Source organism: Bradyrhizobium sp. SZCCHNS2022, from assembly GCF_032377575.1.
Lineage (GTDB): Bacteria > Pseudomonadota > Alphaproteobacteria > Rhizobiales > Xanthobacteraceae > Bradyrhizobium > Bradyrhizobium aeschynomenes.
The window spans coordinates 854,696-911,668 of the sequence record NZ_JAUHHZ010000001.1; the positions used below are offsets into that span (position 1 = coordinate 854,696).

Sequence of the window (56,973 nt, forward strand, 5' to 3'; positions counted from 1 at the left end):
CTGCGCTGCCGGAAGCGCGATCATCGTCAACGCGGTGTTCCTGCAATCGGGGCCGCACCCGGCGCCGATGTTCGGTTCCATCGTCACCATTCCGCCGGTGCTAGCCAGTTCCAATCCGCTGCCGCGGCCACGGCCACTGGACGCCGGCATTTCTCCGTTCGATCCGAAAGTGATCGAGACCCGGCCGCCGGAGACGCGCGCCACCGAGCCGCGGGTGACCGAGCCGCGTGCGGCCGATGCGCGTCCGGATCAGAAATATGCCGACCCGCTGGCTGATCTCGTCAGGTCCGTCAGCGGCGGCCAGAGCAACACGCCGCGTCCGCAGCCGACGCAGCAGGGCGGCAATGCGCGCCGTGTCGCCGCGGTTCAGCGTGCGCTGACCGAATATGGCTACGGTCAATTGAAGCCGACGGGAATGATCGGCTCCGACACCCAGACCGCGATCCAGAAGTTCGAGCGCGAGCGCAAGCTGCCGGTGACGGGGCAGGTGTCGGATCGGCTGGTCCGCGAGCTTGCAATTGTCATCGGTCACCCGATCGAATAGAGCAGGCCGTCGGCTGCCCTTGCAGCGCGCTTTCATCTGGCCTGAGCATCATGCGACTGAAGACGAGCATCTGGGTCAGCGCCTACCTGCGCCGCTGCCAGTCGGCCGGCGTGTTCGGCGCGATCAGCCACCGCGGTGCGGAGGAGGCCGGCGCGGTCTTCATCAAGGTCGCGCTGATGGATCGCACGGCCCAGCTCTACGTCCCGGCGCCGCAAGCCGTCTACGACGACAGCCGGCCATTCGAACGTCTCTTCGTTTCCGCCTGGCCGCAGCCGATCGCTGAATTCGAGGTCGACGAGCGTCTCCGCAAGGAGCTGCGCTTCGACCCCGATGCCTGGATCGTCGAGACCGAGGACAAGCAGGGCCGCCACTTCCTCGATCTCGCGCGCGAGCAGCCTTGAGGCGTCACCGCTTGAAGCCGTCGGTCCCGGTGCGCACGATCGGCTTCGACGAGCCCGTCGTGCCGACCCGCGCGGTGCTGCCCCGGACGTGCTGGCGTTCGTCGTCGTACAGCGCGGTGCGATGCTTCGCCCGGATCGCCGCCATGGCCGAGCCGCGCCAAGCCGCCAGCATGATCAGTGCCGCGCGCTCGCTGAGGCGCTCGTAGAAGCGGGACAGCCGAAACACCGTGTGGACCGACTGGCCCATCTCCGGCTTGAGGAACAGCAGCACGCGCTCGAACACCGGCGCCGGCATGCCCAGCGCCTTGGCGGCGCAGGCGAGCAGCTCGCCGCTCTCGTCGTTCATGACATCCTGGGTGATGCGCGCGGGCAGGATCAGGCTTTCGCCGATCTCGATGGTGAAGGTCTCGGCGTCGGCGTTGAAGGCGGCCATCTCCAGCGCCTCGATGGCCTGCGCCGCGCGATGCTGCGGCGTCGGCGCGGCAGGCTTGAGCGGCGCCGTCGCCAGATTCTCCAGGATCGCGATGCGCTCCTTCGCACCGGCGCGCAGGAACATCTCAGCGAGCTCGGCCGCATCCTTCGGCTGCATCGCCAGTCCTGCGGCGGCCGAAGCGTCCCGCGCTGGCGCCTTGGCTGATGGCGGGCGGAGCGCAGGCGGAATGAGGCCTGCGAGCGGCGGCATCGGCGCATCCTGCGCCGGCCGCAGCCCGAGCTTGTCCAGGATCTCGATCGGCGTGCCCGGATAGATGGCGAGGCGTGCGCGCACGGCGGCACGCGTCGTGTCGTCGACGTCATCGACCAGTCGAGAAACCAGCTCGACGAACTGCCGCTCCTCGTCCGCAGAATGTGTGCTCGCTTGAACGTAGAGATCGGTCAGGACGCGCAGCAGGGTCGGCCTGATGTCGACGCCCTCGCGGCGCGAGAGCGTCAGCAGCCCGTCGAAGCCGGGGAACAGCGATGATCTTGTCATGTCGGGTACGCAACTTCGGCAATCGTTGCGCCGATTAGAGACCAACTGTTTTAATGGGCCGTTAAGGAAAACAATCGGTGAAGATCGGCCGAATTTTCCCGGTGAGACAAAGGCGCAACGCCGGCTTGCCATTTCCCGCGCGAATGCACGTCATCCGTGTTCCGGTGCGGCGCATTAATATCCTCTTAACCACGTCCTGATCTTAATCGATCCGTTCGATGATCTCGCCTTGGCCTCGTCACGCCGCCGGCCTGATCCTCGCCGCGTTGGATGCCGCTTCGTCTGTCGTTGCGATGGGCATCCGTGATCGTCAGTTTTGCGTGCTCTCTTGCCTGCGAAGTTCGGGCGATGGGGAGTTTGAGGGGGTAAGAACTTCGGGCACGAAAGAGAGTAGACATGGCGACCATCATTGAATTCCCGGCGGATGTTGCGCGTCGCGCGCGGCCTGCCGCGACCGGCGCGCCGCAGGAGGGCATGGGAACGATCCTGATTCTTCCCGTCGTTCGGATCGAGCGCGAGAGCACGACCGACGATCGCGGCCCCCGCGAGGGCGCAGCTCCAAGCCGCCGCCGCCGTCGCCGCTGACATTCAGGGGAATGGGAATGCCGGCCATGATGCTTCCGGTCCGGCGTGCCGCGCCGATCTTGACATTGTTGATCGCAGGCGGGCTGCTCGGCGCCTGCAGCGGCGGGGATTTCGGCCGCACGCGCGCCGACATGCGCAACGACGACATGCACAAATGGATCGGGGCGGAGGCCACGGCCAGCGTCGGCGTCAGGCCATCGCAGTTCCAGCTGACCGACAATGAGCGCCAGCTGCGCGACCTCGCTTATCCGCTGATCGAGCCGCCGCATTCGCGCCCCGCCTGGAAGGCGGTGTTCGGCGACTATCAGCCGTCACCGTCGCCGTGGCGCCAGAAGGTGGCGTTCGACCGCACCGCCTATGGTCGCGCCCTGATCGACGAGCCGCATCGCTCGCATGCCTCGCGCTATGCGCAGCTGATCGACGACGTGCGTGACGACATCACGCGCTTCGAGCCGTTCTTCGCCTCCGCGATCCGCGTCATCGATCTCGACCGCAAGCGCGACGCCAGCATGAAATACATGACGGAGCTCTCGCCCCGCGAGAAGGCCGACGCGGTCGCGCGCATGCAGGAGAATTCGCTGATCGTGCAATGGGTGCAGATCAGCCTGGAGCAGCGCGTCTCGTCCTATCGCTGGGCGCTGGAGCGCCTAGTGCTGCAGGCGCCCGACGGGATGGCCGCCGAGGCCGATCGCCTGATCACCGAGCTGGCCTCGCAGACCGCCAATCCGCCGGTGGCTGCGCGGCCCTTGATCGAGCGGCCGCTGACGACGCGGGGCTAGCCCGGCGCGACCTTGCGACGCCGGCCCGGCTTGGCCGGTGCTCGTTTCGGCGGTCTTGTCGCCCCGCGTGGCCTCTGCAGCGCCGACGCTCTCAGCGTCGCGATCAGCGTCCTCAGCGCCTCGGTCGGCGCGCGTGAGGCCGGGTAAGCCAGTCCGACCTGACGTTTCAACGTCATCTCGATCTCGCGGACGGCAACGTCGCGTCTGTCCTGGACCACGCCTTCGGGAACGATCGCCACGCCGACGCCGGCGGCAACCAGCGCCAGGGCCCAATCTTCCGTCTCGGCGATGGCGGCGATCTCGCGCGGCTTGCTGCTGCGGCCGGCCAGCACGCCGTGCTCGCAATGACAGCGGTCGATCATCGCGACGTCGGCGAGATCGGCCGCGCGCAGGCGCGGCTTCAAGGTGAGCGGATGTGCGAGGGGCAGGGCCGCGACGTAGCGCTCGCTCCACAGCGACAGGAAATGCTCGGCGTCGCCGGCAAGGCTTCTCGCGACGATGCGCGCGTCGGCCCGTTCGGTCGGACCGACGATGTGCAGCCTGAGATCCTCGCGCGCCGTGAGTGGCTTGAGCAGCGCCGTCACACGGCGGCCGTCAAGGGTGCGCATCAGGCCGAGCTTGAGCACCTGCCTGGGTGCGCCATGCCGGAACAGGTTGCGGGCCGCGTCGGCCTCGTCGACGATCCGGCGCGCGATCGGCTGCAGACGTTCGGCTGCTTCCAGCGGCACGACGCCCTTGCGGTGACGCAGGAACAGCTCGGCGCCGAGCTCGGTCTCGAGATTGGCGATCGCCAGCGAGATCGACGGCTGCGAGACGTAGCACCGCGCCGCGGCCCGGGTCAGGCTGCGTTCCTCGAACACGGCGGAGAAGTAGCGAAGCTCGCGGATATCCATAGGCACAGCCTATCCCAGGTATCACAGAACAATATTTTACTTATCGCAAGCCCGCACGCAAGCATGCGCAGGATGTTGCAGCTGAAGCCTGGGAGGAGATCGATGCGCGTCCACCACATCAACACCGGCACGATGTGTCCGCGAGGAGGCCGGCTGGTCAGCGGCAGCGGCGGCCTGTTTGCACGCGCCCGGCTGGTCTGCCATTGCCTGCTGATCGAGGACGAAGACGGGCTGGTGCTGGTCGATACCGGCATCGGCAGCGCCGACATCGCCGATCCCGCAAGATTGGGTCCGCGCTGGGTGAGGCAGGCCGCGCCGCAACTCGATCTGGCTGAAACGGCGCTGCAGCAGGTGAGGGCGCTGGGGTTCTCGCCCGACGATGTGAGGCACATCCTGCTGACCCACCTCGACCGTGATCACGCCGGCGGCATCGGCGACTTCCCGAAGGCCAAGGTGCACGTTCATCGTGCGGAGCACGCGATGGCCGTCGACGGGGCTCCGCCACCGCCGCGCGGCCGCTACGTGACGGGTCAATGGCGACATCGCCCCGACTGGCAGATCTACGACGATGATGGCGAGGACTGGTTCGGCTTCCGTGGCGTTCGCGCGGCCGTCGAGCACAGCGGCGATATCCTGGTCATTCCGCTGCCCGGCCACACGCCCGGACATTGCGGCATTGCCGTGCGTCGGGGCGACACGTGGCTGCTGCACGCGGGCGACGCTTATTTCTTCCACGGCCAGCTCGACGCGCGGCCGCGCATGCCGCTGCTGCTCGGCCTGTTTCAGCGCAAGGGTGACCTGGATCGTGCGACGCGCATGGCCAACCAGGCGCGGCTGCGGCGCCTCAAATGCGATCATGGCGACCAGGTCACGATCGTGAACAGCCACGATCCCGTCGACTACGAGAAGTGCCGCTGCGGTCTGCGGCCCGCCTCTCTCAATCCGGCCGAACGACGTTGAACGCCTCCTCGAGCAGATGCGGCGTGTGCTTGCCGGTCGCATCGCGACAAGCGCGCTCGAAATAGTCAGCCAGGGCCGGGCGGAAGCGCGGATGCGCGGCCTTCTCGATGATGATGCGGGCGCGCTGCTTCGGCGACAGGCCGCGCAAATCGGCGAGGCCGCGTTCGGTCACCAGGATCTGAACGTCGTGCTCGGTGTGGTCGACATGCGTCACCATCGGCACGATGCTGGAGATCGTGCCGTTCTTGGCCGTCGATGGCGTCATGAAGATCGACAGATAGGCGTTGCGGGCGAAGTCGCCGGAGCCGCCGATGCCGTTCATGATGCTGCTGCCGCGGACATGGGTCGAATTGACGTTGCCATAGATGTCGGCCTCGATCAGGCCGTTCATCGCGATGACGCCGAGCCTTCGGATCACCTCGGGATGGTTGGAGATCTCCTGCGGCCTGAGCACGATGCGGTCGCGCAGGAACTCGATCTCGCGGTTGAACTCGAGCGCAGCCTCCGAACTCAGCGAGAGTGCGGTGGCGGAAGCGAGATCCATCCGCCCCGACCGGATGAGATTGAGCATGCCGTCCTGCAGGACCTCGGTGTAGGCGGTCAGATGCGGGAAGGGACCTTCGTCGAGCCCGGCCATGACGGCATTGGCGACATTGCCGACGCCGGACTGAAGCGGCAGCAGATTGCGCGGCAGGCGGCCCTGCTTCACCTCGTGCGCGAAGAACTCCAGGATGTGACCGGCGATCGCGCGTGAGACATCGTCCGGCGGTGCGAAGGTCGTGTTGCGATCCGGCGCATGGGTCTCGACGATGGCGATGACCTTGTCGGGATTGCAGCGATAGGTGGTCTCGCCGATGCGGTCGCCGGCCGCGACGATCGGGATCGGCGTGCGATGCGGCGGCAGCCGCGTGCCGTAATAGACATCGTGCATGCCGAGCAGCGCCGGGTTCATCCACGAATTGACCTCGATGATGACGCGGTCGGCCTGGTCGAGCCAGGTCTTGTTGTTGCCGATCGAGGTCGAGGGGATCAGCCGCCCATCGGGCAGGATGCCGGCGCATTCGATGACGGCGACGTCGAGATGACCAAGGAAGCCGAACCACACGAATTGCGCGACATGGCTGAGATGCAGGTCGATGTACTCGATGCTGCCGGCATTGATGCGCTGGCGCGTCGTCGGATCGGACTGATAGGGCAGGCGCAGATCGATGCCATTGGCCTTGGCGAGCGCACCGTCGAGCTCGGGCGCCGTCGATGCGCCGGTCCACACGCCGATGCGGAACGGCTCGCCGCGCGCATGCGCGGCTTCGATGCGGCGCGCCAGCGCCATCGGCACCGCCTTGGGATAGCCCGAGCCGGTGAAGCCGCTCATGCCGACGTGGCTGCCGGGCTCGACCAGCGCGGCGGCATCATCCGCCGACATGATCTTGGCGCGCAGCGCCTGCGACATCACCTGTGATGAGCTCATTCCGCCAACTCCATGCGCGGACCGTTTCGACCCGCCAAAGCCCGCGCTGTTTAAGATGGGCTTTGCCGGGGCGGTTTGACACGGGTCAATCGGCGCACCCTGCGCATCACAGGCCTGCAAGACGGGCGCGTCGCAGCTCCCGCACCGTCGCCGCACGGGAGCGCTCCGTCAGCATGTTGGCCTTGCTGTAGCGCAGATCGCCGGTGACCTCGTCGCCGACCCAATCGGGAAGCGTCACGCTCGTCGTCTCGGACGGCACCTCAATCTCCGCGATGACGACGCCTTCGAGTGCGCCGTGGTAGACGTCGACCTCCCAGATGCCGCTGTCTCCCGGCACGTAGTGACGCGTCTTCTCGAGGATGCGCCCCTCGCAATGCGCGAAGATGGCCTCCGCATGATCGGCAGGAATCTCGTATTCGAACTCGTCCCGCGTCAGGCCGCGACGGGCGCTCTTCACGCAAAGCGTCGTGCGGTTGCCGTAGCAGCGAACGCGAACCTTGAGTCCGTCCTGACGTGCGACGAGGCCGTCGCGCAGCAGTTCGGAGTGCGTCGTCTGATCCCGCCAGGCATCGGTCCTGACGAGAAACTTCCGTTCGATTTCGAGGGGCATGACCTGATGTTAGCGAAGCTCCGACGTCCTGTTACGTCATAGCAGCGGCGCGAGACGACTACTATGCCACGAAGGATGAAGAGAGCATTGTCGAATTCATCCAAGCGCTTCGTAGCGCCCTACCGCTTGCCCCGCGGCTTCTCCGACTTTGCCGGCGTCTCGGCCTGCAAGCCGCAACTGGCTGCCGCAAGGGTGGCCTGCGCCTGCGGCATGAGGCCCGGCTCGGCGGCCAGCGCCTTCAGGACGATCAAGCCGGTCGTCGTCGGCGAATCGATGATGAGCCGGTCGGCAGCCGTGACCTCTTCGTCCTCGGGCAGATCCTCGTGCTGGGTTTCGGTCATCAGGTCGAGCTCGATGACGCGCTTGCCCGCGGAGCGATCATTGATGGCGTAATAGGCGATCTCGTTGCGCGTGTAGAACGACACCGACGTATAGGCCTGGCTGACGGGGACCGTGAGCTTGAGCGGGCCCTCGGACAGATCGTAGCGGCAGATCGCCATCGCGAAGGCCGGGTCCATGAACGGCATCGGCGAGTTGCCGGGGTCGGCGAGCGGCAGCGGCGTGACCGCATTGAGCTTGGTCATCGGCGTCAGCCGCGAATAGGCGTCCTGCGTCGAGATCCGCGGCAGCGCCAGCACGCTGACGAGGTGGACCACGCCGCCGAGCAGCACGCCGACGACCACGGTGAACAACAGCCGGATCATGATGGACAGCCCACGGTCGAGATCGAGGGCATCGGTGCATCACGCTGGGTGCGGGTCGCGACGCCCACCGGCGTGTCGTAGAGCCGGAGCATCAGCGCATAGCGCTCGATGCCGCCGGTCGGCAGCCAGTTGCCGGCACGCGAGCGCGCGGCCACGCGAATTTCGAACGAGCCGTCGGCGCCGCGCACCAGCTCCTGGCTGGTGAAGCCGTAGCGCTGTAGCGAGTTGGCGACGAGATGGCCCTTGCGGTCGTACAGCGTGAGCGTCCAGAACCGGGCCGGCGGCGTGACGCCGCTGACGAGAATGTCGCAGCGGCCGTCGAGCGGCTTCTTCTTGTCGTCCGTGGTGGCGGTGAAGGCGACGCCGTCGCCGGTGCCGATCGGCAGCTCGCCATTGCGGGTGATGGTGGCGCGCGCGTAGGGGTCGACGTCGGCCGTGCCGGTCTTCGGCCGCGCGGTCCAGGCGCCGATCGTGAGCGTGCCGAATTCGGTGCCGCGCGTCGTGGTCATCCAGGTCGCGCCGATGCCGACGCCGGTGGCGATCAGGAGCGTGACCAAGGTGATGAAGAGCAGCCGCACGGGAAATCGCTGTCGTCAGTTCTTGCGCAGGGCAGGGGCGGCCACGCCATCGGCCGTCGCCGAGGCGTAGTTCTCGGGGAAAGCCAGCGCGCTGGACGACACCGGCTTGCCCGGCTTGCGTGGGTCGGCGGGCGCGGCCTTCTCCGCGACGCGCGCGGCGTCGTCGAGCATCTTTTCGACCTGGACCAGGACCTCGGCGCCACGGCGGGTCAGGATCGGCGGCGGTCCCGGCTTGATCTCGAGCGTCTTCGGCTGGCCGGCCTGCGCCATGGCCGCATTCGCCGCCTGCGGCAGCTTCTCGCCCATGCCGACGCCGGGCAGCTCCTTGACTTCGACGCCCTGATGCGCGGCGAGCATGATGTCGTGCCAAGTCTGTGCAGGCAGCGAGCCGCCGGTCATGCGGTTGGTCGGCGAATAGTCGTCATTGCCGTACCACACCGCACAGGTGAAGTTACCCGTGTAGCCGACGAACCAGGCGTCGCGATAGGCATTGGTGGTGCCGGTCTTGCCGGCGGTCGGAATGCCGTCGAGCGCGGCACGCCGCGCGGTACCCTCGCTGACGACGTGGCTCATCATGCCCGCCATATCGGCGGCGACGGACGCGGGAATGGCCTGCTTCGGCTTCGGCCCGTCGCGGTCCCAGCGCCAGACCAGATCCCCGGCGCCGGTGCGGACTTCCAGCACGGAGTGCGGCGTCACCGCCTTGCCCTTGTTGGGGAAGGTCGCATAGGCGACGGCGTGCTCCAGCACCGTCACTTCGTCCGAGCCGATCGGCATCGAAGGAGTGTCGGGCAGCGGTGCCTTGAGGCCGAAACGGCGGGCGACTTCGACGATCTTGGCGCGGCCGGCCTTCGGGCCGTCCTTGCCGCCGAGCGCGATCGACAGCTTCACCGGAACGACGTTGATCGAGCGCGTGATCGCCTGGGTCAGCGTCACCGAGCCGGAATAGGAATGGCCATAATTCTGAGGGCACCAATTGCCGATGCAGACCGGGCCGTCGACCACGATCGAGGTCGGCTTGTAGCCGTTCAGCAAGGCGGTGGTGTAGACGTAGGGCTTGAACGACGAGCCGGGTTGCCGATAGGCGTCGGTCGCCCGGTTGAACTGGCTGGCGCCGTAATCGCGGCCGCCGACCATCGCGCGGATGCCGCCGTCGAGATCGGAGACCACGGTCGCAGCCTGGGTCGCGTGATAGTCGCGGCCGAACTGGCGCAGCTGATTTTCGATCGCCTCGTCCGCGGCGTGCTGCACGTTCATGTCGATCGAGGTCCGCACCACGAACACGCGCTCGGTGTAGGACTTCGGGAACGTGTCGACCAGCTTGCGCATCTCGTCGAAGGCATAGTCGAGGAAGTAGTTGGGCGAGCTCTCGTCGCGGCGGTCGACGGCGAAGGCCGGGTTGCGGCGGGCGCCGAACACTTGACCCTCGGTCATGAAGCCGGCGTCGACCAGGTTGTCGAGCACGACGTTGGCGCGGGCGCGGGCGGCGGGCAGGTTGATGTGCGGGGCGAACTTGGTCGGGGCCTTGAACAGGCCGGCCAGCATCGCCGCCTCCGACAGGTTGATGTCGCGCACCGACTTGTTGAAGTAGAAATGCGCCGCGCCGTCGACGCCGAAGGTGCCGCCGCCCATATAGGCGCGGTCGAGATAGAGCTTGAGGATCTCGTTCTTGGTTAGCCGGGTTTCGAGCCAGATCGCCAGGAACGCCTCGTTGACCTTGCGTTCGATGGTGCGCTCGTTCGAAAGGAACAGGTTCTTGGCGAGCTGCTGGCTGATCGAGGAGCCGCCCTGGCGGACGCCGCCAGCCTGGGCGTTGGTGACAAGGGCGCGCGCGGTGCCGGCGATGTCGATGCCGAAATGGTCGTAGAAGCGGCGGTCCTCGGTGGCGAGCGTCGCCTTGATCAGGTTGTCCGGAAAGTCTTCCAGCGGGATCGAGTCGTTGTGCTTGATGCCGCGGCTGCCGATCGGGTTGCCGTAGCGGTCGAGGAAGGTGACGGCGAGGTCGGACTTCTTCAGCCAGTCCTCGTCGGCAGTCTCCCGGAATGCGGGGATCGCGAGCGCCAGCATCAGCACCAGACCGCCAAGGCCAATCGTGGCCGCCTCCGACAACGGCTCGACGAACACCCAGCGCTTCCAGCCGCCGACATAGAAGCGGTCCATGAAGGCCGAATAGCGCTCGTAGAGTTCGCGGGTGCCACGCAGCGAGGAGAACAGCGCCGAATCGAAACGGGCGTCGAGATCCAGGCGGAAATTGTTGATCCGCTTCTTCCAATCGTCTGGAATGATCTGCCGCACGGGAACCCTGGTCGTTTCGAAAGCGTGTCAGCGGGCTTCGAAAGCACTCAGCACGCGGGCTGGGCCATCGAAGGGTCTTGCGCGATTGTTGCGGCAAACCCAAGGCACCGCAAAGTTGGCACTGCTGAGTTTCGGGCATCTCGACCGGAGATGCCTGCACCCAAGCCGCGTTGCCGGCGCCGCAGTGACTCACTCACCTATCTAGCCGAGCGGGGGGCACAAACCAATGGTTCCGCTCACAATTTGATGCACAAAGCTAACGTGGCGCTGCCGCCGACGCGAGGCCCTTGCGCCGCTCGGGGCCGGGCACCTAGATGGCAGCCACGCCGCCCCCCGATGGGATTCGAACCATGACAGCACCGCTCAAACGTCCCTCGGGCCAGGAGGGATTGTTCTGGAAAACCAAGACCTTGGAGGAGATGTCGGAGGCGGAATGGGAGAGCCTGTGCGACGGCTGCGGACGCTGCTGCCTGGAGAAGCTCGAGGACGAGGATACCGGCGACATCTACTTCACCCACATTTCCTGCAAGCTTCTGGATGCCGGCCTATGTGCCTGCAAGGACTATCCGAACCGCTCCGCCCAAGTCTCGGATTGCGTGCGCCTGACGCCTGAGAACGTGCGCACCCTGACCTGGCTGCCGCCGAGCTGCGGCTACCGCCTGGTGGCCGAAGGACGCGATCTCTATTGGTGGCATCCGCTGATTTCGGGCGATCCTCAGACGGTGCATGAAGCCGGCGTCTCGGTGCGCGGCCGGGTCGAGGGCACCGAGGACGACGTTCCGGACGATCAGCTCGAGGACCACATCGTGCAATGGCCGGTGCTGCTGCCGAGGCGGGCCAAGCTCAAGCGCCGGCCGAAATAGACGCTGTCGGCGTCGATCACTTCGCGCTCGCAGCAATTCAATTCGGCGCGACGGGTCTGGCGCTGTCGGGATGCACCCATGCGCCGGACCCGCTGCCACAAGGGAAAATTATGCCTTAAGTAGTTCGCTACTCAGCGAATCCGCGCGGCATGCGTCGCGCCCGGCACAGCAATATTCCCATGAACAAGTTTGATCGGCAGAGCCATTACCCTGCCGTGTCCCAATCCTTGCCTGAAGAGATTGCCGCCGAGCTGCCGGCGATCCCGCCGCAGGTGCAGGCGATCGAGGATGCGCCTGCGATGGCGCCACCGGTGCCGCTGACCCCGGCCGAGGTGCGCACCATCCTGATGAGCCTGCTGCTGACGATGTTCCTGGCCGCGCTCGACCAGACCATCGTCGCGACGGCGCTGCCGACCATCGGCCGCGAGTTTCAGGACGTCACCAATCTCTCCTGGGTCATTACCGCCTACCTCCTCGCTTCCACCGCGGTGGCGCCGGTATTCGGCACGCTGTGCGACATCTATGGCCGGCGTTCGATGATCATTGCGGCGCTCAGCCTGTTCGTGGCCGGCTCCGTGCTGTGCGCGCTCGCCCCGAGCATGCCGGTGCTGATCCTCGCTCGCGGCCTGCAGGGGCTCGGCGGCGGCGGCATCATGCCGGTCGTGCAAACCGTGATCTCCGACGTGGTCAGCCCGCGCGAGCGCGGCCAATATCAGGCCTATTTCAGCGGCGTCTGGCTGCTGGCCGGCCTGCTCGGGCCCGTGATCGGCGGCTTCTTCGCCGATCATCTGCACTGGTCGATGATCTTCTGGATCAACGTTCCGCTGGCGGTCGCGGCGCTGGCGCTGCTGCTGCCCAAGATGGGCCGGCTGCCGGTCTTTCACCGGCTGCGCAAGGTCGACTGGGCCGGCGGCCTCCTGCTGATGGCCTCGGCCGTCGTGTTCATGCTGGTGCTGACCTGGGGCGGCCACAAGCTGGCCTGGCTGTCGCCGACCATCCTGGCGATGATCGGCAGCGCCGTGGCGCTCGGGCTCGCCTTCGTCTGGCACGCCAGGCGGGCGGACGAGCCGTTCCTGCCGCTGGCGCTGATCGGCGGCACGGTCGTGCCCTACGGCATGCTCGCCGGCGGCTGCGCGCTCGGCGCCATGATCGGCCTGACGGTCCATTTGCCGCTCTATTACGAGGTGGTCTATCACCTGACGCCGAGCCAGGCCGGGCTCGGCCTCATTCCGCTGGCGGCGATCTCGACCTTTGGCGCCGCGCTTGCCGGCCGGACGATGGCCCGGGTCAAGCACTACAAGCGTGTCGCCATCGCCGGGACCATCATCGGCACCATCGCCTCGGTCGCGATGACCGTGACGACGCCGTCGCTATGGGGGCTGCTGCTGTTGCTCTGCGTGTTCGGCATCGGCCTCGGAACGGCGTTCCCGATCTCGGTGGTGTCGCTGCAGAACGCCGTGGATCGCGCCCAGATCGGCACCATCACCGGGGCCATGAACTTCTTCCGCTCGATGATGTCATCTTTCGCCGTTGCGGCCTTCAGCGCCATCCTGCTGATGGCGCTGGGGACGGACGTCTCGCTCGTCGAAGGCGCTCATGGCGCGGTCAGCGGCATCGCCGAAGCGGACATGATCCATGCCTTCCGCTACGTCTATGGCGCGGCCACCGTGATGCTGGCCGTTGCCGCGGTCAGCATGATCCTGATGGAGGAGCGTCCGCTCGCGGGGCCGTCGCGCGACAAGACGATCGAGCTGGCCGAATAGGGCTCCGCAGGCATCCGTCTAGGTTCTGTACTCATAAATGGATTCCGTTAGCTGACGGACGGTGATTCACTCCCCTTAGGTGATTTGGGGGGGTGAAATGGCGCGGTTTGACCTGAGCGATCGAGAATGGGCTTTGATCAAGCCCTTGCTGCCGAATAAGCCGCGCGGTGTCGGTCGGGTCGACGACCGGCGGGTTCTCAACGGCATCTTCTATGTGCTGCGGACAGGCTCGCCCTGGCGAGATCTTCCGGAACGCTATGGCCCTTACACGACGGTCTATAACCGCTTTAACCGCTGGGCCAAGGCAGGCGTTTGGGTCCAGATCTTCGAGGTGTTGGCAGCTCGCTCGCCGCAGTCGATGGCGCTGATCGACAGTTCTATCGTCCGCGCCCATCAGCACGCCGCTGGGGGTAAAAAGGGGGCGAGGATCACGCCATTGGCCGTTCTCGTGGAGGACTGAGCACCAAGATCAATGCGGTCGTCGACGAGAACGGACTGCCGGTCCGGCTGATGCTAACCCCGGGGCAGGCCCACGATCTGCGTGCTGCGCCATTTCTGCTCCAAGGGCTCAAATGCCGTGATGTTGTGGCCGACCGTGGTTACGACGCCGATGCCCTCCTGCACATGATCAGAGCCCACGGAGCTAGGGCTCATATTCCCTCCACCAGCCAGCGAGTGGTCCAACGCTCCGTCAGCCGCCGCATCTATCGCAAGCGAAATCTGGTTGAGCGCTTCTTCTGCAAGCTCAAGCATTTCAGGCGCATCGCGACCCGTTTCGACAAGCTCGCTCGCAACTTTCTCGCGGCAGTCGCACTCGGCTCAACCCGCCTCTGGGCCAGGGCTTATGAGTCCACGCCCTAGTCTCGCGGCTGCACCACCTCGACATTGTCTTGGCCATGCGAGCCGTCGTCGAGCGATGACTTGACGAGTCCGGCCTCGACGCGGCGGGCGAACTCGGTGCTGCCGCCGCTCGCCAGCTCCTTCGCCTGCGAGACCCATTGCTCGCGCTCGATCCGGCCGGCGAACGCCAGATAGGAGCCGACCCATTTGGCGTGATCGGCGCTCCACGCTGCGATCTGCGCGAAGTGCCAGATGCCGAGGCCATGCAGCCGCGCCTCGTTCTGCTTGCCGATGCCCTTGATCAGCTTGAGATCGTCGGCTTGCCCGCCGCGCGGGGACGCCAGGCCGAGCGGCCGGCTGCCGGCGTGGGCCTCCTCGTTCTCGACCGACGGCATCAGCGTGGGCAGCTGCGCCATGAGATCGTTCGCCTCATGCTCGGTCAGGGGCGCGTCGGCCCGCTCGTCGATCGTGAGCGCGCCCGACTTCACCGCGGTCGAATGCACGGTATCGACTCCGGCTGCGAGCAGCTTGGCCTGCGCGATCCAATGCTCGCGCTCGATGCGGCCGGGGAACGCCATGTGATGGCCGACCCAGCCGGCATGGGCCGGCGACCAATCCGCAATCTGGCTGAAATGATGTACGCCGATGTCGTTGAGGATGGCCTCGTTCTTCGGCCCGATGCCCTTGATCAGCTTGAGATCGTCAGCAGCGCCGTCGGGAGCGGGCAGGGCCGGCGGACGGCCATCCTCGGCAGCGGCCGATTCCGCAGGCTCCGCGACGACGGTGGCGACTTCCGCGGCCAGGCGATCAGCCTCGGCATTCGCCGCGGCTTCTGCGGCCAGACGTTCGGCTTCGGCCTTCGCGGTGGCCTCGGCCGCCAGGCGGGCGGCCTCCGCTTCTGCTGTCGCGACCGTTTCTGCGGCAAGCCGCTCGGCCTCGGCCTTCGCTGCGGCTTCGGCAGCGAGGCGATCGGCCTCGGCCTTCGCGGCAGCTTCCGCGGCCAGACGATCAGCCTCGGCCGTCGCTGCGGCTTCTGCGGCGAGGCGATCGGCCTCGGCCTTTGCGGCAGCTTCCGCGGCGAGGCGATCGGCCTCGGCCTTTGCGGCAGCTTCCGCAGCGAGGCGATCGGCCTCGGCCTTTGCGGCGGCTTCGGCAGCGAGGCGATCGGCCTCGGCCTTCGCGGCAGCTTCCGCGGCCAGGCGATCGGCCTCGGCCTTTGCGGCGGCTTCGGCAGCGAGGCGATCAGCCTCGATGCTGGCCGCGACTTGCGCAGCCGGCGATGGGCTGTCGGCCCAAGGTCTCGCCGCCGCGGTCGCGCCGGCGAAGGCGACGCTGTTTCCAGGGCCTCCCGGCGACATCGCGCTGGTGTCACCCAGCCCGGCATATTCCTTCAGCTGGCCGCCGGCCAGGCAGCCGAGCACATAGGCGCCGACCATCAGCAGCGCGACCTCGAGCCATAGTCCGGCGCGGCCGGGCAGCACGCTCAGCATCGCCATCAGCGCGCCGATCGCGAAGGCCAGCGTGGCCGGCAACAGCCAGCTCCGCAGCCAGTCGGGGCGCTTGGCATTCGACCAGGTGCTCCAGCCGACGACGCCGCCGATCACGAGCGCGAGGAGGATCCAGAACAGGAACGTCGTCAGGTCGTACATCATGATGTCAGCGCCTCACTTCACGACGAATTCGATGCGGCGGTTCTGCGCGCGGCCTTCAGGCGTGTCGTTGGTGACGACCGGCTTGGTCTGGCCGTAGCCTTCCGAGGTCATGCGCGAGGTGTCGATGCCGGCCTCGCTGATATAGCTGACCACCGCCGCCGCGCGCCGCTTCGAGAGGTCCATGTTGTCCTCTTCGCTGCCGACATTGTCGGTGTGGCCTTCGATCGCGATCTCCGCCTCCTTGCAGCGCTGCGCCACGTCGACGATGTGATCGAGCAGCGCCAGCGACTCGCGGCTGAGCTCGGCGCTCCCGGTGCTGAAGCGGATCCGGCCCTTGGCGAGCAGGCCTTCGAACGCCGGCTGGCATTCTGCGACGGGCAGAGGCGGGCTCTCGGGCTTGACCCCGATCTTGACCGCATCGAGCTTGAGATCGCCGGCCGCGTCGGCAAGCTCTTTGCGCACCTGCTCTGCGGACTTGTCGTAGATGGCGAGCGCGTCGATCGAGATGGTCGCGTCCTTCGCGGTCAGCGATCCCGACCACAGCCGCGCCAGCGCCGGAAACGTCGCCTTCAGCGACTTGACGAAATCGTTGGGCGCGCCGTCCGCGATCTTCAGCCCGTCCTCGACCGTCTCGGTGAAGAAGGCCGCATTGGCCGCGCCGACGAGATCGCGGCGCGCCGCGTCGTCGGGGACGTAGCCGCTCAGCCGGACGCGGCCGTCCTGCTTCTGCAGGGCGAATGCGTAGGGCGAGACCGGGCCGTCGCGCACGTCGACGGCCGCGAGCGCAAACGGCGCGGGCAGCGCGCCGGCCAGCGTCTCACGCACCGAGGCGCCGGTGACGTTGGCAAGCCCGACGCCGCTGATCGAGACCTTCGTGTCGTTGATCTCGGCGCGCCCCTTCGCAAGCCTGGCGAGCTGCTGCAGCAGACCCGCGCCCGCCTTCGCCACGTCGCCGTCGGGCGCCCCGCGTGCGATGCCGATCTCGCCCTTGATCGGCTTGCCGTCGAATTGTCCGCCCGCCGCGCCCAGGATCGCCTCGCGTGCGGCCGTGCTGGGCGCGAGACCCGAAAGGCTCAGGCCGGTGCCGTCGAACTCTGCCGACCAGCGATAGGGTTTGATCTCCGGCGGCAGGATGTCGGCTTTCGCCAAGGTCAGGCCCGCGGGCAGCTTGCCGACGGCCGCCATCGCCTCGTCATAGGCGGCGGAGGAGGGCGCCTCGCCCGCAATCGTGTAGGTCGCGTCGGAAATGATGACGCGACCGGTGGTCAGCCGAGCCAGCTCGGCCAGCGCGTAGGCGGTGTAGGCGTTGAAATCGCCCGCCGGCGCACCACGCGCGATCTGCATGTGATGCATCACCGGCGTGCCAGGCGACGCTTTGGCCGCGGCCGCTTCGAGCGCGCGCCGGATCTCGTCGGTCGGAACGACGCCGGACATCACGACCGATTTGCCGTCGCGCACCGCGCTCCAGATGAAGGGCTTCGCCTCCGGCGGAAGAATCGCCACCTTGTCGAGCACGGCGCCGCCGGGCAGCTGTCGCGTCGCGGCGATCGCCGCCTCATAGATGTCCGAAGATGCCGCGGCGCCCGCAATCGAGTAGGCCTTGTCCGCGAGCGAGAACGTGCCGCCATTGAGCTTGCCGGCCTGCGCCAGGCCATGCGCCGCGATGGTGGCGTAGTCGGTCGGAGCACCCAGCGCATAGCCGAGCCGGTCGACGACCTCGCCGGCCGACGCAGCCCGGGCCGCCTTGAGCAGTGCATCGCGCGCGGCCGGTGTCGGCACGCCGCCTTCGAGCACCAGCTGCGTCGCGTTTCGGGCAGCCCGGAATGCGTAGGGCTTCGGTGACGGCAGCTTGTCGTAGCTGCCGTCGACCAGCCGCACGCCGTCCACGGCTGCCGCCTCCTCCAGCCGGTCGGACTGGTCGGCCCCGAACTCCGGTCCTTCGATGCGAACATCGCGCCCGGCGACGGAGACCTTCAGCGCCGTGGCGGTATCGGGTGCGGCGGCCGCGACCGCAGCGCGCGCTCGCGGTGCAATATCCTCTTCGACACTCGTTGTCTTGAAGCCGATGGCGACGAGCCACAGCACGGCCACGGCGATCAGTCCCGTCCACCATTTCGATGGTTGATGCATGTGAGAGCCCCTGTTTCCCCACCTGCGCCCGGTTCACCCGGATCGATCAGTCACCGCGAACCGCAAGATCGAGCGTAACAGAATCACCTTTGGAGACCAGCCGTCTGCGCGTTGTGTCCTTGACTATGCACAAGCGGAGATGGCGCCATTTTCGGCAGCCGTGCTCCTCGGGTCGCCTTCCGGCAGATGGCCGATCCGTCGAGGGTGGGATCAAAGTGTGACCGTTCGACGACGGCGGACGCGACGTCACGTCGCCTTAGCGGGGGACGTCGGTCTCCTCACTCCTCGAGCGCCCGCTTCAGCCGGCGGATGATGACGCCGCGGGCGCGGTCGTCGGCCGCCTGCTCGATACGCGCGTGAATGTCGAGCAGCAGGCCCGACATGTCGTTGTGCCAGTCGAGCCGCGTCACGGCTTCCGGTGCGAGCCGGCGCCGGCGTGCCACGTCGAGCGGCGTCGGCACGGCCTGCGTGAGCTCATAGACGTCGTCGAGCAGGGGCGAGAACACCTTTGCAGCCGGCACGATGCGCTCGGCGACGCGCTCTGCCAGCGCTGCAATTGCGGCCTCCTCGCCATGCGACAGGAACAGCCCGCGGGCGATCGGACGGCGGGCCGCGATCCAGCGCGCGATCTCGGCGCCATCGGCATGGCCGGAATAGTCGTCGATCATGCGGATGCGCGCCGCGACCTTGATCTCCTCGCCCTGGATGCGCACCGCCTTGACGCCGTCCTGCAGGAAGCGCCCCAGCGTGCCGTTGGCCTGGTAGCCGACCAGCAGCACGGTGGCGCGGTTGTTCCACAGCCAGCGCTTGAGATGATGGCGGATGCGGCCGGCATCGCACATGCCGCTGGCCGCGATGATGATGTGAAAGCCGGTCAGCTTCGCGATCGCCTTGCTCTCGTCGACGGTCTCGGTGAAGCGCAGATGCGGCGACGATAACAGGCGGCCGACATCGCTGCCGCCATCGAGGCTCTCGGTATGCGCGCGAAACACCTCGGTGGCGTGGATGGCGAGCGGCGAGTCGAGGAACACCGGCGCGGCCGGAATCTCGCCCTTCTCCATCAGGCCGACGAGATCGACGATCAGCTCCTGCGTCCGCTCCACCGCAAAGGCCGGGATCAGCAGCGCGCCCTTGGCGGAAGCGGCGTCGCGCACCTCGCCGGCGAGACGGCTGCGGCGCAGCTCCGGCGTGGTCGGCTCGCGGATGCGGTCGCCATAGGTCGCCTCCGCGATCACGTAGTCGAAGCCTTCCGGCGCTTTCGGGTCCGGCTGCAGCAGCTTGGCATCGGGCCCGACATCCCCGGAGGCCAGGAGCCGCAGCGGGGTGCCATCGGCGCCTTGGCCGGCGAATTCGATCTCGATCGACGCCGAGCCCAGCAGATGCCCGGCATTCCAATAGCGGGCGCGAACGCCGGGGATGATGTCGGTCCAGGTCTCGTAGGGAACGGCTTGAAAATATTGCAGCGATGCGATCGCGTCGGCCTGGGTGTAGATCGGGCTGACCTCGTCGCGTCCGCGTGCGATGTTGCGGCGGTTCAGCGCCAGCACCTCCTGCTCTTGGATGTTGCCGGCATCGGGCAGCATCCATGAGCAGAGATCGATGGTCCCGCGCGTGGCAAAGATCTTGCCGTCGAAGCCCATGCGAACCAGCTTCGGCAGCAGGCCGCTATGGTCGATATGCGCATGCGTCAGCAGCACCGCGTCGATGTCTTCAGGGCGGAACGGGAAGTCACCATAGTTGAGCTCCTTCAGCGTCTTCTGGCCCTGGAACAGGCCGCAATCGATCAGGAACTGGCTCTTGCCGCTCCGCACCAGATAGCAGGACCCGGTGACGGTGTGCGCGGCACCGCAGAAGCGAACGGTCACACTCATGCGGCGGTCTCCCATGAACGATGCATCGATGTGCGGCAATGGCCGATCACGGAGGACCGTGTGCCACGCCGGCGAAGGAATAGCCGTGATTGGCGCCGGCTGCCGCCGCGGCCAGATCATGCTCCGACGGGTCGCAGGTGAACACGCGATAAAGTGGCTCACCCTGGTCGACGCGGTCGCCGATCTTCTTGAACAGCCTGATGCCGGAGCCCTTGTTGACGGGGGCGCCGGCGGTCCGCGCCAGCCTGTTCAGCCGCAGGCAATCGATCGCGGAGACGACGCCGTCGCGCTCCGCCCGGACGTCGAAAGCGAGATCGCCGAGTTCGCTGCGGCACTCCGACGGCCCCTGGGCATCGATGATCTTTTGCATCTGCTTCAGCGCCGCGCCGCTGTCGAGCAGCTCGCGCGCCCTGTTGTAGCCGGCGCCGCCGCGCAGCTTCGGGTCGTATTCGAGCAGATGCGCCGCAAGCCGCAGCGACTTCTCGCGCAGATCAGCCGGGGCTGACGGCTCGTTGCCCAGCACGGCCATGACGTCGCGCGCTTCCAGCACCGGACCGATGCCGTTGCCGATCGGCTGGCGGCCGTCGGTCGTGATCACCTCGACCTTGAGGCCGAAGCGGTCGCCGACGAACTCGAACAGCTTGCGCAGGCGCATCGCCTCCGCGCCGCTGGTGAGTTTGGCGGTCGGGCCGACAGGCAGGTCGAGCAGCAGATGCGTCGAGCCGGCGGCGAGCTTCTTCGAGATGATCGAGGCGACCATCTGCTCGCGGGTGTCGAGGCTGAGCGGACGCTCGACCGAGATCAGGATGTCGTCCGCCGGCGACAGATTGACGTGGCCGCCCCAGATCACGCAGCCATTGCAGGCGGCGACGATCGATTTCATCTCCTCGGCGCCGACATTCACCCGCGCCAGCACCTCCATCGTATCGGCGGTGCCGGCCGGCGAGGTGATCGCGCGGGAGGAGGTTTTCGGAATGGTCAGGCCGTGCGCGGCGACGATCGGCACCACCACCATCGAGGTGCGGTTGCCGGGAATGCCGCCGATGCAGTGCTTGTCGACCACGACCGGCTCGGGCCATTTCAACTGAGTGCCCGCATTGGCCATCGCGCGGGTCAGCGCCAGCAGCTCGCCCGAGGTCATGAAGCTCGCAGAGCCGATCAGGAAGGCCGCGATCTCCATGTCGGAATAGCGGTAATGGGCGAGATCGTCGATCACGGCCGCGATCGCCTGGTCGCTCAAGGTCTCGCCGCGGATCTTGGCGCGGACCGCTTCCAGGCTTTCGGGCGGGGTGGCCGGCGACACCGTCGCCAGCGTGCCGGGAGCTTCGGCGAAGCGGCGCATCGCCGGCTCCGACAGGCCGATCTCGTCGGGACCGACCAGCGCATCGTCGTCGGTGATCAGAAGGGTCGCCAGCAGCGTTCGCGAGTTGCAGCGCAGCTCGACCCGGCTGAAGCCGCGGAACACTTCGGGCCGCAACGCCTTGGAACGGCGCGAGATCACGACCACGTTCTCGCGGCCCGTATCGAGCGCAACGCTGCGGATCTTGAGCTGAGGGCGGGCAGAATCTGCAATGATCATGGTCGGCACGATAAAGCTTATGCCCGCCGTTGCCAGGATGGTTGACCCAGATCATGCCGCGCCATCTGCCGGACAAGCCGAATTTTTTCTGAATGTGTCAGGCGGAAATTCGGACGCGGCGCATCCGTCCTCGGGCCGCGGGCCCGGGGGGCAACGAACAACAAAGAGTAGGGGAATCATGGTGTTGCGGTCTGCTTTGATCACAACGGCTGAGCGCCGGGGAAGGCGCGCGTTCAGCTGCGCTGTCCGAATTCGAGCTCTGCGGCTCCCTGATCGGGTTAACCGATTGTTCAAGCCGATGGCCCAGGGTTTCCGTGGGGCGTCCGTCCCGGCCTTTGCGCGCGCCGTCCGGCGCGTCAGCTGATCGAGCCCGACCGGAGTGGTAGATGCGGCAGTTGATTGCGAGCTTCCTGAAGAATCAGGCTGGCGCGACCTCGATCGAATACGCCATCATTGCCGGTGGATTGAGCATCGTGATCCTTGCGGCCGTCAATGGTCTCGGCTCCGGCCTGAGCAGCAAGTTCAGCTCGATCAACAGCTCGATCAAGTAGCCGGCCGATCGGACCGGCCAGTCGATCGTCACCGATCGATCAAGTCACAGGCGTCGTGATGCTGCACGACGCCTGCTGCGGTCTGCTCCCGTTCCTCCGCCCCATTCCATTTTGCCGTATGCCACGTGTCGCCTGCCGCCACGAACGAAGCTTCCGGCGGGGGCATCGCCGGAAGCTCGTGGAGCCGTCGGAGGTTCAACGGATCGGCGTCACCAGTTGCGCTGGGCGCGCAGCAGCATGCTCACCGTGTCCTGGTCCTTGAGCTGGTAGATCGCGGCCGGCTTGGCCGTGCTGGCGACGGCCGGAGCGATCACCGCCCCCGAATATTTCTGGTCGAGATGGCTGTAGGTCACATCGGCCGAGAAGGTCAGGCCCTTGACCGGAGTCCAGCGGGTGATGACGCCGATCTGTCCGAGATTGAAGTCGGGATTGCAGGTCGAGCCTGCGGTCAGCATCGCGGTCGCGGCGATGCCGGCGCAGATGAGGCTCGATCCCGTCTGGCCATAGCGCACCTGGGCGTAGGCGCCGTACAACGCCGAATTCCAGCGCGGATCCCAATTGTGGGTGAAGGCGCCGCGCATGCCCCAGGTCTGCACGGTCGACAGGCCCGTGCCGGTGCCGAACACCGCGTCGCCGACGCCGGCGAAGCCGATGCTCTGATAGGCGCCGGCCACGTTGGTGCCGCCATACATCGAATAGGTCGTGTTGGCGAGGCTCTGGAAGTTGTAGCGGCTCGCGCCGTCGGTATAGACCGCCTGCAGGTTGATGACGTCGCCCGGACCGGTTGGGATGTTCTTGATCGACAACGCCAGCTGCGCGGCCCAGCCCCATTTGTCCGAGGGGTGACCCGAGGTCTCGCTCGCGCCGTAATAGGCAGCGTGATTGTCATGCGCGGCGAATGACGCCTGGAAGATGCCCCACGCCTGGTCGACGCGAACCATGCCGATGATGTCGGGGGCGACAGTGCCGCCGAACGCGCTCGAGCCGTAATTGCCGCCGAGCACGCCGGATGCCGTGATGCCGGACGTGTTCCAGATGTTGGTGGTGAAGAACTGCGTCTGGTCCTCCAGCGAGACCGCGGCGGTGATGCCCTGGCCGAGATCGGCCGTGTAGGTGAGCTGGTTGACGCCGTTGTTGGAGCCGCTGCCGCCGACGAGACCGTCGAAATTGTTGCCGGGATAATTGGTCCAGGGAGCGTCGAAGGTCGACACCGCCTTGCCCATCGTGAAGCCGGCGAACTGAATGAAGGCGTAGTAGACCCCGACGATGCCGCCCGAGATGGCGTCGCCGGTGTAGGAGGTCGCGCCGGTGCCGGAGCCGGTCCCCGCAGCGGAACCCGACGTCCAGCTGAAGACGGCATCGAAATAGGTGCGCACCACGCCGTATTCGGTCGCGGTGCGCGTATCGATGTTGACGTCCTGGCGTGCTCGGGTCTGATAGCGGTTGCTCAGGCGATTGTCGGCGCCGGCCACGCCGCTATAGGCGCCGCCATAGTTGCTGTTCGTCCACATCGCGGTCTCGGCGCGCAGATAGCCGCCGAGCTTGATGCAGGTGTCGGTGCCCGGAATGTAATAGAAGCCCGTGCCGTACAGCGAGCACACCTTCACATATTCGACAGCCTTGGCCTTCAAGGGAAGGTCTGCGGCCTGAGCCGCCACGGCGGACAGTATCACTGCTCCCGATCCGAGTAGCAGGCCCCTCAACGTCTTCATGTCCGTTTCTCCGGTTGATCGACGATTCACACGGTCCCCGCCGCGTGTCGCCTCTGGCTTCGCCAGATCGCTGCTGCTCTCACACCCGCGTCTGATTTCCGGCCGATCGGCTCGGCTGGCGGAACGATTGAACAAGGTGTGCATGAGCCGATTTCAATTTGATGAATGTGCTCTGGTTCGCGCGTGCTCCGGGCGATCGTCGTTAACGCGCTCTCGCTCGACCCGACTCTGCCGTGGGCACGCCTCCGTTTTGGCCTCTGCGTGTCGTTCTGTTAATGGTGCCAATCGTGAATAGGGTAGGTGGGAATCCCGAATAATCCCGGTCTCACGATCAAGACGTCATCATGCGGTCGCCTTCGTCGGCGCCGCGCGATGAGTTTCCGAGTTGCGCCTGACGAACTAGCGGCGGTTGGGCTCGGCGTGGATGGGCGGTCGATGTGACGTCGCCGCAACCAATCCGTTTGTGCCGTACTCTGCCGCGCGCGAGATGGCATCCAGAGTGGCACCACTGCGCCAGCGCTTGACGAAATCGAGAAAGACCTGCAGCGGCATCGGCGGTTGGCGGCGGCTCGGATGATACAGAAACAGCCCGGGCGTGGCGTAGCCCCAATCGGGCAGCAGCCGCACCAGCCGTCCTTCGGCAAGATGCTCTTCGATCATCGGCTCGACGAGGTAGGCGACACCGATGCCGTCGAGTGCGGCGTTCAGGGCGAGATCGAAATCGTTGACGATGAGGGAGCCGTCCACGGCAATTTCGGTGCGCTCGCCGCCTTTGTCGAAGATCCATGGCTGCAGCGTATCGTCAGCAGGGACCCGATGCCGAATGCAATTATGGATCTGGAGATCTTCGGGAACGGCCGGCGCGGGATGTGACGCGAGATAGGCCGGCGCGGCAACCGCGACGAAGCTGCACTCGTCGAACACGCGGATGACCTTCATGTCGCGCTCTACCCGGTGGCCGGCTCGGATGCCGGCATCGAAGCGATTGCGCACGATGTCACTGTTGGTGTCGTCGACAGCCAGCTCGAGGTGGATGTCCGGATATTCGGCCAGGAACGACCTGATCAAGGGGCCAAGCCCTCGCAGGGCGAACACGCGTGATACGGTCAGGCGCAACGTGCCCATCGGCTTGTCGCGGAACGCGTTGATGCTCTCGATCGCCTGGTCGACACGTTCGAGGATCGGCTGAATTTCCGCCAGCAGGCGTTCGCCGGCTTCCGTGAGGGCCACGCTGCGCGTCGTGCGATTGAACAGCCTGACGTCCAGCCTCTCCTCGAGGCTCTTGATGGTTTGACTGATGGTGGGCAAGGAGCAGCCGAGATGAGCGGCAGCCTTGGTGAAGCTCAACGAATCCGCGACGGCCGCGAACGCGGAGAGCTCAGACAGCTGAACCCGTGCCATCGCTAGGCGCGCTGCACCGGGCGTCGGTTCACGTCGTACTGAAACATCCACATCCCCCTGAACGTTATGTCGCGCAGAAGGGACCACTCCGCCAATGTCGATCCCACCATCATCGATCGAGTATTTCCCCTGTCCCGCAGGAGGCCATACCGGATCGTTACCCGCGCCGGAGAGCTAGGCGCGTCCTGCTCATTCCGCAAGCATCGAAACCCCGTCTGGGCGATCACAAATCCGCGCCTGATCGCGGGATCGGCGCTTCCCGGTTCGACTCACCTGATGCACACAGGCGTCGGGTGCGAAGTGCGCATGAGGCCAACTCGCCCGCCGCGCCAAGGTCGAGGGGGCCAAGGGAACTCGTGCGCCGCTCGACGTGGCCGGAGGTCTTCGACGAACCCGGCCTCAGCTCGCCTTGCGCGAGCGGGCCGGCGCTCTGGCCGGCTTCTCGGACTTTTTCGGCTCTTCCGCCTTCTTTGGCTCGTCCTTGGCCTTCTTGCCGCTGATCGGCAGCAGCATCTCACGCTGCCCCTCGACGCGCTTCTTCGGCTTCTTGGCCTTCGCCTTCGGCGCAGGGGCGGCGGCGGGCGCCTTTTCGCCCTCGCTGGCAAGGCTGCGCTTCAAGGCGTCCATCAGGTTGATCACGTTGCCGCTCGACTTCGGCGCCGCCTTGGCCGTTATGGTCACACCGTTGCGCTTCTTGTTGATCAGCTCGATCAGCGCTTCCTCGTAGTGATCCTCGAAATTCTCCGGCTGGAAGTCGGCCGATTTCTTCTCGACGATGTGCTTGGCGAGATCCAGCATGTCGCTGGTGATCTTCACGTCCTGGATGTCGTCGAAATAGTCCTGCTCGTTGCGCACTTCGTAGGGGTAGCGCAGCAGCGTTCCCATGAGGCCCTTGCCGAGCGGCTCCAGCGCGATGATGTGCTCGCGGTTGGTCAGCACCACGCGGCCGATCGCGACCTTGTCCATGCTGCGGATGGTCTCGCGAATGACCGCGAATGCATCGTGACCGACCTTGCCGTCGGGCACGAGGTAGTAGGGACGGATCAGATAACGGCTGTCGATGTCGGTGCGCGGCACGAACTCGTCGATCTCGATCGTGTGCGTGGACTCCAGCGCGATGTCGTCGAGCTCGTCCTTGGTCACCTCGATATAGGTGTCGGTGTCGACCTTGTAGCCCTTGACGATGTCGTCATTGGCGACTTCCTCGCCGGTCTCGGCGTCGACCCTGCTGTATTTGATGCGGTGGCCGGTCTTGCGGTTGATCTGGTTGAAGGAGACCTTCTCGGACTCCGACGTCGCCGGATAGAGCGCGACCGGACAGGTCACGAGCGACAGCCGCAGAAAACCCTTCCAATTGGCGCGCGGGGCCATGATCTACTCCACTCAACTGCAAACTGACGGGCATGCTCCCCGGACCGGGCTGCTGCGCATGTAGTTCTCGCGGCGGCCGCGAGGATAACATCGCAGGCTGCGGATTCAACAAGTGTGCCCAGAGATTCTGAGAGCGGCGTTAACTGGTCGCAGCCGGGCCGGTCGCCGGAACATCATGTGGCGGCCGACGTTGCCAACGGGAGCAACGAAGAGAGCGCGATACCGCGTTCGAATGTGAATACCAGCGAGCTGAGGGCGCCATGGCCACGAGACGACAGTCGCAGATCGTCGAAACTCCCACCGAAGCGAGGCAGGGTGAGCCGGGCCCGTCAGTCCTGGCGATGCTGGCCATCTCCACCGGCCTGGCGCTGCTGGTCCTGGGTCTGGTGTGGTTCGTGTTCTTCCACACCTGATGATACCCGGAGCGGGGCGGCGCGGAATGACCGGTCGTAGGCCGCGTCACCCGCCCGAGCCTGCCGCTTCCCTACGATCCGGCCCGGCCGCATGGCCGGGCTTTTCATCGTCACTCCCCAGAGCTTATATCCGCCCCAATTCTGCCGGCCCTTGCCGGCGGCCCCGATCGAGATGACCAAAATGTAACTTGGTCGGTCGGGTTCCGTTCATGCGCGGTTCACGGCCCTCCGGTTCATCTTGAGGGCGGAAATCGTGCAGTTCAGCTTTGGAGGCAAGCGTGCGTCTGCTCGTTGTCGAGGACGATCCGGATCTCAACCGTCAGCTCACCACGGCCCTGAGCGACGCCGGCTACGTCGTGGACCGTGCGTTCGACGGTGAGGAGGGGCATTTCCTGGGTGACAGTGAGCCCTATGACGCCGTGGTGCTCGACATCGGCCTGCCGAAGATGGACGGCATCTCGGTGCTGGAGGCCTGGCGGCGCAATGGCCGGGCGATGCCGGTCCTGATCCTGACCGCGCGCGACCGCTGGAGCGACAAGGTGCAGGGCTTCGACGCCGGCGCGGACGACTACGTCGCCAAGCCGTTCCATCTCGAGGAGGTGCTGGCGCGCATCCGCGCGCTGCTGCGTCGCTCCGCCGGCCATGCCCAGAGCGAATTGACCTGCGGGCCCGTCACGCTCGATACCCGTACGGGTAAAGTCAGCGTGTCGGGCAATCCCGTCAAGATGACCTCACACGAATACCGCCTGCTGTCGTATCTGATGCACCATTCCGGCCGCGTCGTCTCCCGCAGCGAGCTGGTCGAGCATCTCTACGACCAGGACTTCGACCGCGACTCGAACACCATCGAAGTGTTCGTCGGCCGTATCAGGAAGAAGCTGGATTGCGACGTGATCCAGACCGTGCGCGGGCTCGGCTATCTGCTCACCCCGCCGCCGGCCGCGGGGGCCTGATCGGTGTCCGGCGCCTGCCATTGAGGTGGCCGGGCGCCGGCCGTTTCGCTAGTTTGCGGTCATGCGCCAGAGTTCACTTGCCACCCGGTTGTTCCTGTCCGCGACCGCGTGGCTCGTGGTCATCCTCGCCATCACGGGCATCGTGCTGTCCTCGGTCTATCGCAACGCGACCGAGCGTGCGTTCGACCGTAGGCTCAATCTTTATCTCCGCACGCTGATCGCGGAGGTCGCCACCCCCGACGATCCGCCCGACCGGCAATTCCAGTCGCTCGGCGAGCCGCTGTTCGAGTTGCCGCTGTCCGGCTGGTACTGGCAGATCACCCGCACCGACGCCGACAAGCCGGAGGTGCGGGCGTCGCGCTCGCTGTGGGACAAGAAGCTTCCCAAGCTGGAGGAGCAGGGGATCGAGCTGACCGCCGCCGGTATCCGGATCGGCTATGTCGAGGGACCGGAGAACCAGGATCTGCGCATGGTCGAACGGCCGGTCGATCTCGGCTCCGACGGCAAATTCCTCGTCAGCGTCGCCGGCGATGCCACCGAGATCTTCGACGAGACCCGCAGCTTCGACTATTACCTCGGTGGCACCTTCACGGCGCTCGGCATCGTGCTGCTGCTCACCACGGTCTTCCAGGTCAATTATGGCCTCGCGCCCTTGAAGCGCATTTCGGAGTCGATCGCCGATATCCGCTCCGGCCGGGCCGAGCGGCTGGAGGGCGAATTTCCGGTCGAGATCGCGCCGCTGGCGCGCGAGACCAATGCGCTGATCGACGCCAATCGCGAGATCGTCGAGCGGGCGCGGACCCATGTCGGCAATCTCGCCCATGCCATCAAGACGCCGCTGTCGGTGATCGTCAACGAGGCCACCACCCATGCCGCCGATCCGTTCGCGGCCAAGGTCATGGAGCAGGCGGATGTGATGCGCGACCAGGTCGCCCATCATCTGGAGCGGGCGCGGATCGCCGCCCGCGTTACCATCGTCTCGACGGTCACCGAGGTGGCGCCGGCGATCGAGGCGCTGCGCCGCACCATGGAGAAGATCTATCGCGAGCGCAGCCTGACCGTGGAGGCGACCGCCGATCCCGCCGCCCGGTTTCGCGGCGAGCGCCAGGATCTGGAGGAGATGGTCGGCAATCTCATCGACAATGCCTGCAAATGGGCGGCATCGCGGGTCTCGGTCGAGGTCACGGTGCAGCCGCCGGCCCAGGCGGGGGCCACCTCGACGCTGCGGATCGTCGTCGACGACGATGGGCGGGGCCTGTCGGCGGTCGAACGCGCCCAGGTGTTGCGGCGCGGCCAGCGGCTGGACGAGTCCAAGCCGGGATCGGGGCTCGGCCTGTCGATCGTCAGCGATCTGGCGGCCCTATATGGAGGGCAGCTGACCCTGGGCGATGCGCCGGTCGGGGGGCTCCGGGCCGAGCTGCGGCTGCCCGGCGTTTAACGGGGGCGGCGAATTTCGCCATCCTAAAGGTGTTCTTAATACCGCGGACGTTATGGTCGGGGCCGGGGTGCGCGATGTGCGCTCTCGCCGTGGAAATTTGCACGCCGGCGCATGGGTCAGACAGCTCACGAGCGATTGAGGGAATATCTCGGGCAGCTGCCGCCGAACGCGCAGTCGCTCCTGATGCGCGAGTTCGAGCGCGCCATCGAGCGCGGCCAGGACGTCGCCGTGGCGACCCTGGTGCTCGAGCAGCTGCGCAAGGTGGTCCGTCCAGCAGCCGCCGTTGCACCGCCGCCGGCCGCTCCGCCGGCGCGTCCGCCGCAACCCATCGAGGCCCGCCCGCAGGCGCGCGAGGAGCGCCGCCAGAGCGGCGACGGCCCGCGCCGGCTGTTCCGGCCGCTGGAGCCGTTCCTCACCGATTCCACCGGCCCGTTGCGTCCCGGCCAGATCCGCCGCGGCTCGCTGCTCGCGGTCTGGCAGTGGCTCGGCCGCGAAGGCGCGCCCGAGCGCTATGCCGAGTTCGATGCCGCGATGTCGGTCGGAAGCGACAGCTCGCGCGAGGTCGAAGTCGCCGCGCGCAAGCTGCAGCTCGCCGCCGCCGAGGCGCTGATGAAGCTGGTCGGCCCCAACGCCACCGGCGACCGCCAGCGCCTGCTCGCCCGCATCGGGGCGCCCAGCGTGATCGAGGATCTGCTGCCGATTGCGCTGGTGCTGCAGAACCGCGAGGCGCTCGACGGCCTCAACGGCCGGCTGCCCGGTATCATTCGCGTGCTCGGCGATTCCCAGATCGCCTCCGTCACCGACGCCATCAACGTGCCGTCGCTGCAGACGCCCTCGATGCTGCCCTTCGCGCTGTCGCTGGTGATGCAGCGGCTCGCCGCGCCCTGGCAGATCATCCGCCTGGCCACCAAGATCGCGGCCTCCGACGACGAGATCCGCGTCGCGGCGACGCCGTTCGGCGTCGCCGTCACCATCGCGCTCAACGACCTGGCGAACCTCGCGGCAAGCCTGCGCGCCGACATTCGCCGCGGGCACTTCTCCAATCTCGGCGACACGCTGAAGACGCTGCATGACGGCGTCCGCGGCCTGCGCACCGAGCTCGACCTGCGCTCCGAATCCAATTGGGGCAAGCAGCTGACGGCGATCCGCGCCGACATCTCCAACGCCTTGCAATCCGAGATCGACAGCGTGCCCGGCCGCGCCCGCCGCATCCTGCGCCAGCGCGCCGACAAGGACATTCCGGCCGGCGCCGGCGTCGACGGCGGCGAGGTCGAGGAGGTGGCGGCGCTGATCGAGTTCGTCGCGGTGTGCCGCAACTATGCCAGCGAGCTCGCGATCAACGAGGTGACGCTGCGGACCTATACCGACCTGCAGCAATATGTCGAAAAGGCGACCGAGGCCCTGGTGCAGTCGCTGCGGTCGGGCGATGCGCGGGCGCGCGCCTATCGGCAGTCGCAGGTGTCGGCGGCGATCCGCTTTTGCCACGTGCTGTTCGGCAACGACTACGCCCAATTGATGAGTAGGTCGGCCGAAAACGCCATGAACGGCGAGCGAAAATCCTCGCGCGCCGGCTAGATTTTTTGTTATCTTAAGCTCGTTTTCTCGTACGCAATTTTAGGTTGACCCCACCCGGGAACCACGCATAGGTTCCCGTCGCCAGGTTCCAGACGATTTCATCAAGACCATGATTTCGACAATCAACTTCGTCGAGGTCGAGAATCGCGTCGTCAGCGCGACCTATCGCAACCTCATGATCAAGGCCAAGGTCGTGCTCGTCGACAAGACGAGCGGGGCACAGCTGACGGATCCCATCACCACCATCGCCTCGCCGGTGCCGGTCGGATCGTTGCGGATCCGGCTCACCGACCGTGTCAGGCCGGGGACCTATTTCCTGGTCGCCCTCAACGGTCACGGCAGCTACCTCGCCAAGAGCGCCGAGTTCGAGGTGTCCTAAGTTACGTAATCGTCCTGAGTTTTTCGGCCCGACCGGCTGGGCTACCAGGGGGCAATTGTGAATTGCCGCCGGGAACGGTGCTGGTTAAAAGCGGCCCCGACGCACGCCTGCCGGTGGGCGCTGACTGGAACTCTGTCCGATGACGCGTTGGGTCCGATGACTCTCTGGTTCGTGTTCGCCGTGATGACGGCTGCGGCGATCTTCGCCGTCCTGCTGCCGCTCGGCATGGGCGCGCGCACGCCCTCGGACGGCCGCGAGGTCGCCGTCTACAAGGACCAGCTGGCCGAGATCGAGCGCGACGTCGAAAGCGGGCTGATCGGCAAGGTCGAGGCCGAGGCGGCCCGGGTCGAGATCGGCCGGCGGCTGCTGGCTGCGGCGGACCAGGAAAGCGAGGCTTCGGCCAAGCCGAGCCTTAGGCTGCGCCGCGCCGCCGCGGTGCTGGCGCTGATCGGCCTGCCTATCGTGGCGCTCGCCGTCTATCTGCCGCTCGGCTCGCCGCGATTGCCGGATTTTCCGCTGACCGCCCGCGCCAAGCCGGCCGACGGCTCGCAGCCGCTGGAGACGCTGGTGTCGCAGGTCGAGCAGCACCTGCAGAAGAACCCGACCGACGCCCGCGGCTGGACCGTGCTGGCCCCGGTGTTGGCGCGGCTCGGCCGCACCGAGGACGCCATTCGCGCCTATCGCAACGTCATCGCCTATGCTGGCGACGGCGCCACCAAGCGCGCCGATCTCGGGGAGATGATCACGGCCGCGGCCAGCGGCGTCGTCACCGCCGAGGCCAAGGCCGAGTTCGAGCGCGCCCATGCGCTCGATGCCGACGAGCCCAAGGCGAATTATTATCTTGGGCTGGCCGCCGAGCAGGACGGCCGCAAGGACGACGCTGCGGGGATCTGGCGGGGGATGCTGGGCAAGGGCCCGGCGGATGCGCCGTGGCGGCCGCTGGTCAGCGCCGCGCTCGCCCGCGTCGGCGGCGGCGAGGTGCCGGCGCTGCCGAGCGAGGCGATGGCCGCCGCCAAGGACATGAGCGCTGACGACCGCGATACGATGATCCGCGGCATGGTGGAGCGGCTGGCGACGCGGCTGAAGCAGAATGGCGACGACGCCGAGGGCTGGCTGCGGCTGGTGCGCGCTTATGTCGTGATGGGTGATCTCGACAAGGCCAGATCGGCGTTGTCCGATGCACGGCAGGCCGTGAAGGATGCCGAGCGGTTGCGGCAGCTCAACGAGGGCGTGAAGACGTTCGGGCTGGATGGATGAGCGGCGCTTCCGCCGCGAGGATGTTGGGATGACACGCAAGCAGAGGCGTTTGACGATCATCGGTGGTGCGCTGTTCGTGCTCGCGGTCGCAGCCGGACTGGTGCTGAATGCGCTGCGCGACTCCATCGTGTTCTTCTCGACGCCGACCATGGTCGCGGAGAAGCACGTCGCTCCGGGCAAGCGCTTCCGGCTCGGCGGCCTGGTGCAGCCGGGCTCGCTGAAGCGTGGCGACGACCTCGCGGTGACGTTCGAAGTCGCCGACGGCGGCGCCAAGCTCCCGGTCGCCTACAAGGGCATCCTGCCGGACCTGTTCCGCGAAGGGCAGGGCGTCGTCGCCGAGGGCGCGCTCGATGCTAGCGGCGTGTTCAAGGCCGACACCGTGCTCGCCAAGCATGACGAGACCTACATGCCGAAGGAAGTCGCCGACAGCCTGAAGAAGCAGGGCCATTGGAAGGACGATTACGGCAAGCCGCAGGGCGCGAAACCAGCCGGCGCAGCCACGCCAGCCGGCGCAGCCACGCCAAGCCCGGTGTCGATGCGCGAGGGCGAGAAGACCGCCGCAGGAGCGACGCAGTGATTGCAGAGAGCGGACATTATGCCCTGGTGCTGGCGCTCGCGCTGGCGCTGATCCAGTCGACCGTGCCGATGCTCGGCGCCGCGCAACGCGACGTCGCGCTGATGAATGTCGGCCGCTCCGCCGCGCTGGCGCAGCTGCTGTTCGCCGGGCTGTCCTTCATCGCGCTGATCACCCTGCACGTGACCTCGGACTTCTCCGTCGCCAACGTGTTCGAGAACTCGCACTCGATGAAGCCGCTGCTCTACAAGATCACCGGCGTCTGGGGTAACCACGAAGGCTCGATGCTGCTGTGGGTGTCGATCCTGGCGCTGTTCGGCGCGATGGTCGCGCTGTTCGGCAACAACCTGCCGCTGTCCTTGCGTGCCCGCGTGCTCGCGGTGCAGGCCTGGGTCGCGAGCGCCTTCTATCTGTTCATTCTGACCACCTCGAATCCCTTTGCCCGTCTGGCCACGCCGCCGATCGAGGGCCGCGACCTCAATCCCGTCCTGCAGGACATCGGCCTCGCCGTGCATCCGCCGATGCTCTATCTCGGCTATGTCGGTTTCTCGATCTCGTTCTCGTTCGCCATCGCCGCCCTGATCGAGGGCCGCATCGATGCGGCCTGGGCGCGCTGGGTGCGGCCCTGGACCCTGATGGCCTGGATCTTCCTGACGCTCGGCATCGCCATGGGCTCGTACTGGGCCTATTACGAGCTCGGCTGGGGCGGCTGGTGGTTCTGGGACCCGGTCGAGAATGCCTCGCTGATGCCCTGGCTCGCCGGCACCGCGCTGCTGCATTCCGCCGTGGTCATGGAGAAGCGCAACGCGCTCAAGGTCTGGACCATCCTGCTGTCGATCCTGACCTTCTCGCTGTCCTTGCTCGGCACCTTCCTGGTGCGCTCCGGCGTGATCACCTCGGTGCATGCCTTCGCCAGCGATCCGACACGCGGCGTGTTCATCCTCGGCATCCTCGTGCTGTTCATCGGCGGCAGCCTGACCTTGTTCGCCGGCCGCGCTACCGCGCTGAAGCAGGGCGGGCTGTTCGCGCCGATCTCGCGCGAGGGCGCGCTGGTGCTCAACAATCTGCTGCTCACCGTGTCCTGCGCCACCGTGCTGTTCGGCACGCTCTATCCCGTCATCATGGAGGCGCTCGACTTCAAGCTCTCGGTCGGCGCTCCCTTCTACAACCTCACCTTCGGCCCGCTGTTCGCACTGCTGCTGCTGATGGTGCCGTTCGGCCCGATGCTGGCATGGAAGCGCGGCGATCTCGTCGCCGCCATGCAGCGGCTGCTGGCGGCCGGCATCACCGCGCTGGTGGCGATCGCGATCGCCTGGGCGTGGGCGCGCGGCGGCAGCGCTCTGGCGCCGCTCGGCATCGGTCTCGGCGTGTTCGTCATCACCGGCGCCATCGTCGACCTCGTCGAGCGCAGCGGCCTCGCGCGCGTGCCGTTCAAGACCGCACTGCATCGCACCCGTGGCCTGCCGCGCTCGGTGTGGGGCACGGCGTTCGCGCATGCCGGGCTCGGCATAGCCCTGCTCGGCATCGTCTGCGAGACCACCTGGAACAGCGAGCTGATCTCTACGCTGCGCCCGGGCGACGTTCGCAACCTCGCCGGCTACCAGATCAAGTTCGACGGCATGACCCAGCGCCAGGGCCCGAACTTCGCCGAGGTGATCAGCACCTTCGTCATCAGCGAGGACGGCCGGCAACTCGCGGTGATGACGCCGAGCAAGCGCAGCTTCGCCACCCGCGGCATGTCGACGACGGAAGCGGCGCTGATGACGCGCGGCGTCAGCCAGCTCTACGTCTCGCTTGGCGACACCACCGCCGATGGCGGCCTCGCCGTGCGCATCTATCACAAGCCGCTGGTGCTGCTGATCTGGTTCGGCCCGGTGCTGATGGCGTTCGGCGGATCGCTGTCGCTGTCGGATCGCCGCCTGCGTGTCGGCGCCCCGCAGCCCGCGCGCGGCCTGCGCGCGATGCAGCCGGCGGAGTAGGGCGGATGCGACGCGTTCTCAGCGCCCTCGCGTTCGCGCTGCTGCTGCTCGCGGCCCCCGCGGCGCATGCGGTGCAGCCCGACGAGGTCATGTCTGATGCCGCCAAGGAGCAGCGCGCCCGCGCGCTGTCGCGCGAGCTGCGCTGCATGGTCTGCCAGAACCAGTCGATCGACGATTCCGACGCGCCGCTGGCGCGCGACCTGCGCCTCCTGGTGCGCGAGCGTCTCGCCGCCGGCGACAGCGACAATCAGGTGCTCGACTTCCTGGTCGCCCGCTACGGCCAGTTCGTGCTGCTCAAACCGCGCTTCGAGCGCCAGACCCTGCTGCTCTGGCTGCTGCCGCCGGTGCTCCTGCTCGGCGGCGGCCTCGCGCTGTGGTGGCAGGTCCGCCGCCGCGGCCAGCGCGGCGCGGAGGTCACGCCGAAGCTGACGGCCGAGGAGGAGGCGCGGCTCGCCGCGCTGATGGCGGCGGAAAAGCAGCCGCCGGTGACATAGTCCTGTCCCCACACACCGTCATTCCGGGGCAAGGCCGACAGGCCTTGAGCCCGGAATCCCGAGGTGGGTTTGCGCTCGTGTCTAACGAGCTCGAGATTCCGGGTTCAATCGTCAACGCGCCGCGCTTCGCGCCGTCGCATTGCCGATTGCCCCGGAATGACGGGAGAATGTGAGCGTGGGCGGTTGCGAGGCAAGAGCGCGAGGCGTGCTCGGCAAATCGGACTATCGCCATTCCCCCGCAAATCCCCGTGCTCGCCACGCCCCCACGCTTTCATCTTATTTTACCATTGTCTGGAAATGTGCGTTGACATTCCGTCTGACGTGCCCGGGCAAAGCCAATGTTCTCCAACAGCAATCTGACGATCCGCTTCCTCGTGGGAGGCGTCGTGGCGTCTCTCCTCATGTTGCTGGCGATCGGCGGCGGCACCGGCTTCATCGCGGTGCTCTATCTCAACAATCAGATCACCAGCCTGTCGGCGGACTTCTCCAGCCTCAGCGGTCCGGCGCGCGACCATGCCACCATGACCTATCAGCAGGCGCAGTCGGCATTCTCCTGGTTCCTGATCGCCTGCGTCGCCATCGCCGTGTTCGCCAGCGCCGTCTGCCTGATGACCTACGCCGCCGTGCAGAACGGCATCCTGCGTCCGCTGGCCGCGATGGTTAGCGCCATGCGCGACGTCGCCGACCAGAAATACGACACCCGCATTCCCGGCCTTGGCTTGTCCAACGAGATCGGCCAGTTGGCCGGCGCGCTGGAGGTGTTCAAGACCAACGGCATCGAGCGCCAGCGCCTCACCGAGCGGGAGCTGCAGGAGGCGCAGCGCCAGGGCGAGCGCTCGCGCTATCTCGACGGCCGCATCCATTCGTTCAACGAGCTCGTCGCCAGCGTCGTCGGCAGCGTGGCCGCCTCGGCGGTACGGCTGAAGAGCAATGCCGAGACCTTGTCACGCGCAGCCAACGACACCTCGGCCAAGGCGAATGCGGTCGAGGCCGCCGCCAATCACGCCAACCGCAGCGTGCAGACCGTGGCCGGCTCGGCCGAGGAGATGTCGAGCTCGATCGGCACCATCAGCCGCCGCGTCTCCGACGCCACCCAGCGCGCCGAGGGCGCGGCGTCGCAGGCCGAGAAGAGCAAGAACACCATCCATTCGCTGTCGGACGCCGCCGAGAAGATCGGCACCGTGGTGCAGCTGGTGCAGGCGATCGCCGCGCAGACCAATCTGCTCGCGCTCAACGCCACCATCGAGGCCGCGCGCGCCGGCGAGGCCGGCAAGGGCTTCTCTGTCGTCGCCTCCGAGGTGAAGAACCTCGCCGACCAGACCAGCAAGGCGACCGACGAGATCTCGGCCCACGTCGCCAGCATCCAGGGCATCACCGCCGAGACCCGCGGCGCCATCGACGGCATCTCGACCACGCTCAGCGAAATCAGCGCCATCATGTCCGGCATCGAGGTCGATACCTCGCAGCAGCGCAACGCCACCCAGGACATCTCCAAGAGCGTCCAGGAAGCCGCCCGCGGCACCCTCGACGTCTCCAACCACATCGCCCAGATCTCGTCCACCTCAGCCGAAACCGGCCGCCTCGCCACCGACGCCCGCGACGCCGCCGGCGAGCTGTCGCAGCAGGCCGAGACGCTCAAGCGCGAGGTCGATGCGTTCATCGTCAGCGTGAAGGCGAGCTGATCCCGCCACCTGCGCCACACGACAACCGCCAGCCACCATCTCCGCCGTCATTCCGGGGCATTCGCGGCACGCGAATGAGCCCGGAATCCATAACCACGAGCGGCCATGATGGCGACGGGCTGCCGCGACATCCCGCTCCAACAACTGACAGCCGTGGCTATGGATTCCGGGCTCGCGCTGACGCGCGCCCCGGAATGACGGCGGAGAGGGTGTCGTCTCAGTCCTGTTTCGAGGACGCCACCCAGTCCTCCGCTGTCGCCCCGGACAAGCGTGCGCAGCACGCGCCGATCCGGGACCCATAGCCACAGGAAGATGCGATCGGGCGGGATGTCGGACCAATCGTGTCTCACCACGACTACCAAGCGGCGGCGTACGCCGGCGAGACCGCCAGCAGGTCTCCGGCCTCCAGGCAGCCACTGAGGAGTCGGTCGGCTCGACCAAGGAGATCGGCAGCACCATCGGCCGCCAGTCCGAAATCTCCGCAGCCTTGTCCGCGGCGGTGGAAGAGCAGGGCGCCGCGACGGCCGAGATCTCCCGCAACGTCCAGCACGCCGCCAACGGTACCCAGCGCGTCTCGCGCAACATCGATGACGTGCAGCGGGGGGCATCGGAAACGGGCTCGGCGTCGGCCCAGGTGCTGACCGCGGCCCGGTCGCTGTCGGCAGAGAGCGGGCGGTTGAAGCGGGAGGTGAGCCGGTTCCTGGGGTCGTTGCAGGCGGCGTGAGGCGAAGCTCGCGCATCCGACGATCGCAGTGGTGCGCTCGTCTGCCTCCCCATCGTCATGGCCGGGCTCTTGTCCCGGCCATCCACGTCGTCCGGCATACTAACAACGACGTGGATGCCCGGGCCTTCCTAACTAAGCCGCCCGACGCGCCGTCGCTCATAATGGACTAGAATGGAATGTCGTCATCCATATCGGATCGTTTCGGCGGCTCAATTTTTGGTCGGGGTGGTTCAATCCGTTTAGCTTCTTTGGACCGCGGTAGCTGCTTTTGCTTGTCGGTTTGTGCTCCGTAAAAAAGCCGGCCGACTGCATCAAGCAGGTCTATAATTCTCGATCGCTCTAGTGCTTCGCCGACAACGCCGGAGACTTCCATCGAAAGAGCTGCAAAGCGCTCGAAGCCAGTCCTAGGCTGGTCTACCTCGCTTTGAAGGTCATTCAGTCGCGATATCAGCTTCTCGCGTTTGTTATCTTCAATCTCAAGCTTGTTGAAAATTTCTAGTACCTGATCGAGGTGGTGATGTATCTTACGTCTAACGTTCTCATCAAAACGTACCGAGAAGCCTTGTTGGCGTTGGCTCCTTCTAATGAGAAGCATGGTCCGGTAGTGCATCACATCTTTGTTGAAATTCAGGTAGGTATTGTACTCTACGTCTTGAATTGAAGGTACCTCCGTCTTGAACTGGCCTTCCAGTTCAAGGGCATTAATTGCCGCTACTACTTGCGCTATATAGTCAACGTAGATGATATCCAGCCGGTCATCGTTGCTCGCAGCTTCAAGACGGCGCTTACACTCCGAATTGTAAAAAGCCTCAAGTCGCAGAAATGCTTCTTCAGGATCATCTGGCAGGTCATCGTAAGGATTAAAGGAGCGCCCAAAATCGTTCATTCATCTACCTCGTGGCAGGACGAACTGATCTGCTTTAACTTGGTGGAGGGATCTTTCGCCGGTGACTCATTTTGAGTTTAGTGTCTCTGTGTTTCAATTGAAAAGGGAATTCGAGCGAGCTTGTGCGAAAAGTGCAGTTTGACGCCAGCGAAAATCCTAGTTCATAAGTCATCTTCGGTAAAACAGAAATACGATTCATATAATCAAAAATCTTCTTGCGCTCCACCCCAAATCACCCGTATCCTCCGCTCGTTCCGTTCCGCTGAGGGAGCGTATCGCGATCGTCACGGACGCGGGTTGCGGAATGCGATGGATGCGGGCGGCTGCACGCGGGGTTTCGGCCTCGCCGACGAACGGCTGACTGCGGACAGGAAATCGTGTCGTCCTGGCCTCCCGGTGCCGAGGCCAAGCTGGTGGTGATGATCCGCCGGCGACGGGGTCAATGAGCCGGTCCCCGGGGAGAGCACGTATAAATGTTAAAACCATCGCGCAGGGAAGGCCGGGATGTCTCAGCCGAACCTGTGGTTCCTGCCCCGTGCTTTTTGTTCGCACGGGGGCCATGGGGGCGGCAAGCTCCCGGTCTTCCCTGCGCCCTCTGTTAGGAGAGGGTGTGATGTCGGGCATAGCTCGGGCGCGGAGTGCGTCGCGAGGGCGATGCTGCTCGGGTTGCTGTTAGTTTTCTCCACGTGCTGTTTGACAATGTGGATCGGGATGGTCGTCGCTCGCAATGACGGAGTTTGGCGCGGGCAGCGTGCCTTCATACTGCGCTGTCATCCTCCGCGAAGGCGGAGGATCCAGTACGCCGCGGCCGTCGTGGTTGAGCAGACAGGCCGCGGCGTATTGGATTCCCCGCTTTCGCGGGGAATGACAGGTGGAGGTGGGGCGCGAGCTTGCGCCGCATGGTCCAGCTGGAGTCGAGCGGTGGTCGGGACACGCGACCAGCCGGGTGCACCGGACGGGTCGGGCGGATTAGTGCAGCGTCATCCGCCGGGGGCTGGCTCCGGTGCGGGCGGATGTGGGGCGGCTGGCTCCGGCGTCGTCGAAGCGGCGGCGGGTTACGCCTGCGGCTAACCCGCCCTACGAGGATTACGACTTTTGGCGGGGATGGCTATTGAGATGGCGACCATCGGGCGGCCGGGACTTTGGTAAGCTGTTGAACCAAAATGCCTTTTGCCACGCGCTCCCGCATCTGCGCCATTCCGCCGCAGTCTCCGTGTCCGTCCATTACAGAAGTTTAACGCCGCAGCCAGCACGCCGTAAGGCGGCAAGTCCCATGTTCACTGGCGAACGGGGCGAACAGCCCGGGACACACGTTTAGACCTTGACCAAAATCGCTTGCGGAGAAAACCGTATGACTGACCGCCCGACCGACCTGTCCTCGCTTCCCTCCTATCGCCAGCCCCGGCGTGGCCTGTTCTCGGCGCGCAAGTTCGCGCTGATGGCCTCCGTCGTCGCGGGCCTCGGCGTGGCCGCCTATGGCCTGTCGCCGCAGGGCGCGCCGCTCGATGTGTTCTCGACCGCGGCGCATGCGCAGGTCGCCAACGAGGTCAGCAAGGTCGCGCGTCCGGTCGGCTTTGCCGACATCGTGGAGCGGGTGAAGCCGTCGGTGATTTCGGTCAAGGTCAACATCGCCGAGAAGGTCGCCAAGAACGACAATGACGACGACACGCCGTTCCAGCCGGGCTCGCCGATGGAGCGCTTCTTCCGCCGCTTCGGCGGTGAGAACGGCATTCCCGGCATGCCGGGCGGGCGCGGCGGCCGTGGTGGTCGCGCGGTGACCGGGCAGGGCTCCGGCTTCTTCATCTCCGCCGACGGCTATGCGGTGACCAACAACCACGTGGTCGACGGCGCCGACAAGGTCGAGGTGACGACCGACGACGGCAAGACCTACAGCGCCAAGGTGATCGGCACCGATCAGCGCACCGACCTCGCGCTGATCAAGGTCGAGGGCAGCTCGAACTTCCCGTTCGCAAAACTCGCCGACGGCAAGCCGCGGATCGGCGACTGGGTGCTGGCGGTCGGCAATCCCTTTGGCCTCGGCGGCACCGTGACGGCGGGCATCGTCTCGGCGGTCGGCCGCGACATCGGCAACGGCCCGTATGACGATTTCATCCAGATCGACGCGCCCGTGAACAAGGGCAATTCCGGTGGCCCGGCGTTCGACGTCGACGGCAACGTCGTGGGCGTCAACACCGCGATCTACTCGCCGTCCGGCGGCAGCGTCGGCATCGCGTTCTCGATCCCGGCCTCGACCGTGAAGAGCGTGATCGCGCAGCTGAAGGACAACGGCTCGGTCAGCCGCGGCTGGATCGGCGTGCAGATCCAGCCGGTGACGCAGGACATCGCCGACAGCCTCGGCATGAAGAAGGCGGAAGGCGCGCTGGTCGCCGAGCCCCAGGCCAATGGTCCGGCGGCGAAGGCGGGCATCCAGTCGGGCGACGTCATCACCGCGGTCAATGGCGAGCCGGTGAAGGACGCGCGTGAGCTCGCCCGCACCATCGGCGGCATCGCGCCGGGCGCCGCGGTCAAGCTCAACGTGCTGTCGAAGGGCCAGGAGAAGACCATCAACCTGACGCTCGGCAAGCTGCCGAACACGGTCGAAGCCAAGGCCGACGGCGGCGGCGACAATGGCGGCTCCTCGCGCGGCGCCGACGTGCCGAAGCTCGGCATGACCGTCGCTCCGGCGTCGAGCGTGGCCGGCGCCGGCAAGGAAGGCGTCGTCGTCACCGAGGTCGATCCGAAGAGCGCGGCGGCCGATCGCGGCTTCAAGGAAGGCGACGTGATCCTGGAGGTCGCAGGCAAGTCGGTGACCTCGGCCGGCGACGTGCGCGAGGCCATCAACGCCGCGAAGTCCGACAACAAGAACAGCGTGCTGATGCGCGTGAAGAGCGGCGGCCAGTCGCGCTTCGTCGCGGTGCCGCTGGCCAAGGGCTAAGGCCATTCGAGATGGAGGATCGCCGGCATGTGCCCCCGCGTCGGCGGTTCTTCCTGGGGGCGGGCTTCAAGTCCCGCTCCCTCCACACCTTCCGTAGGAACAACGCCCCCCTCCGTCGGAAGGAACTCGGGCGGTGAGGTCCCCCAGCCTCGCCGCCCACTTTCCCGTTGATCATCCCCGGGCCCACGCCGCCTTGCACGGAAACGGCGGCCGGTCCATGTAGATGGACATCGAACCGTGATCGCCCCCGTTTCCGCAATGCGCCTCCTGATCATCGAAGACGACCGCGAATCCGCCGACTATCTGGTCAAGGCGTTCCGCGAGGTCGGACATGTCGCAGACCTCGCCAGCGATGGCGAGGAGGGGCTCGCCATGGCCGAGAGCGGGGATTACGACGTGCTGGTCGTCGACCGCATGCTGCCCAAGCGTGACGGCCTGTCCCTGATCGGCGCGCTGCGCGACAAGGGCAACAGGACGCCGGTTCTGATCCTGTCCGCGCTCGGCCAGGTCGACGACCGAATCAAGGGCCTGCGCGCCGGCGGCGACGACTATCTGCCCAAGCCCTATGCGTTTGCCGAGCTGCTCGCCCGCGTCGAGGTGCTGTCGCGCCGCCATGGCGGGCCGGCGGAGGAGACGACCTACAAGGTCGGCGACCTCGAGCTCGACCGTCTGTCGCATCGCGTCGCCCGCGGCAAGGACGAGCTGACCCTGCAGCCGCGCGAGTTCCGCCTGCTCGAATATCTGATGAAGCATGCCGGGCAGGTGGTGACGCGCACCATGCTGCTGGAGAACGTCTGGGACTATCACTTCGATCCGCAGACCAACGTGATCGACGTCCACATCTCGCGGCTGCGCTCCAAGATCGACAAGGGGTTCGACCGCCCGCTGCTCCACACCATCCGCGGCGCGGGGTACATGATCCGTGACGGCCTTCGGTAAGCTGATCCGCACCACGGCGTTCCGGCTGACGCTGGTCTATCTTTTGTTGTTTGCGCTGTTCGCCGCCTCGCTGCTCGGCTATTTCGCCTGGAACACCCGCCGCCTCATCACCGAGCAGATCTCGACCACGGTCAGCGCCGAGATCGGCGAGCTGACCGACATCTACACCCGTGGCGGCCTGCGCTGGATCGTCGGCACGATCCAGAGCCGCGCGCTGCGCCCCGGCGCCAATCTCTATTTGCTCACCACGCCCACCGGACAGCAGGTCGCCGGCAATGTCGACGCGCTGGCACCGGGCGTGATGGGCTCGTCCGGCTGGTCGGAGACGTTCTATCGACGGCTCGACGACGGCGGCGATCAGAACCATCGCGCGCTGGTCTATGTCACGCAGCTGTCGAGCGGCTTTCGGCTTTTGATCGGCCGCGATCTCGAGGAGCGCCGCCGGCTGTTCGGCATCGTCGCCAAGGCGGCGCAATGGTCGGTGCTGGTGGTCGTGGTGCTCGGCATCGGCGGCGGCATCTTCGTCGCGCGGCGCGTGCTGGTCCGGATCGACGCGATGACCGGCACGACGCGGCGGATCATGGATGGCGATCTGTCCGGGCGATTGCCGGTCGGACGCAGCGGCGACGAGCTCGATCGTCTGGCGGAAAATCTCAACGCCATGCTGGAGCGCATCGAGGCGCTGATGACCGGCCTCAAGGAGGTCTCCGACAACATCGCCCATGACCTCAAGACGCCGCTGACGCGGCTGCGCAACCGCGCCGAGGAGGCGCTGGCGAAGTCGCGCTCCGAGGAGGAATATCGCGGCGCGCTGGAGCGGACGATCGAGGAATCCGACGGCCTGATCCGCACCTTCAATGCGCTCTTGATGATCGCCCGTGCGGAGTCCGGACAGGCGCGCGGCGACATGGTCGAGTTCGACGTCGCCGATGTCGCCGCAGGCATTCACGAGCTGTACGAGCCGCTCGCGGAGGACAACGAGATGACCCTGCGCGTCAAGGCCGCTGCGGCGCCCGTGCATGGCAATCGCGAGCTGATCAGCCAGGCGCTCGCCAACCTGGTCGAGAACGCGATCAAATACGGCAAGCCGGCCGCGGTGCCGTCCGAGTCGGGGGCTGCAGGCAGCCGCGAGATCCTGATCGAGGCGCGGCGCGAGGGCTCCCAGGTGCTGCTCAGCGTCACCGATCACGGCGAGGGCATCCCGGAGGCCGAGCGTAAGCACGCCGTCGAGCGTTTCGTGCGGCTCGAGGCAAGCCGCACCTTGCCCGGTTCCGGCCTTGGCCTGAGCCTCGCCTCCGCCGTCGCCACGCTCCACGGCGGCGAGTTGCGCCTCGGCGATGCCAGGCCGGGGCTGGTCGCGACCCTGGTGCTGCCGGCGGGGACGGGGCTGTCCGCCAAGCTTGCGGCGCCGACGCGGGATGTGCCACAGAAGGCCGCATGACCTCCTCCGCGCCGGGAAACGCGGACGGGCAGAACCTGGCCGGGCGTTTCGTCGCCGGCCCGCATGTCCGTGCGCCCGACAAAGCCGAACAACGCCTCACCGAGTGGCTCGCCGAGCTCGAGCCGCCTTTGGCCGCATCGCTCCGCGCGCTGCTCGCCGACGGTTGGCCGCGGACGATCTTGCTGGGCATCGCCGAGTGCTCGCCCTATCTGTTCGACCTCGTCCGCGCCGACGGCCACCGGCTCGACCGCCTTTTGCGCTGCGAGCCGCAGACGCATCTCGCCGAGCTGATCGCCCGTACCGGCCGCGAGGTGTTTGCGGCGAGCAGCGAAGCGGATGTTATGCGGCTGCTGCGGCAGCTCAAATCCGAGGCGGCGCTCCTGATCGCGCTCTGCGACATCGGCGGCGTCTGGCCGGTCATGCAGGTGACGGCCGGGCTGACCGATGTCGCCGTCTCCTCGGTGCAGATGGCGCTGCGCTATCTGCTGCGGCAGGAGGCCGCGCGGGGCCGGCTGTCGCCTGCGGATGCTGCGCAGCCGGAGCGGGGCTGCGGGCTGTTCGTGCTCGCGATGGGCAAGATGGGGGCCGGCGAGCTGAACTACTCCAGCGACATCGACCTCATCGTGTTCTTCGATCCCGACGCCACGACGCTGGCGCGCGACATCGAGCCGCAGCCGTTCTTCGTCCGCGTCACCCAGGCGCTGGCGCGGCTGCTGCAGAGCCGCACCGCCGACGGCTACGTGTTCCGCGTCGACCTCCGGCTGCGGCCCGACCCGGCCTCGACGCAGGTGGCGATGTCGACCGAGGCGGCGCTGCACTACTACGAGCGCGAGGGCCGCACCTGGGAGCGCGCCGCGATGATCAAGGCCCGCATCTGCGCCGGCGATATCGCCGCCGGCGAGGCGATGCTGGCCGAGCTGTCGCCGTTCGTCTGGCGCAAGCATCTCGACTTCCAGGCGCTGACCGACGTCCACGACATGAAGCGGCAGATGCAGGTCTATCGCGGCCACAGCGAGATCGCGGTCGAGGGGCACAACGTCAAGGTCGGCCGCGGCGGCATCCGCGAGATCGAGTTCTTCGCCCAGACCCAGCAACTGATCGCCGGCGGCCGCCACCCCGAGCTGCGCGTGCGCCCGACCCTGCAGGCGCTCGACGTGCTCACTACCAGCAAGTGGATCACCGCGCAGGCGCGTGACGAGCTCACCGTCGCCTATGAGTTCCTGCGCCGCGTCGAACACCGGCTGCAGATGATGGCCGACGAGCAGATCCACAGCCTGCCGGACGACGTCGAGGGCGTCGGCCGTTTCGCGTGCTTCTTCGGCTATGACAGCCGCGAGCGCTTTGCGGTCGACCTGCTGTTCCACCTCAACATCGTGCAGGGACACTATGCGAGGCTGTTCGAGGGCGATCCCACCGGCACCGTCAGCCTGCCGGCCGTGAACTACGGCGCGGGGCCCGACGAGCCGCGCCTGATGGAGCACCTTGCCGGGCTCGGCTTCCGCGATCCGGTGATGGTCGCGAAAACCTTGCAGCAATGGCAGGCGGGCGAGTACCGCGTGTTCCGCGCGGATGCGACGCGCGCTGCCTTCAACGACTTCCTGCCCGCGCTGATCGATGGTCTCGCGCATGCCGACGAGCCGGATCGCGCGGTCGTCGCGTTCGACCGTTTCCTGCAGGCGCTGCAGCTCGGCGGGCGGCTGGTCACCCTGCTCGGGCAGAACCGCGACCTCGTCGCGCTGGTGGCGCTCGTGCTCGGCGCGGCGCCGCGGCTCGGCGACATGCTGGCGCGGCAGCCGCGGCTGATGGACGGCCTGATCGATCCGCGCTTCTTCGGCGCCATTCCCGATCGCCGCGAATTGTCGGCGCGCCTGGCCGCGACCCTGCAGGACGCCGGCACCTATGAGGAGTTTCTCGATCGCCTCCGGCAGTTCGGCCAGGAGAGCCTGTTCCTGATCGGCACCCGCATTCTCTCCGGCACCGTGTCGGCGCAGCAGGCCGGCACCGCGTTCGCCGACGTCGCCGAGGGCATCGTGCACACCGTGCACGACCTCGTCACCGAGCGCTTCGCCGCGCAACACGGCCGCATCAAGGGGCAGGAGACCGCGATCGTCGCGATGGGCCGGCTCGGCGCCCGCGAGATGACGGCGTCGTCGGATCTCGATCTGATCCTGCTGTACGATTTCGACGCCGACGCACCCGACTCCGACGGCGAGCGCGCGCTGCAGGGCGCGCACTATTTCGCCCGCTTCACCCAGCGGCTGATTTCGGCCTTCACGTCGCGCACCAATTACGGGGTGCTCTACGACATCGACATGCGGCTGCGGCCGTCGGGCCGCGCCGGTCCGCTCGCATCGCACATCGATTCCTTTGCGCATTATCAGGAGCAGGAGGCCTGGACCTGGGAGCACATGGCGCTGACGCGGGCGCGGGTGATCTCGGCGTCGCCGTCGTTCCGCGCCCGCATCGAAGGGATCATCCAGACCGCGCTTCGCCGCACCCGCGATCCGGCCGCCATCGCCCGCGACGTCGCCGACATGCGCCGCGCGATCGCCGCCGAGAAGGGCGAGGCCGATCTGTGGGACCTCAAGCACGCCGCCGGCGGCATGGTCGACATCGACTTCGTCGCGCAATATCTGCAGCTCGTCCACGCCGCGACGACGCCCGAGATCCTCGACGTCAGCTCGCTCGCGGTGCTCGACAATGCCGAGCGGCTCGGCGTGCTGCCGCGGGCGGAAGCCGTGATCCTGCGCCAGGCCGCGCGGCTCTATCACGACCTGACGCAGATCCTGCGGCTGTGCGTCAGCGACAAGTTCAAGCCGGATCAGGCCGGCGAGGACCTCCTGCGGGTGATGGCGCGCGCCGGCGACGCGCCGGACTTCTCGGCGCTGGAGGCGCGCGTCCGAGAGACGCAGAGCGAGGTACGCCGCGTGTTTACGGCGCTGCTCGAGCCGTGATCGCGGGGCAAACCTCGCGCAGGCAGCATGGCTGCGCGCTTCATCCACCATCTTCAACCGTTCAAACAGCCGGGCAAGCGCCAGCGCGTCCGCGGCGCGATCGCGCCCGGAGACTGCGGAAGGCGTCCGCCCTCGAAAGACGATGAGGGCGCAGGGAATGCCGGGTGAAGGCCTCACCCATGGCCCGCCTGCGAACAAGAATGCAGGCGGCAGGTACCACAGGTTCAGCCGATTCGACCCGGCATTCCCTGCGCGATGGTTTTAACGCTTATACGCGATCTCCCCGGTGCGCCGGCTTTTGGCCACCGTTCGCGACCCTGCGCTTCGAGCGCATTGCCGCAGGACACCAGCTTCGGGGTGCCAGGACCACGCGACTTCACGTCCGCGAGCACATCACTCGTCCGCGCCCTTGAAGCGCGCTGATGTCCTCACGTCCACCGCATTGCCGATCCAACGTGTCGTGACGACGCGTACGCCCCTCATCCGGACCGGAACGCGGAGAGAATAGACATGATTTGCTGATTTTCGGAAGTGATTTATTTTTGCGGGAGGCTCTTGAAATGGGCGATGTGGTTGAACTGAATGCTGAAATGGAAGGATTGGCGCAGACGATCTTGACCCGTGATCAGAGTGGTCTCGTGCTTTCGTTGGCGCGATTGTGCCCGCCGGGCAAATCGACCAAGCTCGGCGTCTCGCCGGCGGTGGAGAGCCGCGAGGAGTTGTTTGTTTGATTGAAGCAGTCGTTCGGCTGTGTTCCCTTCCAATTGGAGAACGCCGTGTCCATGCAGACCATCGCGGCGGCAGGCAACGCGGAAATTCCAGCATATCTGACGCTCATCAAGCTCGGATACGAGATCAATCGTCGCCATCGGGGCGATGGCGAACTGTGGAGCGCAACGAAGGGGACGCTTGAACTCGTCGCCGAGAGCCCCCTGCAACTGCTTGGCCTTGCTTTGATGTACATGGAGCGCGGCAGCGACTGGCGCGCAGATGACGACGAGATCGATGCTTTCCTAAAGCGCTTCTACCCGTGAGGCCACATCGAGATTCATGGAGGCCATTCGCCGTCGAGCATCGCACGCCGTTCGTCTTCCGTGAAGTCGGCCGCGATGCGACCCAGTGCGCGTTGGCCGCGGGCGATCGCGATGACCCCGATGATGCTGTCGATCAGCGCCGCGTCATTGGCCGAGGTAAGCTCTCGCAGACCGATGTCCACCAGTCGGCGCCAAGCGGCGTCGTAGCTCTCCCGCAGGTCGGCCGGCATTGCAGGATTACGAGCGTCATCTCGCGCCAGCTCGATCGTCGCGATGATCGCGTAGGTCTGCCAGTCGGCAACACTGCGGCGCTCGTGGATTCGGACCAGACCGGGCACGGCAGCGAAGGATGCTTCGCCGATGTCGCCTTGATGGTGCAGCTCATTCCAGAGCTCGTCCCAGGCGGAGGCGTCGCCACGTTCGAGGCGTTGCAGGGCCAGGCGTGGATCGTAGGGGACGCGATAGCCGCCGTGGAGGCTGGTCCAGCGCTCTTCTGACAAATCAAGCTCGGACATCGTCATGCGGCGAATCTCGTCGAGATGGGCTCACTGTCAGCCAAGAGCACAGATCCGCAACCACGACAAACGGCCGCCGAACTCTGTCGCGTTGCTCTCCGCGGGACGCTTCCAGGCGTCAGAGCAATTACCATGCGGGACCGATATTCCGCACCGCAGTATGTGACGTCCATGTCACAGTTACTTTTATACCGACTCCACAATATAATATGACTATTCAAAGGCACCTTGGCGCTTGCTAGGGTCCCCGTCCAATCTCAGGTTGACGAATTCGCCCAATGAATGGGCGGCGGCCGGGGGTGAGCCGAGGGGAAGCGCGTGCCGGGACGGAGGGCTCCGGGCCGGACGCGACAGAACAACAGCCGGAGCCTGGGGCGCTGCGAGGAGCAGGAAAATGAGTGGTTATGTGACGACCGCACGCATGTGCGGCGTGGGTGTTGCTTTGTCTCTGTTGGGGTGTGGGGCGTATGCGGCAGATATGCCGACCAAGGCGCCGATTCCCTATGCCGGGGTCGATGATTTCTGGACGCGGCCGTATCTGTTCGGCGATCTCGGCCGGACCCGATTGAAGGAGCAGGGCATCTCGCTCGCGCTCACGCTGGGTGACGAGGCCGTCACCAACCTGTCGGGCGGCGCGCGAAATACATCTGCCAATGCGGGGCAGTTGTGGTTTCAGGCCAAGTTCGACATGGCCAAGCTCGCCGGCATCCACGGCGGCACGATCGGCCTGACGCTGGTCGATCGCTTCGGCAAGAACCTCAACAGCGAGGCCGGCATCCCCGCGCTGCAGCTCACCAACGAGGTGTTCGGCCGCGGCAACATCCTGCGCCTGACCGAACTGTACTACTCGCAGAAGCTGTTCGACGATCGCCTGGAATTGAAGGGCGGCCGTCTTCCGGTCGGCTCCGACTTCTTCTTCGGCCAGTGCGAGTTCATCAACCTGACCTTCTGCGGCGGCCAGCCCGGCAACATCCAGGGTGGCTACATCTACAACTGGCCGGTCAGCCAGTGGGCCGGTGTGGTGCACTACAACTTCACCAAGGAGTGGAAGCTGTCGGTCGGCGTCTACGACGCCAACCCGAACTATCTGACGACGTCGGACGCCGGCGTGTATCTGGCGCCGGGCATTCCGCGCTCGAATCCGGCCGCGGGCGTGCTGGTGCCGGTGGAAGTGGTGTGGGAGCCGAGCGGCCCGCTCAACGGCACCTGGCGCTTCGGCGGCTGGTATGACAGCGCGTCGTCGATCGATGGCGGTCTGCCCGGCATCGTCGCCGTCGTTCCCGGCGGTCCCGGCGTGGGCGATCAGAACCTCAGCAGCCAGCGCGGCCGCTATGGCTTCTACGAGTCGATCCTGCAACGTCTGACCGTCGAGGGTCCGAAGGCGCAGGGCTGGTACACCTTCCTCAACACCAGCGTCGCCGATCACCGCACGTCCTATCAGGACTACCAGATCTCCTGGGGCATCAAGCACACCGGCACCTTCTCGTTCCGTCCCGAGGACGAGGTCGGCTTCGCGGTCGGCACCACGCATGTCAACTCGGCGGCGCTGACGCCGAATGCCGGCGGCAACGAAGTGCCGATCGAGGCCTGGTACGGCTGGCAGGCCACCGGCTGGATGAACCTGAAGTTCGATGCGCAGTATGTGATCAATCCGGGCGGACGCGGGTTCAACGCGGCCGGCGTGAAGACCGGCAATGCGTTTGTTCTCGGCTTGCGTACGGTGGTGCACTTCTGATCCGAAGACGAATCGGAGCGGGCGGATGCGTCATCCGCCCGTCACTCGCTGTGCGGCAGGGCATCGGCCGATCGCGTGGGCCGCAGCCCTGCCCACCAGGGCAGGGCACCCGGCGATGATGTCGATTGACTCTTTTGCATTGCGACACGACATCTCCTGCACCGCCAGCCGAGGCCGCCCAGGAGATTGCCATGACCGCATCTGACGTCCACCTCGCTCCGGGCCAGCGCCTGGGCGACGAGGTCGTGGACTGGCTCACCAACGGCACCCGCGACGAGCGCTTCATCGACAACATCTTTGGCCAGATGTGCGTCAGGCTGCAGCGCGCCGGCATTCCGGTGATGCGCGCCTCGCTGCATGTCCAGATCAATCACCCGCAATGGCTCGGCGCCCGGATGCTGTGGAGCGACGGCATGGAGGGGGCGGAGATCGCGCGCGTCGACTACGACGTGCGCGAGCGGTCGGAATATATCGGCAGCCCGGCCAGCGAGATCGTCGACGGCGCCGAGGAGATCCGCGAGAATCTGGCACGCGACCCGGAGCTCGGCCGCCAGCATGCCGTCTATGACGACATGCGCGCCATGGGCCTGACCGACTATGTCGCCTGGCCGATCTACCACACGCTGGGCAAGCGCCACATCGTGACGTTTGCGACCGACCGCCACGGCGGCTTCGACCATGCCCATATCGATGCGCTGCGCCGGCTCGTCCCGGTGCTGGCGCTGGTCAGCGAGATCCGCATCAAGAACCGGTTGGCGCGGACCCTGCTCGAGACCTATGTCGGGCCGCATGCCGGCCAGATGGTGCTGGCCGGGGCGACGCGGCGCGGCAGCGGCGAGACGGTGCGCGCCGCGATCATGATCTGCGATCTCCGCGACTTCACCAAGATCTCCGACAACTGGCCACGTGACGACGTCATCGATCTGCTCAACGGCTATTTCGACGCAATGGTGGAGCCGATCACCCAGCATGGCGGCGAGATCCTGAAATTCATCGGCGACGGCCTGCTGGCGATCTTTCCGCTCAGTCAGCCCGACGCTTGCGCCAACCTGCTGCACGCGGTGACCGGCGCCAGGCAGGCCATGGCGGAGCTGAACGCCCGCCATGCCGAGAGCGGCCGTGCACCGCTCCGCTACGGCATCGGCATCCATGTCGGCGACGTGATGTACGGCAACATCGGTTCGCGCTCGCGGCTCGATTTCACCGTGATCGGACCGGCGGTCAACATGGCCTCGCGCATGGAGGCGCTGACCAAGCAGGTCGGCCGCCCCGTGCTGATGTCACGCGCCTTCGCTGAGCTCGTCGAAGGACCGTTCGCCCTGGAGCGCGTCGGCGAATTTCCGGTGCGCGGCTTCAGCGACCCGATCGAGCTGTTTGCGTTCGAAGGGTAGGGCATCGTGCTGCGATCTACGAGCTGTGCCGTGCTCACGGCATGGCTCAGCGGCCGAACTCCGCCTGAAGCCGGAGGAACGTCTCGGTCGGGCGAGCATAGCTGACGAGCCTGACGTCGAGCTCGAAGCTCGACGCGAGCAACAGCGCGCGGCGCAGCGCGTCCTCGATCCAGCTGTCCTCATTTCCGAATGCGCCGCCGCCGACGCTGGTGAGCAGGACGATGTTCGAGCCGCGTGTGGCGTTCAGCACGGCCGCCCAGATCGTCGCCTCGTAGCTGGCCTCCAGGACCAGGCGAGCGAAGCTCTCCCAATATCGGGGAGCGGGCGAGCAATAGGCCACCGGAAGCGCAGAGCAGAAGGCCTGCGACACCGTCGGTCGCGGCTCGTTGGCGTCGGTCAGCTCGACGTCGGAATGCAGGCCGATCCGAAGCTGTCCGCGCAACGCGTCGATCTCATCGCCATCGCTCGCGTCGAGTATCCCCGTGATGGTGTCGAGTCCGGTCCGCGTGCACAGGGCATAGCCGTTCGTCATCGCCCACAGCTCGCCGCCGCGGGGCAGGCGGCTCTTCAGGGCCGCTCCGACATCCGCGAGCGCGTCGAGCTGACGGTCGCGGGTCTGGCCCGATTGGCTGCCGACCGGGGCGAAGTAGTTCCGGTAGATCGTCGCGGCGCCTGCGGCAATCGCGCAGGCCGGCCCCTGGGTCGGATCGGACTGATAGATCGTCACGCCATCTTCCGGCGTGGCGTGTGGGCCGATCATCTCCAGCAGATTGAACTGCGAGGCGACCTGGAACAGGGCGCCGGCGAACTCCGGAAACAGATGAAGCTCGCGGATGTCACCGCTGACGAGACTCACGCGCAGCCGTCCTGGCCTGCACGGTGATTGCCGCGCCTGTCGGCGCAAGTCCGACAAGCTCGGGAGCTCGAGCCGTCCGGTCGCGTAGCTCCGGCCGTTGACGAGGGACGCCAGGCGTCCGTTCTCGACCTTCAGCCTGGCTCGCGTGGAGGCATAATCGGTCTCCTTGAAGCCAGTCAGTCGTTCAAACCAGTCCACCATTGCTCCTTCCAGCTCACGCCTGGTCGAGATACGGCGCCACCACCTCGCGCGTCTCGGCGCTGGTCACCACCGGCACGATCTCGAAGGTCATGCCGGTGTCGCGGGCGTTTGCCAGGATCCATTGCTGCAGCAGGCGGGCGTCGTCGCATTCCATCAGCTGGAAGCAGCGGTCGAAATTCGGCTCGATCCAGCTGCCGAGATATGTCAGGCCGTCGGGAAATTTGATGCCGGGGTCGCGGACGCGGCGGTAGACCGGGATCGGGTCGCGGTCCTTGAAACGTTCGATCACCATGAACAGCATGCGTCGCTCCGAGATGTGTCGCGGCGCATCTTGGGCGAAATTGATGCGGACATCCAGTCGCCTGGCGGCCCATGTTGGGATGGCCGATGGCTCCGCTTCCCGTCCGGACGTTGATGTGCCAGAGGTTGAGCATTTGCGATACACGTTCATTGATCTTTCGCAATGAAATACACGCAATATTAGAATGATATCGCCGCCACGGTCGATCCACGGAGGGGACAATGGCGGCGATCATCGGAAGTGAACGGCTCAGCCACCGGCTTGCGAGGGCTGTGTTCGGCGTCTCTCTGCTCTTGGGCGGCGTGACGGCTCTCGACTTCGGCGTTGGCATCGTCGCCGCGCGGGCGCAAGGCGCTGGTGCGGTGGAAGGCGTGGCGCCCTGGCAGGCACAGCGCGCCATCGACGACTACATCGAGCGTTTCATGGTGGCGCAGCGGCGCTTCGGCCGGGCCAAGCTCGGCCATGAGAATTTCTCCGTGCGGGTCAAGGTCGAGGGCCTGACACGCGTCTACAACAAGGACGTCGGCGCCATCTGGGTCGCGCAATTCAGCGGGGCGATCGTTCCGACCGTCGTGGATCCCAATGCCGAGCAGGGGTACGCGCACGCGCTGCTGAAGATCTATCTCGACAAGGACAAGGGCGTGCAGGTCGTCGTCAACGAGGGCCAGGGCGTCTGGACCATGACGCAGAAGTCGGCCATCCTCGCCGAGGAGTTGCCCGACGATCCCGGTGGCTGGAAAGAGTGGGGCGGGCCCGGCGATCCGCCGGAGGCATCGCATCGCACCGCGACTGGCGATCCCAAGGTTGAGCGCAGTCCTCCAACGGGCTCGCTCGGCAGCCATCCTGCCGGCGATCCCCTTATCCAGCAGCTCGCGGCTGAGGTTTCTGCGCTCGGTGCGCGTGTCGCGGAGCTCAGGAAGGCCGGGGCCAGTGCGGAATTGCAGAAAGCCCAGGAGGCGTGGCAGGCGGCGCAGGAGCGCTACAGAGCGGCCTTGCCGCACTAGTGCATCGGCCCGAAGCGAAAATCAGCGTCCTCGCAATGAGGCGCCAAAGGCGTTTGCGGAGATTCATGCTCAAACGATGAGAACGTGTTGCGTTTCCCGGGAGCCGCAACATCGTCGTCCGCAGGCGATCGTGCGGCAGGTACGAACGTCGGATGTGCCGGCTCACCTTCGCCCGGCCATCATCCGACCGATGCAGTTGTTGAACGACATCGTGTTGCCGCCGGCGCCGTTGCGGCCGTATTCCCACTTGCCGGTGGCGGCATCGCAGCGGCCGCCGATCTCGATGGCGCAGCGCTGGCTGATGCTGGTGCAGCGGCCGCCGCCGCCGCCGCGCTTGGGCTCCGGCTCGGTGCGCATCGCCACCGCCGGCTCCTTCTTGCGCGCCGGCTCCTCGCGTTTCACCGGCTCGGTCTGCTTCCGCGCGACAGGCTCGTCCTTGCGCCTGACGCAGTCGCCGTCCTCGTCGCGCGCCTGACCGGCCGGGCAGGCGATGGCGACGCAGCTCTCGCCCTCGGCGCGCTGGCCCTTGTCGCAGAGTAGGGGACAGACGCGCGACGTTCTCGCCTTCACCGCATCGAGCGCGTCGAGGCTCGCCATCTTGACGTCGAACCGGGTGCCGGCCTGCTTGTTGAAGCGCTCCAGCGCGCGGCGCGCATTGCCGTCCCACGTGCCGTTCGAAGCGCCGTCGCTGTTGGCGGTGCTGCAGCCGACGCGGCGCAGCTCGCCGAAGAGCAGGCGCGGCAGGTCCGGCGGCTGCACCGCCGCGGCGGGCTTCTCGGCGGGCGATGGCAGCGCCGCCACCATCGTCGGCTCCGGTGCGGGCGACTTCTCCGCGCGCGGCGCCGGCTCCGGCGGGCTGCGTGTGACCTCGGCCGCCGGCGGCTCGGGCCCCCGGGCGGTGTCCGTGGGCTTGTCGCGGAGATCGGCGGGCCGGGTCGCAGGAGCGGCGGTGACGGACGAGGAGAGCTTGGCGCGCTGCGCCTTGGCGAGCGCGGCGTAGAAGCCGGTCGGGTACTTCTCCAGGAAGGCGTCGAACGCGGCCTGGCTGCCGATGCGCTCGGCCAGCTCATAGTCACGCCGCATCGCTGCGTCCGGATCGGTCGCCGCGGCGGCCGCGGGCGCAGCCGGCACCAGCGCCACGTCGTTGCCGCCGAGCGAGCCGTACACATACGGCTCCTGGCGATAGCCGGTCGCCTTGAGCACGTCGTCGCGGACGAAGCCGAAGGCGCGGCGGAGGTCGAGGCCGGGCTTCGGCAGATGCGCCACCAGCGCGGTGGCGAACGGGCTGTTGCTGGCGTCGCCGTCGGCGGCGGTCGAGCCGGCCTTGGCCGAGAAGGCGATCATGGTGTTCGGGCTCGGCGGCTCGACCTTGGCAAGGCCGCGGCCGATGCTGCGCGAGGCGACGCTGCGCTTCATCGTCTTGGCGAACGGGTTGTCGCGACAGGCATCGAGCACGACGAGGCGCAGCTGCTTGGCGGGCTCGATCGCAAACAGCACGCGCTCCAGCGCGATCGCCTCGTCGAGCACGTCGCTGTCCGCCTCCAGCGCGGCGTCGGTCGGGATCAGGTAGTTCACGCCGTCGAGCTCGATGCCGTGCCCGGCGTAGTAGATCAGCGCGACCTCGGCCTCGCGCGCCCGGGCACCGAACTCGCGCAAGGCGCGGCGCATCTCCTGCACGCCGAGATCGAGCTTCACATCGACGCGCTCGAAGCCGGCGGTCCTCAGCATGTCGCCGACCAGACGGGCGTCATTGGCCGGGTTCGATAGGCGGGCGACCGTCTTGTAGGTGGCGTTGCCGATGATCAGCGCGACGCGCTTCTCGGCCAACGCGGCCGTGCTGCCGCTCAGCAGCAGAACGAGGACTAAGAGGTAGCGCAATGCCGACATGGTTGCCCCAGACGATCGTCCTGACTCGCAGCCGGGGCAGACTATCCGGCAATATCGACAAAGCAAGGTCGGCCCGGGGAGGGGGCCGCCGCGCTGGCCTGCCGTCTCGGCAGCCGTCATGATGCCCTGGCGCAGTCCTTGCTTCCGTGACGCAACCCGCATCCTCTCGGAAAGAGAACCGTATGAAGATCACACGTCTCGTTGCCGGCGCGCTGCTCGCGCCACTGCTGATGATTCCGGCCGTTGCCGAGGAGCTCACCGGCACCCTGCAGAAGATCAAGGAGACCGGCGTCATCACGGTCGGCTACCGCGAAACCTCGCTGCCGTTCTCCTACATCGACGACAACCAGAAGCCGCTCGGCTTCGCACTCGACATCTGCAGCAAGGTCGTCGACGAGATCAAGGCGACGCTGAAGCTCGATAAACTCGAGGTAAAGCTGATGCCGGTGTCGTCGGCCACGCGCATTCCGCTGATGACCAACGGCACCATCGACCTCGAATGCGCCTCGACCACCAACAATATCGATCGGCAGCGGCTGGTGTCGTTCTCCCACACCTACTTCCTCACCGCCAGCCGCTTCGTCGCCAAGGCCGCGAGCGGACTCAAGACCATCGACGATCTCAAGGGCAGGACGGTGGCCTCGACCTCGGGCACCACCAACATCAAGCAGCTCTACGAGGCCAACACCGCCCGCCAGCTCGGCCTCAACGTCGTCGCCGCCAAGGACAACGCCGAGGGCTTCCTGATGGTCGAGAACGGCCGCGCCGATGCCTATGTGATGGACGACATCCTGCTCGCAGGTCTCGTCGCAAGCGCCAAGACGCCGTCGGACTTCGCGATCTCGCCAGACCAGTTCTCGTTGCCCGAGCCCTACGGCATCATGCTGCGCAAGGACGACCCCGCCT

48 protein-coding genes and 1 pseudogene (2 of these 49 only partly in view) are annotated in these 56,973 nt (G+C 66.6%); 30 read left to right on the forward strand and 19 right to left on the reverse strand.

Annotated elements, in window-relative coordinates:
- Both QXZ94_RS03695 and QXZ94_RS03700 read left to right on the forward strand, forming a co-directional pair.
- A protein-coding gene (locus tag QXZ94_RS03695; RefSeq protein WP_315719288.1) for a peptidoglycan-binding domain-containing protein crosses the window boundary here: on the forward strand, positions 1-544 show its 3' portion. The gene continues 155 nt to the left of window position 1, outside the view; only the last 544 of its 699 coding nucleotides appear in the window; its start codon lies off the left edge, out of view; it ends in the stop codon at positions 542-544.
- A 50-nt stretch (positions 545-594) separates the two neighbouring features.
- On the forward strand, positions 595-945 hold the full coding sequence (locus QXZ94_RS03700; RefSeq protein WP_172112139.1) for a DUF1491 family protein: 351 nt from the start codon (positions 595-597) through the stop codon (positions 943-945).
- 4 nt (positions 946-949) lie between these two features.
- Here the strand turns inward: QXZ94_RS03700 and QXZ94_RS03705 are convergent, their stop codons facing one another.
- Positions 950-1,915 (reverse strand): DUF2336 domain-containing protein, encoded by a 966-nt coding sequence (locus tag QXZ94_RS03705; RefSeq protein ID WP_315719289.1) that lies wholly within the window; start codon positions 1,913-1,915, stop codon positions 950-952.
- Positions 1,916-2,311: 396 nt separating this feature from the next.
- On the opposite strand from QXZ94_RS03705, the gene QXZ94_RS03710 reads away from it, so the two are divergent.
- Entirely contained in the window at positions 2,312-2,500 is a 189-nt protein-coding gene (locus tag QXZ94_RS03710) for a hypothetical protein (protein WP_172112141.1), read from the forward strand.
- 29 nt (positions 2,501-2,529) lie between these two features.
- Entirely contained in the window at positions 2,530-3,279 is a 750-nt protein-coding gene (locus QXZ94_RS03715) for a hypothetical protein (protein WP_315726073.1), read from the forward strand.
- Here QXZ94_RS03715 and QXZ94_RS03720 read toward each other — a convergent pair.
- Positions 3,276-4,172: a LysR family transcriptional regulator gene (locus QXZ94_RS03720; protein ID WP_315726075.1), complete on the reverse strand. Its 897-nt coding sequence runs from the start codon at positions 4,170-4,172 to the stop codon at positions 3,276-3,278. The two genes, QXZ94_RS03715 and QXZ94_RS03720, sit on opposite strands and share 4 nt — an antisense overlap.
- 102 nt (positions 4,173-4,274) lie before the next feature.
- Here QXZ94_RS03720 and QXZ94_RS03725 point away from each other — a divergent pair, with 102 nt between their 5' ends.
- Complete coding sequence (locus QXZ94_RS03725; RefSeq protein WP_315719290.1) at positions 4,275-5,132, forward strand: MBL fold metallo-hydrolase; 858 nt, start codon at positions 4,275-4,277, stop codon at positions 5,130-5,132.
- Here the strand turns inward: QXZ94_RS03725 and QXZ94_RS03730 are convergent.
- From QXZ94_RS03730 to QXZ94_RS03750, 5 genes are all read right to left on the reverse strand, one after another.
- Complete coding sequence (locus QXZ94_RS03730) at positions 5,110-6,600, reverse strand: acetyl-CoA hydrolase/transferase family protein (RefSeq protein ID WP_315719291.1); 1,491 nt, start codon at positions 6,598-6,600, stop codon at positions 5,110-5,112. The two genes, QXZ94_RS03725 and QXZ94_RS03730, sit on opposite strands and share 23 nt — an antisense overlap.
- Before the next feature lie 106 nt (positions 6,601-6,706).
- Positions 6,707-7,210, reverse strand: coding sequence for a CYTH domain-containing protein (locus QXZ94_RS03735; RefSeq protein ID WP_315719292.1), 504 nt, complete (start codon positions 7,208-7,210; stop codon positions 6,707-6,709).
- 119 nt (positions 7,211-7,329) lie between these two features.
- Positions 7,330-7,914: a DUF1254 domain-containing protein gene (locus QXZ94_RS03740; protein WP_315719293.1), complete on the reverse strand. Its 585-nt coding sequence runs from the start codon at positions 7,912-7,914 to the stop codon at positions 7,330-7,332.
- Positions 7,911-8,492 (reverse strand): DUF1214 domain-containing protein, encoded by a 582-nt coding sequence (locus QXZ94_RS03745; protein WP_315719294.1) that lies wholly within the window; start codon positions 8,490-8,492, stop codon positions 7,911-7,913. The genes QXZ94_RS03740 and QXZ94_RS03745 overlap by 4 nt, the downstream gene beginning before the upstream one ends.
- A gap of 15 nt (positions 8,493-8,507) precedes the next feature.
- Positions 8,508-10,787, reverse strand: coding sequence for a PBP1A family penicillin-binding protein (locus QXZ94_RS03750; RefSeq protein WP_315719295.1), 2,280 nt, complete (start codon positions 10,785-10,787; stop codon positions 8,508-8,510).
- Positions 10,788-11,137: 350 nt separating this feature from the next.
- Between QXZ94_RS03750 and QXZ94_RS03755 the strand changes: the two genes are divergently transcribed.
- The 3 genes from QXZ94_RS03755 (at position 11,138) to QXZ94_RS03765 (ending at position 14,274) form a co-directional block, all read left to right on the forward strand.
- On the forward strand, positions 11,138-11,650 hold the full coding sequence (locus QXZ94_RS03755; RefSeq protein ID WP_315719296.1) for a YcgN family cysteine cluster protein: 513 nt from the start codon (positions 11,138-11,140) through the stop codon (positions 11,648-11,650).
- 179 nt (positions 11,651-11,829) lie between these two features.
- A complete protein-coding gene (locus QXZ94_RS03760; protein ID WP_315719297.1) occupies positions 11,830-13,413 on the forward strand; it encodes an MDR family MFS transporter in 1,584 nt (527 codons plus the stop codon).
- Positions 13,414-13,510: 97 nt separating this feature from the next.
- Positions 13,511-14,274, forward strand: a protein-coding gene (locus QXZ94_RS03765) for an IS5 family transposase (protein ID WP_315719298.1) whose coding sequence is annotated in 2 segments (ribosomal slippage) — positions 13,511-13,846 and positions 13,849-14,274 — 762 coding nt in all. Because the reading frame shifts where the segments join, the coding sequence is not laid out codon by codon here.
- Here QXZ94_RS03765 and QXZ94_RS03770 read toward each other — a convergent pair.
- The 4 genes from QXZ94_RS03770 to QXZ94_RS03785 form a co-directional block, all read right to left on the reverse strand.
- Positions 14,271-15,905 (reverse strand): cell envelope biogenesis protein TolA, encoded by a 1,635-nt coding sequence (locus QXZ94_RS03770; protein WP_315719299.1) that lies wholly within the window; start codon positions 15,903-15,905, stop codon positions 14,271-14,273. The two genes, QXZ94_RS03765 and QXZ94_RS03770, sit on opposite strands and share 4 nt — an antisense overlap.
- Before the next feature lie 12 nt (positions 15,906-15,917).
- On the reverse strand, positions 15,918-18,035 hold the full coding sequence (locus QXZ94_RS03775; RefSeq protein WP_315719300.1) for an OmpA family protein: 2,118 nt from the start codon (positions 18,033-18,035) through the stop codon (positions 15,918-15,920).
- 278 nt (positions 18,036-18,313) lie between these two features.
- Positions 18,314-19,906, reverse strand: coding sequence for an MBL fold metallo-hydrolase (locus QXZ94_RS03780; protein ID WP_315719301.1), 1,593 nt, complete (start codon positions 19,904-19,906; stop codon positions 18,314-18,316).
- 46 nt (positions 19,907-19,952) lie between these two features.
- Positions 19,953-21,485 carry a thymidine phosphorylase family protein gene (locus tag QXZ94_RS03785; RefSeq protein ID WP_315719302.1) on the reverse strand — a complete coding sequence of 511 codons (1,533 nt, stop codon included), beginning with the start codon at positions 21,483-21,485 and terminating at the stop codon, positions 19,953-19,955.
- 386 nt (positions 21,486-21,871) lie between these two features.
- On the opposite strand from QXZ94_RS03785, the gene QXZ94_RS03790 reads away from it, so the two are divergent.
- Complete coding sequence (locus tag QXZ94_RS03790) at positions 21,872-22,036, forward strand: Flp family type IVb pilin (RefSeq protein WP_172131041.1); 165 nt, start codon at positions 21,872-21,874, stop codon at positions 22,034-22,036.
- Positions 22,037-22,245: 209 nt separating this feature from the next.
- Here QXZ94_RS03790 and QXZ94_RS03795 read toward each other — a convergent pair whose 3' ends face one another.
- The 3 genes from QXZ94_RS03795 to QXZ94_RS03805 all read right to left on the reverse strand — a co-directional run bounded on the left by QXZ94_RS03795 (position 22,246) and on the right by QXZ94_RS03805 (position 26,520).
- Positions 22,246-23,748 carry a porin gene (locus QXZ94_RS03795; protein WP_172113700.1) on the reverse strand — a complete coding sequence of 501 codons (1,503 nt, stop codon included), beginning with the start codon at positions 23,746-23,748 and terminating at the stop codon, positions 22,246-22,248.
- Positions 23,749-24,147: 399 nt separating this feature from the next.
- Complete coding sequence (locus tag QXZ94_RS03800; RefSeq protein WP_172113869.1) at positions 24,148-25,149, reverse strand: LysR family transcriptional regulator; 1,002 nt, start codon at positions 25,147-25,149, stop codon at positions 24,148-24,150.
- Between the two features lie 399 nt (positions 25,150-25,548).
- Positions 25,549-26,520, reverse strand: a complete 972-nt coding sequence (locus tag QXZ94_RS03805) for a Ku protein (protein ID WP_172131039.1) — start codon at positions 26,518-26,520, stop codon at positions 25,549-25,551.
- A gap of 260 nt (positions 26,521-26,780) precedes the next feature.
- Between QXZ94_RS03805 and QXZ94_RS03810 the strand changes: the two genes are divergently transcribed.
- The 11 genes and pseudogenes from QXZ94_RS03810 to QXZ94_RS03860 all read left to right on the forward strand — a co-directional run.
- Positions 26,781-26,933: a hypothetical protein gene (locus QXZ94_RS03810; protein ID WP_172113702.1), complete on the forward strand. Its 153-nt coding sequence runs from the start codon at positions 26,781-26,783 to the stop codon at positions 26,931-26,933.
- Between the two features lie 278 nt (positions 26,934-27,211).
- Positions 27,212-27,886: a response regulator transcription factor gene (locus QXZ94_RS03815; protein ID WP_172113703.1), complete on the forward strand. Its 675-nt coding sequence runs from the start codon at positions 27,212-27,214 to the stop codon at positions 27,884-27,886.
- 61 nt (positions 27,887-27,947) lie between these two features.
- Positions 27,948-29,324, forward strand: coding sequence for a sensor histidine kinase (locus QXZ94_RS03820; RefSeq protein ID WP_315719303.1), 1,377 nt, complete (start codon positions 27,948-27,950; stop codon positions 29,322-29,324).
- Positions 29,325-29,435: 111 nt separating this feature from the next.
- Positions 29,436-30,899 (forward strand): hypothetical protein, encoded by a 1,464-nt coding sequence (locus tag QXZ94_RS03825; RefSeq protein WP_315719304.1) that lies wholly within the window; start codon positions 29,436-29,438, stop codon positions 30,897-30,899.
- Positions 30,900-31,008: 109 nt separating this feature from the next.
- Positions 31,009-31,278 carry a hypothetical protein gene (locus tag QXZ94_RS03830; RefSeq protein ID WP_172113706.1) on the forward strand — a complete coding sequence of 90 codons (270 nt, stop codon included), beginning with the start codon at positions 31,009-31,011 and terminating at the stop codon, positions 31,276-31,278.
- Between the two features lie 156 nt (positions 31,279-31,434).
- Positions 31,435-32,535 (forward strand): c-type cytochrome biogenesis protein CcmI, encoded by a 1,101-nt coding sequence (gene ccmI, locus QXZ94_RS03835; RefSeq protein WP_315719305.1) that lies wholly within the window; start codon positions 31,435-31,437, stop codon positions 32,533-32,535.
- 28 nt (positions 32,536-32,563) lie between these two features.
- Positions 32,564-33,112 carry a cytochrome c maturation protein CcmE gene (gene ccmE, locus QXZ94_RS03840; protein ID WP_315719306.1) on the forward strand — a complete coding sequence of 183 codons (549 nt, stop codon included), beginning with the start codon at positions 32,564-32,566 and terminating at the stop codon, positions 33,110-33,112.
- Positions 33,109-35,088 carry a heme lyase CcmF/NrfE family subunit gene (locus QXZ94_RS03845; RefSeq protein ID WP_315719307.1) on the forward strand — a complete coding sequence of 660 codons (1,980 nt, stop codon included), beginning with the start codon at positions 33,109-33,111 and terminating at the stop codon, positions 35,086-35,088. Before ccmE ends, QXZ94_RS03845 begins: the two co-directional genes overlap by 4 nt.
- Before the next feature lie 5 nt (positions 35,089-35,093).
- Positions 35,094-35,582 (forward strand): cytochrome c-type biogenesis protein, encoded by a 489-nt coding sequence (locus tag QXZ94_RS03850; RefSeq protein WP_315719308.1) that lies wholly within the window; start codon positions 35,094-35,096, stop codon positions 35,580-35,582.
- A 338-nt stretch (positions 35,583-35,920) separates the two neighbouring features.
- Positions 35,921-37,264, forward strand: a complete 1,344-nt coding sequence (locus QXZ94_RS03855; protein ID WP_315719309.1) for a methyl-accepting chemotaxis protein — start codon at positions 35,921-35,923, stop codon at positions 37,262-37,264.
- Positions 37,265-37,652: 388 nt separating this feature from the next.
- Positions 37,653-37,988 (forward strand): annotated as a pseudogene (locus QXZ94_RS03860) (methyl-accepting chemotaxis protein); the annotation flags it as partial.
- A 166-nt stretch (positions 37,989-38,154) separates the two neighbouring features.
- Here the strand turns inward: QXZ94_RS03860 and QXZ94_RS03865 are convergent.
- Complete coding sequence (locus tag QXZ94_RS03865) at positions 38,155-38,874, reverse strand: hypothetical protein (protein WP_315719310.1); 720 nt, start codon at positions 38,872-38,874, stop codon at positions 38,155-38,157.
- Positions 38,875-40,225: 1,351 nt separating this feature from the next.
- Between QXZ94_RS03865 and QXZ94_RS03870 the strand changes: the two genes are divergently transcribed.
- The 6 genes from QXZ94_RS03870 (at position 40,226) to QXZ94_RS03895 (ending at position 48,177) form a co-directional block, all read left to right on the forward strand.
- The gene (locus QXZ94_RS03870; protein ID WP_315719311.1) at positions 40,226-41,809 is read left to right on the forward strand and encodes a Do family serine endopeptidase; all 1,584 of its coding nucleotides are present in this window, start codon (positions 40,226-40,228) and stop codon (positions 41,807-41,809) included.
- A gap of 258 nt (positions 41,810-42,067) precedes the next feature.
- Positions 42,068-42,748, forward strand: coding sequence for a response regulator transcription factor (locus tag QXZ94_RS03875; RefSeq protein ID WP_315726077.1), 681 nt, complete (start codon positions 42,068-42,070; stop codon positions 42,746-42,748).
- Entirely contained in the window at positions 42,732-44,189 is a 1,458-nt protein-coding gene (locus QXZ94_RS03880) for an ATP-binding protein (protein WP_315719312.1), read from the forward strand. Before QXZ94_RS03875 ends, QXZ94_RS03880 begins: the two co-directional genes overlap by 17 nt.
- A complete protein-coding gene (locus QXZ94_RS03885) occupies positions 44,186-47,143 on the forward strand; it encodes a bifunctional [glutamine synthetase] adenylyltransferase/[glutamine synthetase]-adenylyl-L-tyrosine phosphorylase (RefSeq protein ID WP_315719313.1) in 2,958 nt (985 codons plus the stop codon). The genes QXZ94_RS03880 and QXZ94_RS03885 overlap by 4 nt, the downstream gene beginning before the upstream one ends.
- A 515-nt stretch (positions 47,144-47,658) precedes the next feature.
- Complete coding sequence (locus tag QXZ94_RS03890) at positions 47,659-47,874, forward strand: hypothetical protein (protein WP_315719314.1); 216 nt, start codon at positions 47,659-47,661, stop codon at positions 47,872-47,874.
- A 45-nt stretch (positions 47,875-47,919) separates the two neighbouring features.
- A complete protein-coding gene (locus tag QXZ94_RS03895) occupies positions 47,920-48,177 on the forward strand; it encodes a hypothetical protein (RefSeq protein ID WP_315719315.1) in 258 nt (85 codons plus the stop codon).
- A 14-nt stretch (positions 48,178-48,191) separates the two neighbouring features.
- Here QXZ94_RS03895 and QXZ94_RS03900 read toward each other — a convergent pair whose 3' ends face one another.
- A complete protein-coding gene (locus QXZ94_RS03900) occupies positions 48,192-48,698 on the reverse strand; it encodes a hypothetical protein (protein ID WP_246739310.1) in 507 nt (168 codons plus the stop codon).
- Positions 48,699-49,086: 388 nt separating this feature from the next.
- Here QXZ94_RS03900 and QXZ94_RS03905 point away from each other — a divergent pair, with 388 nt between their 5' ends.
- Positions 49,087-50,427 carry a carbohydrate porin gene (locus tag QXZ94_RS03905; RefSeq protein WP_172113716.1) on the forward strand — a complete coding sequence of 447 codons (1,341 nt, stop codon included), beginning with the start codon at positions 49,087-49,089 and terminating at the stop codon, positions 50,425-50,427.
- Between the two features lie 191 nt (positions 50,428-50,618).
- On the forward strand, positions 50,619-51,818 hold the full coding sequence (locus tag QXZ94_RS03910; protein WP_315719316.1) for an adenylate/guanylate cyclase domain-containing protein: 1,200 nt from the start codon (positions 50,619-50,621) through the stop codon (positions 51,816-51,818).
- 46 nt (positions 51,819-51,864) lie between these two features.
- On the opposite strand, the gene QXZ94_RS03915 is transcribed toward QXZ94_RS03910, so the two are convergent.
- Positions 51,865-52,674 carry a hypothetical protein gene (locus QXZ94_RS03915; RefSeq protein WP_315719317.1) on the reverse strand — a complete coding sequence of 270 codons (810 nt, stop codon included), beginning with the start codon at positions 52,672-52,674 and terminating at the stop codon, positions 51,865-51,867.
- Positions 52,675-52,888: 214 nt separating this feature from the next.
- Positions 52,889-53,176 (reverse strand): DUF3303 domain-containing protein, encoded by a 288-nt coding sequence (locus tag QXZ94_RS03920; protein WP_172180546.1) that lies wholly within the window; start codon positions 53,174-53,176, stop codon positions 52,889-52,891.
- A gap of 221 nt (positions 53,177-53,397) precedes the next feature.
- Here QXZ94_RS03920 and QXZ94_RS03925 point away from each other — a divergent pair, with 221 nt between their 5' ends.
- Complete coding sequence (locus QXZ94_RS03925; protein ID WP_172180544.1) at positions 53,398-54,180, forward strand: hypothetical protein; 783 nt, start codon at positions 53,398-53,400, stop codon at positions 54,178-54,180.
- Between the two features lie 162 nt (positions 54,181-54,342).
- Here the strand turns inward: QXZ94_RS03925 and QXZ94_RS03930 are convergent, their stop codons facing one another.
- Positions 54,343-56,067, reverse strand: coding sequence for a caspase family protein (locus QXZ94_RS03930; RefSeq protein ID WP_315719318.1), 1,725 nt, complete (start codon positions 56,065-56,067; stop codon positions 54,343-54,345).
- Positions 56,068-56,249: 182 nt separating this feature from the next.
- Between QXZ94_RS03930 and QXZ94_RS03935 the strand changes: the two genes are divergently transcribed.
- Positions 56,250-56,973, forward strand: partial view of an amino acid ABC transporter substrate-binding protein gene (locus tag QXZ94_RS03935; protein ID WP_315719319.1) — the 5' portion only. 185 nt of this gene lie beyond the right edge of the window; 724 of the gene's 909 nt are visible here — the first part of the coding sequence; the start codon lies at positions 56,250-56,252; its stop codon lies beyond the right edge, outside the window.

What these genes read in the sequence shown, in the direction of transcription:
- QXZ94_RS03775 (WP_315719300.1), bottom strand. Translation starts at nt 18,035, where the DNA reads ATGCATCAACCATCGAAATGGTGGACGGGACTGATCGCCGTGGCCGTG.
- QXZ94_RS03760 (WP_315719297.1), top strand. Translation starts at nt 11,830, where the DNA reads ATGAACAAGTTTGATCGGCAGAGCCATTACCCTGCCGTGTCCCAATCC.
- QXZ94_RS03855 (WP_315719309.1), top strand. Translation starts at nt 35,921, where the DNA reads ATGTTCTCCAACAGCAATCTGACGATCCGCTTCCTCGTGGGAGGCGTC.
- QXZ94_RS03875 (WP_315726077.1), top strand. Translation starts at nt 42,068, where the DNA reads ATGCGCCTCCTGATCATCGAAGACGACCGCGAATCCGCCGACTATCTG.
- QXZ94_RS03735 (WP_315719292.1), bottom strand. Translation starts at nt 7,210, where the DNA reads ATGCCCCTCGAAATCGAACGGAAGTTTCTCGTCAGGACCGATGCCTGG.
- QXZ94_RS03825 (WP_315719304.1), top strand. Translation starts at nt 29,436, where the DNA reads ATGGGTCAGACAGCTCACGAGCGATTGAGGGAATATCTCGGGCAGCTG.
- QXZ94_RS03820 (WP_315719303.1), top strand. Translation starts at nt 27,948, where the DNA reads ATGCGCCAGAGTTCACTTGCCACCCGGTTGTTCCTGTCCGCGACCGCG.
- QXZ94_RS03755 (WP_315719296.1), top strand. Translation starts at nt 11,138, where the DNA reads ATGACAGCACCGCTCAAACGTCCCTCGGGCCAGGAGGGATTGTTCTGG.
- QXZ94_RS03785 (WP_315719302.1), bottom strand. Translation starts at nt 21,485, where the DNA reads ATGATCATTGCAGATTCTGCCCGCCCTCAGCTCAAGATCCGCAGCGTT.
- QXZ94_RS03770 (WP_315719299.1), bottom strand. Translation starts at nt 15,905, where the DNA reads ATGATGTACGACCTGACGACGTTCCTGTTCTGGATCCTCCTCGCGCTC.
- QXZ94_RS03925 (WP_172180544.1), top strand. Translation starts at nt 53,398, where the DNA reads ATGGCGGCGATCATCGGAAGTGAACGGCTCAGCCACCGGCTTGCGAGG.
- QXZ94_RS03850 (WP_315719308.1), top strand. Translation starts at nt 35,094, where the DNA reads ATGCGACGCGTTCTCAGCGCCCTCGCGTTCGCGCTGCTGCTGCTCGCG.
- QXZ94_RS03870 (WP_315719311.1), top strand. Translation starts at nt 40,226, where the DNA reads ATGACTGACCGCCCGACCGACCTGTCCTCGCTTCCCTCCTATCGCCAG.
- QXZ94_RS03700 (WP_172112139.1), top strand. Translation starts at nt 595, where the DNA reads ATGCGACTGAAGACGAGCATCTGGGTCAGCGCCTACCTGCGCCGCTGC.
- QXZ94_RS03730 (WP_315719291.1), bottom strand. Translation starts at nt 6,600, where the DNA reads ATGAGCTCATCACAGGTGATGTCGCAGGCGCTGCGCGCCAAGATCATG.
- QXZ94_RS03810 (WP_172113702.1), top strand. Translation starts at nt 26,781, where the DNA reads ATGGCCACGAGACGACAGTCGCAGATCGTCGAAACTCCCACCGAAGCG.
- QXZ94_RS03830 (WP_172113706.1), top strand. Translation starts at nt 31,009, where the DNA reads ATGATTTCGACAATCAACTTCGTCGAGGTCGAGAATCGCGTCGTCAGC.
- ccmE (WP_315719306.1), top strand. Translation starts at nt 32,564, where the DNA reads ATGACACGCAAGCAGAGGCGTTTGACGATCATCGGTGGTGCGCTGTTC.
- QXZ94_RS03800 (WP_172113869.1), bottom strand. Translation starts at nt 25,149, where the DNA reads ATGGCACGGGTTCAGCTGTCTGAGCTCTCCGCGTTCGCGGCCGTCGCG.
- QXZ94_RS03865 (WP_315719310.1), bottom strand. Translation starts at nt 38,874, where the DNA reads ATGAACGATTTTGGGCGCTCCTTTAATCCTTACGATGACCTGCCAGAT.
- QXZ94_RS03790 (WP_172131041.1), top strand. Translation starts at nt 21,872, where the DNA reads ATGCGGCAGTTGATTGCGAGCTTCCTGAAGAATCAGGCTGGCGCGACC.
- QXZ94_RS03705 (WP_315719289.1), bottom strand. Translation starts at nt 1,915, where the DNA reads ATGACAAGATCATCGCTGTTCCCCGGCTTCGACGGGCTGCTGACGCTC.
- QXZ94_RS03910 (WP_315719316.1), top strand. Translation starts at nt 50,619, where the DNA reads ATGACCGCATCTGACGTCCACCTCGCTCCGGGCCAGCGCCTGGGCGAC.
- QXZ94_RS03725 (WP_315719290.1), top strand. Translation starts at nt 4,275, where the DNA reads ATGCGCGTCCACCACATCAACACCGGCACGATGTGTCCGCGAGGAGGC.
- QXZ94_RS03930 (WP_315719318.1), bottom strand. Translation starts at nt 56,067, where the DNA reads ATGTCGGCATTGCGCTACCTCTTAGTCCTCGTTCTGCTGCTGAGCGGC.
- QXZ94_RS03740 (WP_315719293.1), bottom strand. Translation starts at nt 7,914, where the DNA reads ATGATCCGGCTGTTGTTCACCGTGGTCGTCGGCGTGCTGCTCGGCGGC.
- QXZ94_RS03805 (WP_172131039.1), bottom strand. Translation starts at nt 26,520, where the DNA reads ATGGCCCCGCGCGCCAATTGGAAGGGTTTTCTGCGGCTGTCGCTCGTG.
- QXZ94_RS03920 (WP_172180546.1), bottom strand. Translation starts at nt 53,176, where the DNA reads ATGCTGTTCATGGTGATCGAACGTTTCAAGGACCGCGACCCGATCCCG.
- QXZ94_RS03720 (WP_315726075.1), bottom strand. Translation starts at nt 4,172, where the DNA reads ATGGATATCCGCGAGCTTCGCTACTTCTCCGCCGTGTTCGAGGAACGC.
- QXZ94_RS03710 (WP_172112141.1), top strand. Translation starts at nt 2,312, where the DNA reads ATGGCGACCATCATTGAATTCCCGGCGGATGTTGCGCGTCGCGCGCGG.
- ccmI (WP_315719305.1), top strand. Translation starts at nt 31,435, where the DNA reads ATGACTCTCTGGTTCGTGTTCGCCGTGATGACGGCTGCGGCGATCTTC.
- QXZ94_RS03795 (WP_172113700.1), bottom strand. Translation starts at nt 23,748, where the DNA reads ATGAAGACGTTGAGGGGCCTGCTACTCGGATCGGGAGCAGTGATACTG.
- QXZ94_RS03715 (WP_315726073.1), top strand. Translation starts at nt 2,530, where the DNA reads ATGCTTCCGGTCCGGCGTGCCGCGCCGATCTTGACATTGTTGATCGCA.
- QXZ94_RS03905 (WP_172113716.1), top strand. Translation starts at nt 49,087, where the DNA reads ATGAGTGGTTATGTGACGACCGCACGCATGTGCGGCGTGGGTGTTGCT.
- QXZ94_RS03780 (WP_315719301.1), bottom strand. Translation starts at nt 19,906, where the DNA reads ATGAGTGTGACCGTTCGCTTCTGCGGTGCCGCGCACACCGTCACCGGG.
- QXZ94_RS03885 (WP_315719313.1), top strand. Translation starts at nt 44,186, where the DNA reads ATGACCTCCTCCGCGCCGGGAAACGCGGACGGGCAGAACCTGGCCGGG.
- QXZ94_RS03900 (WP_246739310.1), bottom strand. Translation starts at nt 48,698, where the DNA reads ATGACGATGTCCGAGCTTGATTTGTCAGAAGAGCGCTGGACCAGCCTC.